Annotated in this window: 66 protein-coding genes and 1 pseudogene (2 of these 67 only partly in view); 29 read left to right on the forward strand and 38 right to left on the reverse strand. The window is 42.3% G+C overall.

Features of this window, described 5'->3' with window-relative positions:
- Positions 1-196 carry the 5' portion of a hypothetical protein gene (locus PR799_RS08460; RefSeq protein ID WP_272521708.1) on the reverse strand. The gene continues 173 nt to the left of window position 1, outside the view, so the window shows 196 of its 369 coding nt (coding positions 1-196); it begins with the start codon at positions 194-196; its stop codon lies beyond the left edge, outside the window.
- The gene (locus PR799_RS08465; protein ID WP_272521709.1) at positions 196-609 is read right to left on the reverse strand and encodes a putative holin; all 414 of its coding nucleotides are present in this window, start codon (positions 607-609) and stop codon (positions 196-198) included. The genes PR799_RS08460 and PR799_RS08465 overlap by 1 nt, the downstream gene beginning before the upstream one ends.
- A gap of 148 nt (positions 610-757) precedes the next feature.
- On the opposite strand from PR799_RS08465, the gene PR799_RS08470 reads away from it, so the two are divergent.
- Both PR799_RS08470 and PR799_RS08475 read left to right on the forward strand, forming a co-directional pair.
- Complete coding sequence (locus tag PR799_RS08470) at positions 758-1,231, forward strand: hypothetical protein (RefSeq protein WP_272521710.1); 474 nt, start codon at positions 758-760, stop codon at positions 1,229-1,231.
- Positions 1,232-1,320: 89 nt separating this feature from the next.
- Positions 1,321-1,860 (forward strand): DUF6037 family protein, encoded by a 540-nt coding sequence (locus PR799_RS08475; protein WP_272521711.1) that lies wholly within the window; start codon positions 1,321-1,323, stop codon positions 1,858-1,860.
- A 105-nt stretch (positions 1,861-1,965) separates the two neighbouring features.
- On the opposite strand, the gene PR799_RS08480 is transcribed toward PR799_RS08475, so the two are convergent.
- The 11 genes and pseudogenes from PR799_RS08480 to PR799_RS08530 form a co-directional block, all read right to left on the reverse strand.
- Positions 1,966-2,499, reverse strand: a complete 534-nt coding sequence (locus PR799_RS08480) for an antiterminator Q family protein (RefSeq protein WP_272521712.1) — start codon at positions 2,497-2,499, stop codon at positions 1,966-1,968.
- Positions 2,487-2,801 (reverse strand): Ref family recombination enhancement nuclease, encoded by a 315-nt coding sequence (locus PR799_RS08485; RefSeq protein WP_272521713.1) that lies wholly within the window; start codon positions 2,799-2,801, stop codon positions 2,487-2,489. Before PR799_RS08485 ends, PR799_RS08480 begins: the two co-directional genes overlap by 13 nt.
- A gap of 11 nt (positions 2,802-2,812) precedes the next feature.
- Positions 2,813-3,406 (reverse strand): DUF1367 family protein, encoded by a 594-nt coding sequence (locus tag PR799_RS08490; protein ID WP_150375423.1) that lies wholly within the window; start codon positions 3,404-3,406, stop codon positions 2,813-2,815.
- A gap of 108 nt (positions 3,407-3,514) precedes the next feature.
- A complete protein-coding gene (locus PR799_RS08495) occupies positions 3,515-4,393 on the reverse strand; it encodes a DUF2971 domain-containing protein (protein ID WP_272521714.1) in 879 nt (292 codons plus the stop codon).
- Positions 4,394-4,466: 73 nt separating this feature from the next.
- Positions 4,467-4,757, reverse strand: a pseudogene (locus PR799_RS08500) (hypothetical protein).
- Between the two features lie 39 nt (positions 4,758-4,796).
- The gene (locus PR799_RS08505; RefSeq protein WP_272521715.1) at positions 4,797-5,270 is read right to left on the reverse strand and encodes a hypothetical protein; all 474 of its coding nucleotides are present in this window, start codon (positions 5,268-5,270) and stop codon (positions 4,797-4,799) included.
- Between the two features lie 61 nt (positions 5,271-5,331).
- Entirely contained in the window at positions 5,332-6,054 is a 723-nt protein-coding gene (locus PR799_RS08510; protein WP_272521716.1) for a replication protein P, read from the reverse strand.
- On the reverse strand, positions 6,051-7,007 hold the full coding sequence (locus PR799_RS08515; RefSeq protein ID WP_272521717.1) for a hypothetical protein: 957 nt from the start codon (positions 7,005-7,007) through the stop codon (positions 6,051-6,053). Before PR799_RS08515 ends, PR799_RS08510 begins: the two co-directional genes overlap by 4 nt.
- A gap of 1 nt (position 7,008) precedes the next feature.
- Positions 7,009-7,233, reverse strand: a complete 225-nt coding sequence (locus PR799_RS08520; RefSeq protein WP_272521718.1) for a hypothetical protein — start codon at positions 7,231-7,233, stop codon at positions 7,009-7,011.
- A 17-nt stretch (positions 7,234-7,250) separates the two neighbouring features.
- A complete protein-coding gene (locus PR799_RS08525; protein ID WP_272517940.1) occupies positions 7,251-7,706 on the reverse strand; it encodes a toxin YdaT family protein in 456 nt (151 codons plus the stop codon).
- Between the two features lie 44 nt (positions 7,707-7,750).
- Positions 7,751-7,999: a helix-turn-helix domain-containing protein gene (locus PR799_RS08530; protein ID WP_272521719.1), complete on the reverse strand. Its 249-nt coding sequence runs from the start codon at positions 7,997-7,999 to the stop codon at positions 7,751-7,753.
- Positions 8,000-8,106: 107 nt separating this feature from the next.
- Between PR799_RS08530 and PR799_RS08535 the strand changes: the two genes are divergently transcribed.
- The 12 genes from PR799_RS08535 to PR799_RS08590 all read left to right on the forward strand — a co-directional run bounded on the left by PR799_RS08535 (position 8,107) and on the right by PR799_RS08590 (position 15,119).
- On the forward strand, positions 8,107-8,859 hold the full coding sequence (locus tag PR799_RS08535) for a LexA family transcriptional regulator (protein ID WP_272521720.1): 753 nt from the start codon (positions 8,107-8,109) through the stop codon (positions 8,857-8,859).
- Positions 8,860-9,237: 378 nt separating this feature from the next.
- A complete protein-coding gene (locus PR799_RS08540; protein WP_272521721.1) occupies positions 9,238-9,570 on the forward strand; it encodes a hypothetical protein in 333 nt (110 codons plus the stop codon).
- Positions 9,571-9,582: 12 nt separating this feature from the next.
- Positions 9,583-11,583 (forward strand): hypothetical protein, encoded by a 2,001-nt coding sequence (locus PR799_RS08545; protein WP_272521722.1) that lies wholly within the window; start codon positions 9,583-9,585, stop codon positions 11,581-11,583.
- Positions 11,583-12,083, forward strand: coding sequence for a siphovirus Gp157 family protein (locus PR799_RS08550; protein WP_272521723.1), 501 nt, complete (start codon positions 11,583-11,585; stop codon positions 12,081-12,083). Before PR799_RS08545 ends, PR799_RS08550 begins: the two co-directional genes overlap by 1 nt.
- 44 nt (positions 12,084-12,127) lie before the next feature.
- Positions 12,128-12,307, forward strand: coding sequence for a hypothetical protein (locus tag PR799_RS08555; protein ID WP_006814785.1), 180 nt, complete (start codon positions 12,128-12,130; stop codon positions 12,305-12,307).
- A gap of 25 nt (positions 12,308-12,332) precedes the next feature.
- Complete coding sequence (locus PR799_RS08560; RefSeq protein ID WP_006660853.1) at positions 12,333-12,563, forward strand: hypothetical protein; 231 nt, start codon at positions 12,333-12,335, stop codon at positions 12,561-12,563.
- Positions 12,560-13,153 carry an HNH endonuclease signature motif containing protein gene (locus PR799_RS08565; protein WP_272521724.1) on the forward strand — a complete coding sequence of 198 codons (594 nt, stop codon included), beginning with the start codon at positions 12,560-12,562 and terminating at the stop codon, positions 13,151-13,153. Before PR799_RS08560 ends, PR799_RS08565 begins: the two co-directional genes overlap by 4 nt.
- Positions 13,147-13,314, forward strand: coding sequence for a hypothetical protein (locus PR799_RS08570; RefSeq protein WP_272521725.1), 168 nt, complete (start codon positions 13,147-13,149; stop codon positions 13,312-13,314). The genes PR799_RS08565 and PR799_RS08570 overlap by 7 nt, the downstream gene beginning before the upstream one ends.
- A complete protein-coding gene (locus PR799_RS08575) occupies positions 13,314-13,484 on the forward strand; it encodes a hypothetical protein (protein ID WP_272521726.1) in 171 nt (56 codons plus the stop codon). Before PR799_RS08570 ends, PR799_RS08575 begins: the two co-directional genes overlap by 1 nt.
- A 69-nt stretch (positions 13,485-13,553) precedes the next feature.
- A complete protein-coding gene (locus PR799_RS08580; protein WP_272521728.1) occupies positions 13,554-13,760 on the forward strand; it encodes a hypothetical protein in 207 nt (68 codons plus the stop codon).
- Positions 13,760-14,011: an excisionase gene (locus tag PR799_RS08585; RefSeq protein ID WP_225575578.1), complete on the forward strand. Its 252-nt coding sequence runs from the start codon at positions 13,760-13,762 to the stop codon at positions 14,009-14,011. Before PR799_RS08580 ends, PR799_RS08585 begins: the two co-directional genes overlap by 1 nt.
- Positions 13,986-15,119, forward strand: coding sequence for a site-specific integrase (locus PR799_RS08590; RefSeq protein WP_272521730.1), 1,134 nt, complete (start codon positions 13,986-13,988; stop codon positions 15,117-15,119). Before PR799_RS08585 ends, PR799_RS08590 begins: the two co-directional genes overlap by 26 nt.
- Before the next feature lie 122 nt (positions 15,120-15,241).
- Here the strand turns inward: PR799_RS08590 and icd are convergent, their stop codons facing one another.
- Positions 15,242-16,495: an NADP-dependent isocitrate dehydrogenase gene (icd, locus tag PR799_RS08595; protein WP_154627126.1), complete on the reverse strand. Its 1,254-nt coding sequence runs from the start codon at positions 16,493-16,495 to the stop codon at positions 15,242-15,244.
- Between the two features lie 545 nt (positions 16,496-17,040).
- Here icd and PR799_RS08600 point away from each other — a divergent pair.
- The 9 genes from PR799_RS08600 to PR799_RS08640 all read left to right on the forward strand — a co-directional run bounded on the left by PR799_RS08600 (position 17,041) and on the right by PR799_RS08640 (position 25,726).
- Positions 17,041-17,694: a hypothetical protein gene (locus PR799_RS08600; RefSeq protein WP_272521732.1), complete on the forward strand. Its 654-nt coding sequence runs from the start codon at positions 17,041-17,043 to the stop codon at positions 17,692-17,694.
- 134 nt (positions 17,695-17,828) lie between these two features.
- Positions 17,829-18,479, forward strand: a complete 651-nt coding sequence (gene rluE, locus PR799_RS08605; protein WP_272521782.1) for a 23S rRNA pseudouridine(2457) synthase RluE — start codon at positions 17,829-17,831, stop codon at positions 18,477-18,479.
- Positions 18,472-18,921: an NUDIX hydrolase gene (locus PR799_RS08610; RefSeq protein WP_154627128.1), complete on the forward strand. Its 450-nt coding sequence runs from the start codon at positions 18,472-18,474 to the stop codon at positions 18,919-18,921. The genes rluE and PR799_RS08610 overlap by 8 nt, the downstream gene beginning before the upstream one ends.
- Before the next feature lie 83 nt (positions 18,922-19,004).
- On the forward strand, positions 19,005-20,126 hold the full coding sequence (mnmA, locus tag PR799_RS08615) for a tRNA 2-thiouridine(34) synthase MnmA (RefSeq protein ID WP_154603604.1): 1,122 nt from the start codon (positions 19,005-19,007) through the stop codon (positions 20,124-20,126).
- A 2-nt stretch (positions 20,127-20,128) separates the two neighbouring features.
- Entirely contained in the window at positions 20,129-20,755 is a 627-nt protein-coding gene (gene hflD, locus PR799_RS08620) for a high frequency lysogenization protein HflD (protein WP_132495244.1), read from the forward strand.
- 17 nt (positions 20,756-20,772) lie between these two features.
- Positions 20,773-22,143, forward strand: a complete 1,371-nt coding sequence (purB, locus tag PR799_RS08625) for an adenylosuccinate lyase (protein ID WP_154627130.1) — start codon at positions 20,773-20,775, stop codon at positions 22,141-22,143.
- 189 nt (positions 22,144-22,332) lie between these two features.
- Positions 22,333-23,007, forward strand: a complete 675-nt coding sequence (gene phoP, locus PR799_RS08630) for a two-component system response regulator PhoP (protein ID WP_154603602.1) — start codon at positions 22,333-22,335, stop codon at positions 23,005-23,007.
- Between the two features lies 1 nt (position 23,008).
- Positions 23,009-24,466, forward strand: a complete 1,458-nt coding sequence (gene phoQ / locus PR799_RS08635) for a two-component system sensor histidine kinase PhoQ (RefSeq protein WP_154627132.1) — start codon at positions 23,009-23,011, stop codon at positions 24,464-24,466.
- 135 nt (positions 24,467-24,601) lie between these two features.
- A complete protein-coding gene (locus PR799_RS08640; RefSeq protein ID WP_154603600.1) occupies positions 24,602-25,726 on the forward strand; it encodes a ribosomal protein uL16 3-hydroxylase in 1,125 nt (374 codons plus the stop codon).
- A gap of 103 nt (positions 25,727-25,829) precedes the next feature.
- Here the strand turns inward: PR799_RS08640 and pepT are convergent, their stop codons facing one another.
- Positions 25,830-27,074, reverse strand: a complete 1,245-nt coding sequence (gene pepT / locus PR799_RS08645) for a peptidase T (protein ID WP_154627133.1) — start codon at positions 27,072-27,074, stop codon at positions 25,830-25,832.
- A 231-nt stretch (positions 27,075-27,305) separates the two neighbouring features.
- On the opposite strand from pepT, the gene PR799_RS08650 reads away from it, so the two are divergent.
- Positions 27,306-28,016 carry an SDR family oxidoreductase gene (locus PR799_RS08650; protein ID WP_272521734.1) on the forward strand — a complete coding sequence of 237 codons (711 nt, stop codon included), beginning with the start codon at positions 27,306-27,308 and terminating at the stop codon, positions 28,014-28,016.
- Positions 28,017-28,086: 70 nt separating this feature from the next.
- Here the strand turns inward: PR799_RS08650 and cobB are convergent, their stop codons facing one another.
- Positions 28,087-28,911, reverse strand: a complete 825-nt coding sequence (cobB, locus tag PR799_RS08655; protein WP_154627203.1) for a Sir2 family NAD+-dependent deacetylase — start codon at positions 28,909-28,911, stop codon at positions 28,087-28,089.
- 289 nt (positions 28,912-29,200) lie between these two features.
- Between cobB and PR799_RS08660 the strand changes: the two genes are divergently transcribed.
- Positions 29,201-29,698 (forward strand): TIGR00645 family protein, encoded by a 498-nt coding sequence (locus tag PR799_RS08660; protein ID WP_154603597.1) that lies wholly within the window; start codon positions 29,201-29,203, stop codon positions 29,696-29,698.
- 73 nt (positions 29,699-29,771) lie between these two features.
- Here the strand turns inward: PR799_RS08660 and PR799_RS08665 are convergent, their stop codons facing one another.
- On the reverse strand, positions 29,772-30,749 hold the full coding sequence (locus PR799_RS08665) for an alpha/beta fold hydrolase (protein ID WP_154627135.1): 978 nt from the start codon (positions 30,747-30,749) through the stop codon (positions 29,772-29,774).
- 187 nt (positions 30,750-30,936) lie between these two features.
- On the opposite strand from PR799_RS08665, the gene PR799_RS08670 reads away from it, so the two are divergent.
- The 3 genes from PR799_RS08670 to PR799_RS08680 all read left to right on the forward strand — a co-directional run bounded on the left by PR799_RS08670 (position 30,937) and on the right by PR799_RS08680 (position 33,474).
- Positions 30,937-31,545 carry a TetR/AcrR family transcriptional regulator gene (locus tag PR799_RS08670; protein ID WP_272521735.1) on the forward strand — a complete coding sequence of 203 codons (609 nt, stop codon included), beginning with the start codon at positions 30,937-30,939 and terminating at the stop codon, positions 31,543-31,545.
- A gap of 31 nt (positions 31,546-31,576) precedes the next feature.
- Entirely contained in the window at positions 31,577-32,758 is a 1,182-nt protein-coding gene (locus PR799_RS08675) for an SGNH/GDSL hydrolase family protein (protein WP_272521736.1), read from the forward strand.
- 164 nt (positions 32,759-32,922) lie between these two features.
- Positions 32,923-33,474, forward strand: a complete 552-nt coding sequence (locus PR799_RS08680; protein WP_154627138.1) for a class IV adenylate cyclase — start codon at positions 32,923-32,925, stop codon at positions 33,472-33,474.
- 54 nt (positions 33,475-33,528) lie between these two features.
- Here PR799_RS08680 and lolE read toward each other — a convergent pair whose 3' ends face one another.
- From lolE to lolC, 3 genes are read right to left on the reverse strand one after another with little or no spacing between them, the layout of a single operon-like run.
- Entirely contained in the window at positions 33,529-34,776 is a 1,248-nt protein-coding gene (lolE, locus tag PR799_RS08685; protein ID WP_272521738.1) for a lipoprotein-releasing ABC transporter permease subunit LolE, read from the reverse strand.
- On the reverse strand, positions 34,776-35,477 hold the full coding sequence (gene lolD, locus PR799_RS08690) for a lipoprotein-releasing ABC transporter ATP-binding protein LolD (RefSeq protein ID WP_154627140.1): 702 nt from the start codon (positions 35,475-35,477) through the stop codon (positions 34,776-34,778). The genes lolE and lolD overlap by 1 nt, the downstream gene beginning before the upstream one ends.
- Positions 35,470-36,672 carry a lipoprotein-releasing ABC transporter permease subunit LolC gene (gene lolC, locus PR799_RS08695; protein WP_272521739.1) on the reverse strand — a complete coding sequence of 401 codons (1,203 nt, stop codon included), beginning with the start codon at positions 36,670-36,672 and terminating at the stop codon, positions 35,470-35,472. Before lolC ends, lolD begins: the two co-directional genes overlap by 8 nt.
- A 227-nt stretch (positions 36,673-36,899) precedes the next feature.
- Between lolC and mfd the strand changes: the two genes are divergently transcribed.
- Positions 36,900-40,346, forward strand: a complete 3,447-nt coding sequence (gene mfd / locus PR799_RS08700; RefSeq protein WP_272521740.1) for a transcription-repair coupling factor — start codon at positions 36,900-36,902, stop codon at positions 40,344-40,346.
- Between the two features lie 81 nt (positions 40,347-40,427).
- Here the strand turns inward: mfd and PR799_RS08705 are convergent, their stop codons facing one another.
- The 18 genes from PR799_RS08705 to fabG form a co-directional block, all read right to left on the reverse strand.
- Positions 40,428-40,790, reverse strand: a complete 363-nt coding sequence (locus tag PR799_RS08705) for a tetratricopeptide repeat protein (protein ID WP_272521741.1) — start codon at positions 40,788-40,790, stop codon at positions 40,428-40,430.
- Positions 40,791-40,801: 11 nt separating this feature from the next.
- On the reverse strand, positions 40,802-41,404 hold the full coding sequence (gene umoD / locus PR799_RS08710) for a UmoD family flagellar biogenesis regulator (protein ID WP_154603588.1): 603 nt from the start codon (positions 41,402-41,404) through the stop codon (positions 40,802-40,804).
- 511 nt (positions 41,405-41,915) lie between these two features.
- Positions 41,916-43,220 carry an NAD(P)/FAD-dependent oxidoreductase gene (locus PR799_RS08715; protein ID WP_154627145.1) on the reverse strand — a complete coding sequence of 435 codons (1,305 nt, stop codon included), beginning with the start codon at positions 43,218-43,220 and terminating at the stop codon, positions 41,916-41,918.
- 297 nt (positions 43,221-43,517) lie between these two features.
- Entirely contained in the window at positions 43,518-45,137 is a 1,620-nt protein-coding gene (locus tag PR799_RS08720; RefSeq protein ID WP_272521742.1) for a bifunctional metallophosphatase/5'-nucleotidase, read from the reverse strand.
- A 17-nt stretch (positions 45,138-45,154) separates the two neighbouring features.
- A complete protein-coding gene (locus PR799_RS08725) occupies positions 45,155-46,504 on the reverse strand; it encodes an OprD family outer membrane porin (RefSeq protein ID WP_036953100.1) in 1,350 nt (449 codons plus the stop codon).
- Between the two features lie 929 nt (positions 46,505-47,433).
- Positions 47,434-48,471 (reverse strand): beta-N-acetylhexosaminidase, encoded by a 1,038-nt coding sequence (gene nagZ / locus PR799_RS08730; protein WP_442959346.1) that lies wholly within the window; start codon positions 48,469-48,471, stop codon positions 47,434-47,436.
- A 53-nt stretch (positions 48,472-48,524) separates the two neighbouring features.
- Positions 48,525-49,409, reverse strand: coding sequence for a phosphotransferase (locus tag PR799_RS08735; protein ID WP_272521743.1), 885 nt, complete (start codon positions 49,407-49,409; stop codon positions 48,525-48,527).
- Positions 49,402-49,995 (reverse strand): penicillin-binding protein activator LpoB, encoded by a 594-nt coding sequence (gene lpoB / locus PR799_RS08740; protein ID WP_272521744.1) that lies wholly within the window; start codon positions 49,993-49,995, stop codon positions 49,402-49,404. The genes PR799_RS08735 and lpoB overlap by 8 nt, the downstream gene beginning before the upstream one ends.
- Positions 49,992-50,411, reverse strand: coding sequence for a YcfL family protein (locus PR799_RS08745; RefSeq protein ID WP_154627150.1), 420 nt, complete (start codon positions 50,409-50,411; stop codon positions 49,992-49,994). Before PR799_RS08745 ends, lpoB begins: the two co-directional genes overlap by 4 nt.
- A gap of 6 nt (positions 50,412-50,417) precedes the next feature.
- Positions 50,418-50,768 (reverse strand): purine nucleoside phosphoramidase, encoded by a 351-nt coding sequence (hinT, locus tag PR799_RS08750; RefSeq protein WP_006660814.1) that lies wholly within the window; start codon positions 50,766-50,768, stop codon positions 50,418-50,420.
- Between the two features lie 33 nt (positions 50,769-50,801).
- Positions 50,802-51,584, reverse strand: a complete 783-nt coding sequence (locus tag PR799_RS08755) for a metal-dependent hydrolase (RefSeq protein ID WP_154603581.1) — start codon at positions 51,582-51,584, stop codon at positions 50,802-50,804.
- 12 nt (positions 51,585-51,596) lie between these two features.
- Complete coding sequence (gene holB / locus PR799_RS08760) at positions 51,597-52,589, reverse strand: DNA polymerase III subunit delta' (RefSeq protein ID WP_154639338.1); 993 nt, start codon at positions 52,587-52,589, stop codon at positions 51,597-51,599.
- 10 nt (positions 52,590-52,599) lie between these two features.
- Positions 52,600-53,226 carry a dTMP kinase gene (tmk, locus tag PR799_RS08765; RefSeq protein ID WP_154627152.1) on the reverse strand — a complete coding sequence of 209 codons (627 nt, stop codon included), beginning with the start codon at positions 53,224-53,226 and terminating at the stop codon, positions 52,600-52,602.
- A gap of 8 nt (positions 53,227-53,234) precedes the next feature.
- Complete coding sequence (mltG, locus tag PR799_RS08770; protein WP_154627153.1) at positions 53,235-54,257, reverse strand: endolytic transglycosylase MltG; 1,023 nt, start codon at positions 54,255-54,257, stop codon at positions 53,235-53,237.
- Positions 54,258-54,317: 60 nt separating this feature from the next.
- Positions 54,318-55,145 carry an aminodeoxychorismate lyase gene (gene pabC / locus PR799_RS08775; RefSeq protein WP_272521745.1) on the reverse strand — a complete coding sequence of 276 codons (828 nt, stop codon included), beginning with the start codon at positions 55,143-55,145 and terminating at the stop codon, positions 54,318-54,320.
- 148 nt (positions 55,146-55,293) lie between these two features.
- Positions 55,294-56,544: a beta-ketoacyl-ACP synthase II gene (gene fabF, locus PR799_RS08780; RefSeq protein WP_272521746.1), complete on the reverse strand. Its 1,251-nt coding sequence runs from the start codon at positions 56,542-56,544 to the stop codon at positions 55,294-55,296.
- Positions 56,545-56,622: 78 nt separating this feature from the next.
- Positions 56,623-56,856: an acyl carrier protein gene (gene acpP, locus PR799_RS08785; RefSeq protein ID WP_006660807.1), complete on the reverse strand. Its 234-nt coding sequence runs from the start codon at positions 56,854-56,856 to the stop codon at positions 56,623-56,625.
- A gap of 156 nt (positions 56,857-57,012) precedes the next feature.
- Positions 57,013-57,671: the 3' portion of a 3-oxoacyl-ACP reductase FabG gene (gene fabG / locus PR799_RS08790; protein ID WP_154627155.1), read on the reverse strand. Its footprint extends 76 nt past the window's final position; only the last 659 of its 735 coding nucleotides appear in the window; the start codon falls outside the window, past its right edge — the gene reads right to left on this strand; it ends in the stop codon at positions 57,013-57,015.

The raw sequence follows: 57,671 nt of genomic DNA on the forward strand, positions 1-57,671 counted from the left end.
CAACTAAGGTCTCGTATATTTGATAAACCCAGCAAATAAACAATGCGGTACCAACAATAGAGTCACGACGTTTGGCATACCGACAAAGAAACACTGTTATTGCAGACGCCAGCAAAAGAAAAGCATCGACAGTTTCGAGTGGGTGACTGTCTACCCATAGCGAAATACTATTTAAGTAATTAAGGACGGTACTCATTAGCTACCTCCTTTATTTCGCCAATCTTTAATGGCTTGCGTGATACTGCTGAAGTTTTTATCTATCGAGGTAAATGTACGGATAAATAATTTTTTGAGGTTATCTCTATTTGCTGCAAGAACGAGAACAGGGATAAGTAATGCCGAAATAACAATTGCCATTATTTTGGGGCTAATATCCCAACTCCATATCTGCGAAATAACATCGGAAGCCTCTTTAGCGATAAGGATCCCCGCACCAAGAGCTAAAATAAAGTGAAGTATCTTTCTCCGGTTATTATCTCTGGATGCAATAACTGAGGCTGATGCTCCGATAATAGCTCCCAGCACGACGCCATAGTCGGCACCAATAAGGAACCCACCCATAGCACCGCCACCAGCAGCACCGAGGGTTATCCCTATTGATGTGCTCATAAATTATTTGTTCTCTATGGAATTTAGATAATAAAAAAGCCACGCATTGCGCAGCTTAGAATAAGTGCCAGTTGAGCGACTGGCAGCGCTTTACCTTATCTGATATTGTTAAATCGCCAAACATAACAATCTGAATAAGGAAAATTCAATGCAGTATGAGGATCCAAGATTATATATTTATTCATTTCTTGAAAGCTTACCAACTACCATTCGATCGACCGAACTGATCTGCTTACTCTTATTTATAAAACATGATTTTCAAATAACAGGCTCAGAAAACGAATCTGATTTCTTAGATATGACCGCCGAATTACTCGAGCGTGGTGGATACATAGGTATTGGCACTGTCATTTTTTTCAAAACTCTAATCAGCCGTAGTATGAATAGCGCCATTGAGAAAATGGATAGAGCTGAGTTTAACCTCAAAATGTTACGACAAAACAATCCTGAGCTATCTAATCAGCTTCTTGTGCAAAAGCCGCTTCAGAGAAAACATTATGAAAGAGCTATTGAGAACTGGCATACTCTCTTATCTGGCCCGCTATCTGACGCTAATATTGAATATTTCGCCAATAATCCTGCCATGACACTAATGCCGATACAGTTAAAAAATCATGAATAATGAGTTGTGTTTCATGAGGCATATGCTCCCCTTTATTTAAAGGTACGCGTTAGTGGTCTATAAGCAAAAGTTAGCTATAAGGTAATGTAATGAAACTAGAAGGATTGCGTCAGCTTTGCCGTGATATGCGCAAAAACAATGTCACAAAAACACAGTTTGAATTCAAAATTAATCAAGTTACATTCGATGTGGCTTTTTTCATTAACAAATCACCATATCAATTACTTTTTGGTGCAAAAAATCATAAATGTAGTTTTTTTGTGAATGTAAAAAATGGTTTTGAAATTAGTCCTATAATAACACCCAGCTCGGCATATAAAGATTTATGTACTGCTCTTAACCTAAAATATGATCCTGAAAATCCATTTAGTCCTAAAAAATTCTATGCCGAATTCGCAAACAAAATACCTAACCAAATACAAAGTAAGAATTCCAGATCAATACCTAAGCTAACCCAGTCAATTACTGACCCCAACGATTTTGGTGTTTTTAGCCATTGGAAAATACATTCAATCCAACACGTAAAAACAAAAAATCTTATAAAAACTGAAAAAGCATTTGGTAGGGAAGTTATGGAGTTTTGTAAAAATCAAAATGTGAGTAGCTGTTGGAAGACAACAAAACAATGATATGAATAGTTACTTTCTGATTTATTGGGTAACAAAAAACCCAGCGCATTGGCTGGGTTAGTTCGTCACAGTTACTAAAACGGCAACTTATACGTAAATAGTGGATCATTGGCTCAAAGAAGTCAACACGTTCTTACTATTATTTTTCTTTTTCCACTCATTATCGCGTATTTTAAATGCATTATAGAGATGTGGATAAATTAAATACTCGGCAGAACGAATGATTTCTTTTACCTCACGGCGACATGTGGCCATCGAGGGCTTTCGATGTTCAAGCGTGCGATTTCTGCGGACCATCTGGCGTGGCTGTGCAATACCATAATAATAACGAGCAATGGCACGGTCGGAGCTCACAAAAGCATAGCGTAATAACAATAACGTAAATGCAACTCGGTCTATATGATAAATTTTATCGACCACCTTGGTGATTAACATTCCGTCATCGTCATTACACATTTCCCTTTCTGGATAATCACGCTTTTCTACAGTTGCCATAAATTCAGCAATGATACTGCTTTGGCGTTTTTCTAATCTACCACTGTAAACCCAAGCACCGAATTTGGATAGCCAACCATGCAACCAAGCTTCTTGCTCAGCATCAAGTACAAGCCCATCAGAAATAATTTTTATACTCGACATGCTCGCAGCTCCATGACTTCTCTTTTGGTTTGCTCGAGTAACTCGATTTCGGTACCGTGAATTTTTTGCCATATTTTAGGGGCTGCATGAAAACCAGTGTCATAGTTAGCACGATGGTGAGGTGGACATAACGGCAATACATCTTTGTGGCTAGCTCGTTGAGCCATGCCCTGCCCTGTTCGTGTATGATGAATTTCCGCGGGACTTGCTCCATATCCCATGTTTCGACAGCAAATACAGCCAAGTGCGGCTACATCTGATAGCCACTGTTTATCTTCTTTGGTCTTTGATTTTTTGGTCATTGGTCTTGCCTCTAGGTAAAATCTAATAACTGAGCTGCCGCATTTTCAGCAGCTTCTTGGGTGGGAAATTTACGGAATAGAATGAAGTTCCAAAGCACATCGAGCGTGGCTTTGTAGAGTTCGCCAAAAGCTAGGTCATCCATTTTGGCAAAGCTGATTGATTTAGCGACGCGGCGCAAGCTGCCATCCGGCATCTCAAAGGTTTCATAATGGCCAGATTGCTCTACTACCCAATATCGGAAAGCATCAAAGGATTTGGTTGCTGAGATATTGTGAGCACGTTTCTGTGCTATCTCATCTAGGTAAACATCTGCAGCGGATTGAAGAGCATCGTCGTTATCTGTGTAGTAAGCGAGGAATTTAACGTAACCACGAACCAATTCTTTTTCTTCAGGCGAAATTGTGCCGCCGGTTGGTTCCCAGTATTCATACCCTAGATTGAGTAGTGCGAAGTATTTACGGTGAAAACGTGGGTTGCGGGCTTTCTTGAAGTCAGCCGAAAGCACATCACCACACTTGATTTTGGAATGTAAAAAATCCCTTGCCGCTGGATTAGCCGGTACAAGAGTGTCGTTAGACATTTTGATAAAGCTATGCTGTGCCATACGTTTCTCTCAGTAGACACAGCAAGTGTTAAGATTGGGTGTTCAGGCCAATGAGAATTATATTACCATAGTGAAAATTAAGCATCTAGATCCATCTTTGTAGTCTATTTATTCAATCAGCTCCCTGTCTATTTTTCTAGTATCCGCATTTGGTATTGCTTTATACATCATAACACCATCAAAATAATCGTCATTCTCGATTAAATTTCTAATTTCTGCTTCGTTATCTGTAGACATGTTATGCCCAAAAGTTACAGAGGTTATTAAACCTTTAGGAAGGTCAAATAAATGGAAACCATTTTCTGTTATAAAATTTGCATTATTTATTATATCAACAATTCTGCATTCCATTTCTTGCTTATGATCTGTATGCTTATGATGGAACATATAATGGCTGACCATTCCCTCTTTATTTAAGTCATAATTGAGATATATTTTTGGTATATCATCAACATATATAACATCTTTTAACTTACGCATTAAATCATCTTTACTAGTTCTTTTATCAAAAAAAGAGTTTTCCCTATTAAAACCTATCATAAAACCTTTATACGATGAGGCGTAGTGCCCCCACATATAATTACTATCCCTGCTATTAGTCAAACATAGCACACATAATAAATTTTTTATCACTTTTACATATTCTTCATTCATTTTATCCAAAATTGATTTTATTAAAAATTCAATCTCAGGACTATTTTTAGCTAAAAAATATAAAAACTCTTTCATTGTGAATTTTTTATTCAATTGCATCTCGTAGAAAGGTTTTAAACTTAATAATGCATCTTTTTCTTTCGATGGCTCTGTAGATGAACAAAATTGATTAATAAAATACTCTAAATCATCATCATGACTCCCACAAACATTAAATTTGACTTCAAATTCAAAATTATCATTCAGCTGATCTTTTTTGGAAAAACAAATTCTTTTTGATCTTAAGATATCCACACGTTCAGGAGGAACATATTTATATACTTCATTAACCATCCCAACTCCTTTATACCAGTATTAAAAATATTAATAGCCTACTGCAAGGATCAGTTTCTTCATAGTTTCTAACTTAAATAATTAACTTCAACTCATGCCACCCTAATGTATTCCAACACTTAGAGCAACCACTAAGGCAACACTCAGCCACCGGCAGCTGCTCATCACACTTTTTACAGCGCCTTTTATTTAGCTCTACGATTAGCGACATCATATGGCTCTCTTCCTGGTCTACGTAATACGCAATTTCTTTGAAGCATTTCTAACTCTCTTGCTCATCAAGAAATAACTCTATTTTAGTAACACCTGATTCCTTTTGCCGCTTACGTTGCTCCGCTTTTCGTTCCGCTGCTGTTTTTGCCATTGGTCTTGCCTCTTTCCCATAAAACTAATTACAAACACTTTATCCATCAAAATTAAATTCAAATAAAAGAGAGCCATGCCTAGAATGGATAACAAAATTATCCCAACGTATTGCGTACCAAATTGGCGGGGTCATATTCACCCTGTATATGGAAGAGCCAACAGTATATGGCTTAATTAAGTCTTTAAAGCCAACGAGTAAATCCTTTAGTAAATCAGAATGTTTTGCAGCGACGCCAAGCTGAAAAAACCATTCTTCCACTATTTTAATCATATCCTTCTCACTAATTGGCTCTAACGAAACATGCCAATGCTCAATGGGATGCTTATCGCTATGGCGAACAATCACTGACTGAACGGAGCTAAGTAAAGTCGTTTTCTCTTCCACATAAGTACACTCATAATCAGGTGAGATATTCGGCGCCCAATTCAACGACTCAACAGCACACAAATAGCCATTAATTTTTTCAACATCCAGCAAAACAAGCTCTTTAGACATCGGTTTTTGTTTCATTTTTCATCACTTTTATTTGATTTAGGTTTCACTATATACAATATATTCAGTCAATAACTAATTAACCATCCCGATATAAAATTTTAGCCCTAATTTCCTTTAACGCTTGCTGCCCTATCAGTCGATATTTACCCTCTTTATCAATTAACTCTGATGTAGAAACCCCTCTTTTAGTTTGGCCTATTAACGGCTTAATTGGTGGGATTGGCTTACCTTCCTGTATCTGGTTGTAAAAGGCTATCAGTTGCTTCTTGATGGATTCCCTAATCTCTTTATCGGACAAGTTATACTGCGTCATGCGTCGCCTTGCTTCTGGTACAATCCAATACATAACAGCTGATTTCCAAGGGAATGCCTCAACGGATGGATATCGCCACTCCATGTTGCTGTAGCGCTTCATTTCCGCCATGACCTCACAAACTGAAGGTAGGCCCATAGCTTGCATCATTCCTTCGCGGCACCAGCTGATAAATTTGCCACAAGAGGGGAAAAAGTCGGACTCTTGCTGCCTAGCCACACTCATTCCTGCTTTCAATTGCTCAACGGATGTTATGCCATTCTCGATAAACGCCAGTACCCATTGCCGTTTAGTTGCTGAAATATCGTCTTGGTTTGAAAACACAGTATGCTTTGCCGCTGGGAAAATTTGCACTAAGTTATCAAACAGCATATCAACCAACTTTTCCGCATGTTCATTGATTCCAGCAGGTTTATTGCTTGACTGAATTAGGCTCGATAATTTTTTGTTATCTCTGTTTTCAATTGCGGAGAGAAGACTTTTCATAGCGTGTTCTCCCATGCTTCAGGGCTGTTCCAATGGGCTTGTGCTGGCAAACAATCTTCACCTTGTGGAATTTCAGCAAATTTTAATACTAGCTTGTCCCACTGCTTGCGAAGTGTGCTTGGGCTAAGAATATTTTTGCACCAAAATGAGTCCTTATTGGCCCTATCAAACAACCTACAAATCTGCCTGTGCGTTCTGCCATCAATGGTGCGCATCAACCGCACCTCATTGGCCCATAAAGCCCAGTTAGGTTCTTTCGGGGGTTTGATGTCGTCATCAGATGCAGATACATTTTCGTAAAGCTCAGTCACCCGTTTGGATATCCACTGCGCACAAAGCAAATCATCCGATGTACCCCACTGCCGCTTCCTTGCACTGAACACAACGGCATCAGGGTGGCGAGCCACAAACGAATTATCATTCATGTTTTCGTCGGGTTGTGAAACGACCGGACAAGAAGGGTTTATATTCTCTGTAGTAATCTCTGTTGTAATCTCTGTAGGATCGAACTGCGGATTTGTTTCACCGCCACCGTCGAATTTGTTTTGTGGCGGCTGTTCATTTTGTTGTTTCGCCAAATCCCCATTGTGACTTTCCCCAGTTGCGCTTTGCGCATTTGGTAGATTATCAATAGGTTGCGTCATAATTTGGTCAAGTTGGTCGCAATCTATACGGTAATATATTTTGTGTTCTAAACGCCTATCCGTTTCAATTAAAATCCCACGTTTAACAAGATGCTTTCTGGCTGTGAGTTGCTCGCGATAGCTTAACCCCGTTTCGACCGTAATATCCTCAGATGACTTATAGACCCCTAATTCAGAATCCGTTTTATCCTGCCAATAAAATATCTGGCTAAAAAATATCACCGCATTGACGCTACCAAAGCGTTTAACTAGACCAGGGTAGTAAGCCACTGGCCGCCCAAAATCGAGTAACAAGTCTGATGGTCTCATTTCACACCCCCAGTGCTTTAGCGATATCACGGCAAGCGTTCTGGTACTGCTCAGGCGTCAGTTTCTTTAAAAGTAGCTTTTGTTTTTGTTGTTCGTATTGCTCCCCAATATTGAGCGCTGCCGCCCTTCTTCCCTCGAAAATATCTTCGATTTGTTTTCTGTCTGCTGGCTTTCCATTCAATAAAAAACCATTGCAGTAGGTAATCAATTCAGTCGTTCTTAGCATTGGTCTTGCCTCTTGAATTAGTGCACGCTGGTCGGGCGTGATATTGCATTTAGTGCGGTAATAGCGCTATTGATATTCCGTGACATGTCACGACCCTCAAGTAAAATTTCGGTCATTGCATCTGCAAAGCGTTGAATGGCCACCGAAGCTAAATAGTTTTTAGTGTCGCCACGTACTCGAGCTAACCTCGAAGCCGGCAACGCCATTTCAATTGCAGGCATCAGCTCTGCTAATTTCTTCATCGATGCGTTCGAATCACCCCGTAACCAGCGAAATATCTGCTGTCGGTTATTGTTAATCGCTTTCCAATCCGCTTGGCCTCGTTCATCTTCAATCACATGTAAGCGACTCTGTGATTTGTCTCGTGTGATCTGCAAATACGCACGGCTTATCTCAATCGCTACGTGCTCTTGACCATGTTCTGTAGCCCAGCTCTCAATTTCAGAGCGGACAATATCGATATCAAAACTCATCTCTGCGTCTCCTGTCGCAAAATTGATTATGAATAATCAGTTTTTTAATCTGATAGCTGTAATACTGATGGCTCGTTGGGTAAGCCGTCGTAAAGGTTTGGGTAATCTATCGGGTTCAAATCATGTGGGGTCACTAGCCAATTTGTTTTGGATGCCCACTCAATAGCTTTTCGTCCCTTTGGAATGTAATTTCCTGCAATGACTTGGCTAATGTAGCCCTGTGTCACGCCAACTGCCTGAGCAAACTCAGACTGGCTAATTTGCTGTTGCTTTAGGTAGATATTTAATTTCATTTGTTAGCTCCTTTTTAACTTAATAATGGAATATTAGCAATGCTAATTAAATAGATCAATAGCAACGCTATTAGAAAAATATTAGTAATACAAATAAACTAGACGGTATGAACAGAAAAATTTCCGAATCTGACAAGGTAGCAGCCCAGAATTTACGCAATATCTGGGAAAGCAAACGTGAATCTCTCGGCTTAACTCAAGAAAAAGCCGCGGAGGCACTTGGCTTTGCTACGCAGGGAGCAGTTAGTCAGTACCTAAATGGCCGTACCGCTTTAAATACAGATACCACATTAAAATTTGCTGCTTTACTTCGCGTTGATCCTGAAGATATCAACCCTGAATTAAAAATTTTACTCGACTACGTCAGGTCAACAAATCGAAATGTTGAGATAGCTCAGCCGCAACAATCCATTAGGAATGATCACAACACATTGAGATTAATGGATATATATGCGAAAGCAGGTCCGGGTGGTTTTATTAACAATGACTTCCCAGATACCATAAAATCTATAGAGTTCTCTTCCGAAAAAGTTTTTGAGCTATTTGGTCGTAAAAGTCTGAAAGGTATTGAGATGATTAATATCAGTGGTGATAGTATGTCCCCTGCAATTAATCCTAGAGATGTTGTCTTTGTCGATACACATAGCGACTTTTTTGATGGGGATGGCGTTTATGTGTTTAGTTTTGAAAATTCCCTATTCATTAAACGACTACAACGCGTTAAAGGTCGAAAACTTGCGGTCAAATCAGATAATCCCGCCTATGAAACCTTTTATATCGAAGAGTCTGAGATGCATGACTTGCGTGTGATAGGTAAAGTTATAAAATCTCTTCCAATAAAAATGGTTGATTTTGCTTAACTAAAACAAACAGTTAAATACCGCCGCTAATATTAGCGGCTTTTTTTTGCTTAAAATAATTAGCAATGCTATTGATAATAAAAAATAGCGCTGCTAATGTTTATTCCATTAATACAAACACAGCAAGTGTTTAGATAAGTGTTCAGACTTAAAAATTAGCCCACACCAGGGAAACAGTTAGACCAACGTTAGAGGCAAGACCAGACAGCTCGGAAAGACGAGTATTGATTTGCAGACGTAAAAAAACCCACCGAAGTGGGTTCATTTACCTCGGGTCGCCGACCAAAGCTAACCGAGAGTTCTACTAGCGCGACCAAACGCTAGAAGAGGCAAGACCAATGATAAATCACTGATCACAGTTATTTTAAAGGAGCTGCTATGAAAGCACAACCTAAAACCCTAAGTGTCACCCTTTACATTCATGCACAAAAGCAATTCGACGGTTCATATCGATACCGACCACTCCCATTCAAATACGATATGGAGTCAGGTTTAGGTTTCGTTGTATCTGAACATACCGTTGAAATTCCATTTCAAGAGCTAAGTACTGAACAGTTAGTGAATGCTGAGATTGAGTCCTTACGCGCAGAACAAAACAAAATACTTGCTGATGCGCAAGTGAAGTCCAGCCTACTGGAATACCAGATCCAGATGCTGCTTTGTTTGGAAGGCAAGCCAATTTCTAAAATCGACGAAGAAATCCCTTATTAAGAGGCAAGACCAATGAAAACTTTTATCTGTGTATTTGAGCCAGCGACCGAGGCTCGCACTAATGGCGCGGTACCATTAACTATCGCTCTCGATGCTGCAAATGCAAAACTAGCTGCGGCAACAGCCATGGTTAAGCTATCAGAAGTGTATCCAAACGCTATGGATAACTTCAACACTGACGAGCCTATTGTTTGTGAAGATGCCATGGGTTCACCTCGCCCACCAGTTGGTCAATTTGATGAAACATTTGCAATAGAAAATGAATTCGACGGTACTTGTTGGAAGCCAGCAAAATTAGAAGAATTTAACAAAATAAATACGACTATTCGTATCGCCGCAATTTTGTTGTTTGGTAAAACCCAGTTTACTCGCACTGATGTAAGTAAAGCCATTAGCTTTATGAATGAAAGTTCAGAGCAACCAAAAATCCGTAATATCGCTCAAGGCTTGGGAAGAATAAAAGCTCTCGATTCGATGGATGCGGAACAAACATCTGAGATGGCTCATGCTATTTTCGAATATGTTGATGATAATGTTTCCCTCATCGATGTAATCGGTTTAGGTAACAGTTGGTTGAAAGAAGCTCCTAAGGTGGAAGTGACCTCTGCAACAAAAAGCGAAGAGGATGCGCCAATTCTTAAGCGTGACTATGCCATGCTTGATATGGAAATCGCCCTTGCGCTGATTGGTGACGTTGATTTTGACAGCATTCGTAGCGCTGATATCCGTAAAGCTAAAGAATTAATATCCAGTGAAGATAAAGCATGGAAACGTTTATCAATGGACTTGCGTACGCTCCCTAGCGTTCTAGATATCCCGCGTGAAAACATCTTTGCATTAGTGACTGAGGCACGAGAGAAGCCTGAATTATTTGATGATGCCAATGCCCGTAAAGCGTTTATCGATGCCAAACTTGGTACCGAAAATCCGAAAGTAACCTCCTTAGGTAATGGTCGTTTTTCGGTTGATAACTTAGGCACTAAACCTGCTAATGATGAAACACCTGAGCAACCAGCTAAAACAGAAAAACCAAAGCGCACCAGCAAGAAGAAAGACACACCGGCTAAAGTAGAAAAAGAACCTGAACCGGTTGTGATTGAAACACCTGTTATTTCTGCGCCAATTGCCAGTGAACAAGATGACTTTGAACATCGCGCAAAGATACTAGAAGAGTCTCTTAATCAGCAAACTGCAGAACATCAAGCCAACATGCATATATGGAAGCAAGTACAGCGTACAGACCCAAGATTCACAAAGCCGTTAACTGGTGTTGGCTATACCGGAACAAGTATAAACGGTACCTATATGGTAATGCGTGCAACTGAAATATTTGGTCCATTAGGTACAGGTTGGAATTATGAAGTGCTTGAGAGTGAGTTTATCGATGGCATGCCTCTTTCTGAACCTATTTACGATGAGAAAAATAAATATATTGGCGCCCGTTATTTACGAGATGCCGATGGATCATTATTTTGCGAGCAGCACCATTCTATAAAAATCCTACTTTGGTACATCATTGAAGGTGAGGTTCGCGGAGAAATAATTAGCTACGGTGCTACAAAATTTAGATACAAATCTAACAACGGCTTAGTGACTGATATTGAGGTTTATAAAAAGTCATTAACAGACGCCATAAAAAAAGCATTATCCATGCTTGGTTTCTCCGCTGATATCTTCTTGGGTATGCACGATAACCCTGAATATGCAGCTAGCAATAAGCTCGAGTACGAAATCAAAGCGGCGACGGATAATGCAGAAGATGCAATGCGCGTTCGTAAAGAGTTGGATGAGAAGTTCACTCGACACACTGAAACTATGCGCAGTGCAGTGACGCAAAACGAATTGCGTGGAATTACTTCAACCCTAACCCGTGAAATCTCAACCCACGCTAAATTAGCTAAACAACGTGGTGATACTGAATATGAAAGATATTTAAACGGTCGTTTACGTCGGTTAAATGAAATTGAAAAAGAGTGTTTAGACCAACTTAATCAGAAAGAAGAGGCAATCTAATGACCAAGACAACTGCTATTGCAATGGCTGCTGACTACAGCAAATTACAACAACTCGTCGAAACTGGCGAGTTTACCGCCGAAGATATCGCCGATACGTTGGTCGGTATCGAAGGTGAGCTAGGCGATAAGCTCGATGCAATTATGCTTCATGCCCGTAATTTAGAAGGTCAAGCCAAGACACTGGATGAAGAATCCAAACGTCTGGCAGACCGTAAAAAATCATTCGAAAACCAAGTTAAGAACCTGAAAAAATACGCTTTGGATTGTTTGTTAACTTCGGGCTTGGATAAGTTAAAAACAACTAAAAATACATTCACGGCTCGCGCCGGTGTTGTTCGAGTCATCATTGATAATGAAGATGCACTGCCTAATGAGTTAGTCGATGTTCAGACTATTACCGCACCCGATAAAAGAGCAATCAAGGAAGCGATTGAAAACGGCATCGACGTTCCCGGTGCTCACTTAGAAGTCGGTGACCGTTCATTAATGGTTCGTTAATACCTATAGCGCCCAGAAATGGGCGCATTATCAGGAGAGACATTATGGCTATGAAACTTGAAGTTATTATTACTCACGATGAAGCAAGCAATAAGTGCAGCGTAGAGTGGTCTACCGATACAACTGAGCATGTGACAACTCAAGAAGAACATACTCTATCAATGGTAAAAAAAGCGGTTTTACTGCAACTAGGCTACCCAACATCATCGGTAATTATTCACTAACGTGACATGTCACGGTGTATTTATTATGAAAAATAACCTAGAAGATTTACATAACTACTTGTTCATGCAATTGGAAAGGCTGTCTGATGAAGATCTTAAAGGGGAAGAACTTAAAGAGGAGATTGGACGCGCAAAGGCTTTATCCGCAGTTGCATCGCAAATTGTCAATAATGGGCAGTTGGCGATTAGTGTTAAGCGTATGGCTAGTGAAGGACGTATTAAAGACGCCCCTAATTATCTGGAAGTTAAAAAATGAGCCGATTTTCTTATAACGAAGAAATGCGTGATTGGATGCGTAAAAACTACCTACTATCGCTTCCTCAACTCACCATTAACTTTAATAGCCGGTTTGGTACCACTCGATCAAAAGACATGATCAATGGGTTACGTAAAAGCCTGAAATTGAAAACTGGTAGGTCTGGAGTGTTTATTAAAGGTCATATTCCAGTAAACAAGGGCATTAAAGGATTGAAAGGGGCAAATTCAGGTTCTTTTAAAAAAAATCATATTCCTCATAACCGCCATGAAATTGGCGCAGAAGTCATAGCTACAACTGGATATACCAAAGTAAAAACAGGCTTGCCGAGCGAGTGGAAATTTAAACATATTTTGCTATGGGAAAAGAGTAACGGAAAGATACCCAAAGGTCATGTTATCAAATTCATAGATGGCAACCCATTAAACTGCACCATTGAGAACTTAATGATGATCACTAAACCAGAGCATGGAGTAATGAACCGCTTCTTTTCTGGTGTATCAGCTGAATATAAACCGGCTATCTTGCAATTGGCTAAAATTAAAATTGCAATTAGAAGCATAGAAAATAAGGGGCAAGACCAATGCTAAGACATGTGCATCAAAAAGACCAGGAAGTGAAAATTATCTTACCTGATGGATCGTACGGTTTTATTTCAACTGACCGCCGTTGCAAAGTCTCCTATGATTTGCCGGAAAATATCAAAATTGAAATACAGCCACCGGTATCGAAACAGCAAGGTGGGAAATAATGTTTGGTTTATTTTTACTCGTATGTAGTGCAATAAATTGTCAGTTTGAGCCATATGGCTATATCTATCCTGATGAAATTAATTGTTTAATCGATAGAGAAATTGAAGCCGGCAAAGGGAAAATCGCAGAGTGTTATCCGGTTGACTCGGTTATACCGGCTAAAAACTGATTAAGCTTAATCAGTTTTGTTCTTTAGTAATAATTAACATGGCGGTTTATTCAATAATGAGTAGCCGCCATGAAACAACCACAACTAACCCCTTGGGCGCCCGAGGAACAATTATTAACTGAATTCGATATCAAACTAGGCAAGTTAGCTTCTAGTGTAAAAAACAGACCATGCACTGAAGCTGAAATAAAACATGCTTGTGATACCGCAGATAAGATTATTTTATCGATGATGAGGCAAGACCAGAATGAGAAAAAATATCACAGGAGGCTATGATGTCTCGAATGATTAAGCTAGAAGCATGGGCGCAATTAGAATTTGGTGATAGTGCCCCCACTCAACAAGTCTTAATTAAATACGCCAAAGCCAACATGATGATCCCCCCTGCTTTAAAGGTTGGCAAGCGTTGGATGATTGATCGTGATTCAAGGTACGTAGGTTTAGTTTCTAAACCTCAATTACCAGAACAAGCAAATGAAAAATTACTGAGGATTTTATCAGATGGCAGCAAGACCACGTTCTCATAAAATCACCATTCCAAATCTATACCGAAAATTAGATAAACGAAATGGAAAAACATACTGGCAGTATAAACACCCCTTAACTGGCGTATTTCACAGCCTCGGTACAGATGCCGAAGAAGCTACTCTGATTGCATCTCAAGCTAATACCATTATTGCAGAGCAGCAAACAAAGCAAATTTTAAGCATTAATGATCGCCTATCAAATATCAAAAATAAAAAAGTAGGGATCAGCGTTTCTAATTGGGTAGATAAATATTTAGAAATACAACAAGAGCGCGTTGAGCTTGGTGAATTAAAACCTAATTCATACAAACAAAAAATTAAGCCGATTAATTTATTCAAGCAACACTGTGGGTTATTTTCACTTAAAGACATTACAGCTTTGGAAATAGCTAAAATAACTGATTCAGTAAAAGCATTAGGTCATGACCGAATGGCCCAAGTAGTACGTATGGTTTTAATAGATGTATTTAAGGAAGCACAACATGCAGGTCACGTTCCTCCTGGTTATAACCCTGCACTTGCGACAAAACAACCTCGAAATAGAGTAAAACGTGAACGTCTAACGTTCGAAGAGTGGAAAGTTATTTATGAACAAGCCAAAAACCATCCGCCATATTTGCAGTGCGGAATGTTACTAGCACTTGTAACTGGTCAGCGTATAGGTGATATAGCCAAAATGAAATTTTCAGATATTTGGGATGATATGTTGCACATTGAACAAGAGAAAACTGGATCTAAATTAGCTATTCCTCTTTCAATTAAGTGTGATGCAATTGATATGACACTTAAACAAGTTATTTCAAAATGTCGTGACTCCGTTCTTAGCCAATATCTCGTGCACTATCGCCATACGACCTCTCAAGCACAGAGAGGTGAACAAGTTACAGCAAACACATTAACCACAACCTTTAAAAAAGCGAGAGATAAATGTGGGTTAACATGGCCAGAAAAATCGGCACCTTCATTTCATGAACAACGTTCTTTATCGGAAAGACTCTATCGAGAACAAGGTATCAATACTCAGAAACTTCTTGGCCATAAATCACAGAAAATGACTGATAAATATAATGATGACCGAGGTAAAGAATGGCAAATTATCGCGATCTAAATAGCCTATTATTTGAGCCGTTTTGGGGAGGGATTTTGGGGGAGTTTTGGGGAAAATTTTAATTGAACAAAAAATAAACGGGAGTTTTTATACTCCCGTTCTTAATTACATCACGTAATAAATTACATGTGTTTAATGATTGCGTCGCCGAATTCGCTACATTTCAGTAATTTAGCGCCCTCTAATTGACGTTCGAAATCGTAAGTTACAGTCTTAGCTGCGATTGCGCCTTCCATACCTTTAACGATTAAGTCTGCCGCTTCAACCCACCCCATGTGGCGCAGCATCATTTCTGCGGACAGAATGATAGAGCCTGGGTTTACTTTATCTTGGCCTGCATATTTCGGTGCAGTCCCATGAGTTGCTTCGAACAGTGCACATTCAGAACCGATGTTTGCACCCGGTGCAATACCAATACCACCAACCTGTGCAGCTAATGCGTCAGAAATATAGTCACCATTCAGGTTCATACACGCGATAACATCATACTCTGCTGGACGCAGCAGGATTTGTTGTAAGAATGCATCCGCGATAACGTCTTTAACAATGATATCTTTGCCAGTTTTTGGATTCTTGATTTTAACCCATGGACCGCCATCGATTAATTCACCGCCGAATTCTTCTTGTGCTAATTGGTAACCCCAATCTTTAAATGCACCTTCAGTGAATTTCATAATGTTGCCTTTATGAACTAAAGTCACTGAATCACGGTTATTATCGATCGCATACTCAATTGCCGCGCGAACTAAACGTTTTGTGCCTTCTTCAGAACATGGCTTGATCCCAATACCGCAATCTTGTGGGAAACGAATTTTCGTCACGCCCATTTCATTTTGCAGGAAGTTGATCACCTTGTCTGCTTCTGCGCTGCCCGCTTTCCACTCGATACCAGCATAGATATCTTCTGAGTTTTCACGGAAGATCACCATATCAGTGAGTTCAGGCTGTTTAACTGGGCTTGGTGTCCCTTTGTAGTAACGAACTGGACGTAGGCAGATGTATAAATCAAGCTGTTGACGAAGTGCAACGTTGAGGGAACGAATGCCGCCTCCAACTGGAGTGGTTAATGGGCCTTTAATAGAAACGCGGTAATCGCGGATTAAATCGAGGGTTTCTTGCGGTAACCAAACATCTTTGCCATATAACTGAGTGGATTTTTCGCCCGTATAAATTTCCATCCAAGAAATTTTACGCTCACCGTTATAGGCTTTTTTAACTGCTGCATCGACAACTTTTAACATTGCTGGAGTAACATCAACCCCAATACCGTCACCTTCAATGAAAGGGATAATTGGGTTGTTCGGAACGTGTAATTTGCCTTTTGTATCAATGGTAATTTTAGCGCCTTCTGCCGGAACTACTACTTTGCTATCCATTAACCTCTCCTTCACTTGCGTATTTTGCTTGTTAATTTTTTGTAAGAGACCTGTCAATACTACTGCAATCTGCGTCGAACGCCAATGATTACTAAGCTAAGCTTTTATGCAGATCGCATTTAACGCATTATCGTCGTGTCCAAACACTCAATGAAATCAAAACAACTTCAATTAAATCATAATATTAAAACAAACATCAATACTCTAAAAAGTCAAAGCCTAAGCTAAATAACCACCTAAATACTGAACAGCCTTATTCCATAGCTTATCTAAAATACTCTATCCAAACATTCGTACTGCTCACAGAAATTAATATATTGTCATATTATCTTTATGATTTAATAGATTTAATTAAATTATTCGTACTTAATGGTTTTAATGTACACAAACCAAAATTGCATTGATTTTAAACAATTTTAAATTATTGCCAATTTGATTGAATTTTATTTAAATAAATAATGAAACACCGTAATAGATTAAGAAAGATAAACTTTTATTTATTAAAAATATAATTATTAATTCAAGATAATATAAAAGGTGAATATATGGAAAAGTTATCGGACTTAATCAATCTCAAGCAAAAAGTATTTTCACAGCATCCTTTTTTTCTAAAACCCATCAACCCATCCTTACCCGTCAAGGAGTCACTTGCATTTTTACCGAAACTTACATTCTTTATTTTGGCCTTTGGGGACATTAATAAATACATTCTTCCCTTTGAAAATCCTCAAGATGATTTAGAGATAGCGGTCAATAATCATGCTTTAGAAGATTCCGACCATTGGTATTGGTATATCGATGATCTCCGCACATTGCGTATGAATGAGCCACAACTTATTACGGATACCTTAGTATGGTTATGGTCGCCACAAGTGGAAGCTAACCGTAAGCTCGTTTATGAATTAATCAGCGCCATTGTCAATCAACCAGCTAAAATTCGCTTGGCTGTCATTGAGTGCATGGAAGCAACAGGGCGTACATTCTTCACTTACGTCAATCAACTCGCTAAATTATCACCAATACCACTGAAATATTGCGGTGAGATTCATTTGGCTCACGAATCCGGTCATGCCATGGGTAGTGATGCAGAACTAATTGATATCATTAATTATACGACTGAAGAACACGCTCTTTGTGTGCATTTGATAGAGCGAATATTTATCGCTTTTTCTCATTTTATCGATGAAATAAATCAATAAGCTATAAATTAAGGGAGAGCTGCCTGCTGCTTGGTCATGTTTATCCCTTAGATGCTCCCCAAAACAGCCTTACTTTATCGTCAAAATATCGTTATTCTATTGCGCATGACTTAAATGACTTTCAATAAAGAATGATGAACGCACCTAACCGTAACCGCACCAAGCACACATCCTCACTGTCAAAACCACGTCGTTCATTGGCAACGAATTCATCTTCTCGCGTGGCACGTCCAACCCAGCCACGTAAAGTGATTATTTTCAATAAGCCATTTGATGTACTACCGCAATTTACAGATGAGCAAGGACGGGAAACGTTAAAAAACTATATTCCCATCTCTGATGTTTATGCCGCAGGGCGTTTAGATAGAGATAGTGAAGGTCTGTTAGTCCTCACCAATGATGGCAAATTACAAGCTCAGCTTACCCAGCCGCAGAAAAAAACAGGAAAAATCTACTATGCTCAAGTAGAAGGCATTCCCGATGAGCGCGCGCTCGCAAAATTTCGTCAAGGATTAACCCTAAATGACGGACCCACCCTACCCGCAGGCATCGAATTAGTCAGTGAGCCAGAATGGTTATGGGCGCGAGTTCCACCGATCCGTGAGCGGAAGAACATTCCTACTTCTTGGTTGAAGATCACGCTTTATGAAGGAAGAAATCGGCAAGTTCGTCGTATGACTGCCAATATTGGTTTTCCCACATTGCGATTAATACGCTACGCCATGGGGAATTTTACGCTCGATAACTTATCTTCCGGCGAATGGAAGGAGGTCACTGTTGTTTAAACCCAATGTTACCGTTGCCACCATTGTCCATGCACAAGGGCGTTTTTTAGTGGTCGAAGAGTGGATTAATAACAAACCCACATGGAATCAACCCGCAGGACACCTTGAAGCCAATGAAACGTTAGTACAAGCTGCCGCTCGTGAACTGTATGAAGAGACTGGCATTATTGGTGAGCCTCAGACATTAATTAAAATTCATCAATGGATAGCCCCCGATAAAACCCAATTTATTCGTGTCTTATTCGCCCTTGAACTGGATGCTCCATGTGAAACTCATCCTCACGATGATGATATCAGCGCTTGTCATTGGGTTAGCGCAGAGAAAATTCTGACTAGCCAATACCTTCGCTCCCCTTTAGTTGCCCAAAGTATCCGCTGCTACCAAGAAGGTACTCGCTATCCTTTAAGCGTCTTAGCCGCCTTCGGTGATCATTACGAGTAACATTATTCTCCTAACGCTGGTGCAACAAGGGGGCAACGTGCTAAAGTATGGGGCTTGATTTTTCCGCATTGAGACTATTTCCCATGTCAAATAACAGTACCAAATCAGATAACAGCCAAATTAAGGTCATCGTCGGTATGTCCGGTGGTGTTGATTCATCCGTTTCCGCTTACCTGCTCAAACAGCAAGGGTATCAGGTGGTCGGTCTGTTTATGAAGAACTGGGAAGAAGACGATAACGAAGAATATTGCACCGCAGCAACTGACCTTGCAGATGCGCAAGCGGTATGTGACAAACTCGGTATCGAGCTACGCACTATCAACTTTGCCGCTGAATATTGGGACAATGTATTCGAACACTTTTTAGAAGAATACAAAGCGGGTCGCACCCCAAACCCGGATATTCTGTGTAACAAAGAGATCAAATTTAAAGCCTTCTTAGAGTTTGCTGCCGAAGATCTGGGCGCAGACTATATCGCAACGGGTCACTATGTTCGTCGCCGTGATGTTGACGGCAAAAGCCAGCTATTACGCGGCTTAGATAACAACAAAGACCAAAGCTACTTCCTGTATACCCTCAGCCATGAACAAGTAGCAAAAAGCTTATTCCCTGTGGGTGAATTAGAAAAACCAGAAGTACGCCGCATCGCCGAAGAAATCGGCTTAGTGACCGCGAAGAAAAAAGATTCTACCGGAATCTGCTTTATTGGTGAGCGTAAATTCCGTGACTTCCTTGGTCGCTACCTCCCTGCTCAACCGGGTCCTATCGTCACCGTTGACGGTGAAACCATTGGCCAGCACGAAGGCTTGATGTACCACACATTAGGTCAACGCAAAGGGTTAGGCATTGGCGGCACAAAAGACGGTTCTGAAGAACCATGGTATGTGGTGGATAAAGACGTTGAAAACAATCAATTGATTGTGGCGCAAGGTCATGAACATCCACGTTTAATGTCTACTGGCTTAATTGCTCAGCAATTAGATTGGGTCGATAGACAAACTCTTACGGAACCATTGCGCTGCGTGGTGAAAACACGTTACCGTCAAGCGGATATCCCTTGTACAATCACCCCATTGAGCGCCGAGAAAATCCAAGTCACTTTCGATTATCCGGTTGCGGCTGTTACTCCGGGACAATCTGCGGTATTTTATATCGACGAAGTCTGCCTCGGTGGCGGCGTTATTGAAGCCCGTATTCAGGAGTAAATGTGGCTAAAAACTATTACGATATCACGCTAGCTTTAGCGGGTATCTGCCAAGCAAGTCTGATGGTACAAAAGCTCGCTCATGAAGGTACCTTTAATGAGCAAGATGGTAAAACCATGGTCAATAGCCTGACCAACATGAATCCATCCACCACGCTGGATGTGTTCGGTAATGACGAAGCGAATTTAAAAACCGGTTTAACTGCCCTGCTGGGCATGTTGACCGGGGGTAATAGCGGGATCTCTGCGGAGATGACCCGCTATATGCTTAGCATCATGGCGTTAGAGCGCCGCTTAAGCAAAGATGACAATGCCATGAACCAACTCGGTCAACGAATTGAGCAATTTGAGCGTCAAGCCAGCTATTTCGAACCGATGTCTGAAGGTGTTTTTAACGCACTCGCCGGAATTTATGTGGATGTCGTCAGTCCCGCAGGCCCCCGTATTCAAGTGACTGGCTCCCCTGATATTCTGAAAAATACCGTTGTTCAAGCCAAAGTTAGAGCCACATTGCTCGCAGGTATTCGCTGCGCAGTTCTCTGGCAGCAAGTTGGCGGAAGTCGCCTCCAACTGATGTTTTCTCGAAGCCGTCTGTCTAATCAGGCGAAACAAATTTTGTCTCACCTATAAATCTGGAGTTGCTACCAATGGAATTATCCTCACTGACCGCTGTATCCCCGATTGACGGCCGTTACGGTGATAAAGTCAGCGCTTTACGCACTATTTTTAGCGAGTTTGGCTTACTGAAATTTCGTGTGCAAGTTGAAGTTCGCTGGCTACAAAAACTGGCTGCAACCGCTCAAATCAAAGAAGTTCCTTCATTTGATGCCGACGCAATCGCTTACTTAGATGAAATCGTCGCGAACTTCTGCGAAAAAGATGCAATGCGTATCAAGGAAATTGAGCGCACAACTAACCACGACGTTAAAGCAGTAGAATATTTCCTGAAAGAAAAAGTGGCGCATATCCCTGCTCTACATGCGGTCTCTGAGTTTATTCACTTTGCTTGCACCTCTGAAGACATCAATAACCTGTCCCATGCATTGATGCTGAAAACTGCTCGTGAAGAAGTTTTACTGCCACAATGGCGTCAAATCATTGATAAAGTTAAAGCGATGGCGCACGAATACCGTACTTTACCTTTACTGTCACGTACTCATGGGCAGCCAGCAACACCATCCACTATTGGTAAAGAATTTGCTAACGTTGCGTACCGTTTAGAGCGCCAATTCCGCCAGTTAGAACAAGTGGAAATCTTAGGTAAAATCAACGGTGCCGTTGGTAACTATAACGCCCACATTGCCGCTTACCCTGAAGTTAACTGGCACGAATTCAGTGAAACATTCGTGACCTCATTGGGCATTCAATGGAACCCGTTCACCACGCAAATTGAACCGCACGATTATATCGCAGAACTGTTTGATTGCGTTGCACGTTTTAACACGATCGTGCTGGACTTTGACCGTGATATCTGGGGCTATGTTGCTTTAAATCACTTTAAGCAAAAAACCATTGCCGGTGAAATTGGTTCATCCACCATGCCGCACAAAGTTAACCCTATCGACTTCGAAAACTCAGAAGGTAACTTAGGTTTAGCAAACGCAGTATTAGGTCATTTAGCAAGCAAATTGCCCGTTTCACGCTGGCAGCGTGACCTGACTGACTCAACTGTTCTGCGCAACTTAGGTGTCGGTTTAGGCTATGCCCTGATTGCTTACCAGTCCACAATGAAAGGCTTGAACAAGTTAGAAGTTAACGAACAGCACTTACTGGATGAATTAGATCAAAACTGGGAAGTCCTGGCTGAGCCAATCCAGACCGTAATGCGTCGTTATGGTATCGAAAAACCGTATGAAAAACTGAAAGAATTGACGCGTGGTAAACGCGTTACCGCAGAAGGAATGAAACAGTTTATCGATGGTTTAGAGCTTCCAGAAAGCGAAAAAGAGCGTCTGAAAGCAATGACGCCAGCTAACTATATTGGCTATGCAGTTAATTTTATTGATGAAATCAAGTAATCAATAGTCATTAAAATAGGCGGCATTCGTGTCGCCTGCTTTTTTCCTTTCCAAAAAATATCAGATTCGACTATTTTTCCGATCTGTTTGACTTATATTTAGTTAAGATCTTGTTCCCTATCCCATCTCTTTCTACCATACTCACTATAATATTATCATTTGCATGCTTTCTTTATGTGAGGTTCTCAGATGCGCATTCTTATCGTCGAAGATAACGCCCTACTTCGTCACCATTTAACGGTTCAACTCAAAGAATTAGGTCATCAAGTGGATTCTGCTGAAGATGCAAAAGAAGCGGACTATTTTCTGAATGAAAGCCATCCCGATATTGCAGTCGTGGATTTAGGTCTTCCTGATGAAGACGGGCTTTCCATGATCAAACGCTGGCGTAGCAACCATGTCAGCATTCCGCTTCTCGTCTTAACCGCACGAGAAAGTTGGCAAGAAAAGGTTCAAGCGCTCAATAGTGGCGCAGATGACTATGTCACCAAACCCTTTCAATTAGAAGAGTTGGTCGCGCGGATGCAAGCGTTGATGCGCCGTAACAGCGGGTTAGCTTCCCAAGTGCTTGAACTTGAAAACTTTGTTATTGACCTTTCCCGCAAAGAATTTACGGTTAACGGCGAGTCGGTCAAACTCACTGCATTTGAATACACGATTATTGAAACCTTGCTGCGTAATAATGGAAAAGTGGTCAGTAAAGACTCCCTCATGCGCCAACTCTATCCAGACGCAGAATTACGCGAAAGCCACACCATCGATGTGCTTATGGGGCGTTTACGTAAAAAAATCCAACAGTTCCATTCCCAAGAGGTGATTGTGACTGTTCGCGGTCAAGGCTACCGTTTCGATGTGAATAGCTAATATGAAACTGAGTAAATTTAGGTTCAAGCCCCTCTCTTTACAGGCGCGTTTTATTTGTGCAACGTCAGCCGTCATCCTTGCGCTAACCCTCGCCTATGGAATTGTGGCTGTTGTGGGTTATTTAGTCAGTTTTGACAGAACCACCTACACCTTACTACGTAGCCAAAGTAACCTAATTTACAGCCTTGCTCAGTGGCAAGATAATAAAATAGATATTCGCGTTCCCCCTAACTTTACGTTGAACAACCCCTCGTTGATCATTATTTATGATAAGAATGGGCAAACCGTCTGGCGCCAACGTGAAGTCCCCAGCGTCGAACGTCTTATTCAACTCGACTGGTTAAAAAAGAATGGGTTATACGAAATTGATACTGATTTCGATGAAACGCGTCAATTGATGAACAATAACCCAGACTACAGCCATCGACTCAATGATATTGATAATATCGATGAGCCATTAACTCACTCCGTTTCAGTTAACCAGTATTTAGAAACTGAAACTATGCCAGCACTGACGATTGTCGTCGTCGATACGTTACCTCAAGACTTACAAAGCACTGGCGTTGTTTGGGACTGGTTTGGTTACGTGTTACTCGCCAACTTTATACTGGTGATCCCGCTGTTATGGCTCGCAGCCTATTGGAGTGTGCGCCCCATTAAGTCACTGATTTCGCAAATTAGTAGTCTTGAAAAAGGGGAACGAGAAACGCTGGATGAAAACCCGCCAGCAGAGCTGAGAGGCCTCGTGCGGAATTTGAATATTTTGCTGAGCAACGAACGTAAACGCTATAGCAAATATCGCACTACATTGTCCGATTTAACCCACAGCCTAAAAACGCCTTTGGCGGTGTTACAGTCCACATTGCGGCTCCTACGTTCCGGTAAGCAAATGACCATCGAACAAGCAGAGCCTATCATGTTGGAACAGATAGGACGTATTTCTCAGCAAGTTGGCTACTATTTGCATCGCGCCTCGAACCAAGGGGATGAAAACCTGATGCTACGGGAAATTGCATCGGTGCCGTCTATCTTAGATAGCCTCTCTAGCGCACTGCATAAAGTGTATCTCAACAAAGGTGTCTCCATCACCGTCGATATCTCCCCTGAAATCACATGGCTAGGTCAGCCTAATGATTTTATGGAAGTGATGGGCAATGTTATGGAAAACGCTTGTAAATATTGCCTTGAATTTGTGGAAGTCACCGCGCTTGTTGATCATGATAGCCTAACCATTTTTGTGGATGACGATGGTCCTGGCGTTCCCGAAAGTAAACGCAGCATGATATTTATGCGTGGGCAACGCGCTGATACCCTGCGACCGGGGCAAGGTTTAGGGCTATCAATTGCAGTGGATATCATCGACCAATATGATGGCGAAATCACTATTTCGGATAGTCCACTTGGTGGTGCTCGCGTTGCCGTCACCTTTAGGCAGCAAGCGGTGATTGAAGATAGCTAGGTTATTGATGAAGATAATTCGGTCATCCGTATATGAAGATGGCTAATCTGTGAACTGACGCCCTCTAAGCCCTGTTTTACAATCCATTTCCGGTATACTATTTAGGAAGTTTTGTCATAACTAGGGAACAATAAGATGGATTATAAACTGAATCTTGACTGGCAGAGTTTTCTGGACAGTCATTGGCAGAAACGACCTCTGCTTATCAAACAGGGTTTTACGCGTTTTATTGATCCTATCTCGCCTGATGAACTCGCGGGATTAGCGATGGAAGATGAAGTTGATAGCCGTTTAGTCAGTCATCAAAACGGCCTCTGGCAAGTCGCCCACGGCCCATTCGAGAGCTACGATCATTTAGGTGAAGAAAACTGGTCAATCTTGGTTCAAGCGGTTGACCACTGGCACCACCCAAGTGCCCAACTGATGAAACCTTTCCGTGTCCTTTCTGATTGGCGTATGGATGATTTAATGATCTCCTACTCCGTTCCGGGTGGCGGTGTAGGCCCTCATCTCGACCAATATGATGTATTCATTATTCAAGGCGAAGGTCGTCGCCACTGGCGTGTTGGGGAAAAAATCCCAATGAAACAACACAGCCCACATCCTGACTTACTGCAAGTACAGCCTTTTGACGCCATTATCGATGAAGAGATGGAACCCGGCGATATCCTGTATATCCCGCCTGGATTCCCACACGAAGGTTATGCGATTGAGCCATCACTGAATTATTCTGTCGGTTTCCGTGCACCCAATGCCCGTGAATTAATGAGCAGCTTTGCTGATCATTTAATCTCCAATGAGTTAGGTAGCTACCGTTACAGCGACCCTGATCTTTCTTTCCGTGATAATCCGGCTGAAATTTTGCAAGGCGAACAAATTAAGTTGCGCGAAATGATGGAATCACTGATTCATGATCCAGAGCTATTCCGTAAATGGTTAGGTGAATTCATTTCTCAATCACGTCACGAGCTGGATTTGGCACCGCCAGAGCCGCCTTATGAACAAGATGAGATTTATAATTTATTGAAAGACCAGCAAGAAACCCTATATAAACTCAATGGGTTGCGCGCTCTTCGTGTTGGTGACCAATTCTTTGTTAATGGTGAGTCTTTAGAGACTAAATGCTATGAAGCCGCAGATAGCCTGTGCCGTTTCGATTCCGTCAACCATGCCAATCTTGGTGACGCATTAGACGATGTCAATTTTATCGCCTTAATGACAGCATTGATTAATAGTGGATATTGGTATTTTGACGACTAATTATTCCTATAATTAACAACCCAAAACAGCAAATGCCCCGAATGTCATCACCTCACATCGGGGCATTTTTATTGCTAATTTTTATATTAAGAACGTATTAAAACTATTTATCAGTATTACGTTTTGCATGTATAGCCGTTAATTCCGCAATTCGCATAATCACGCTCACCGCCTGCTCCATCCCTTCTTGAGTAATAAATTCATGTTTACTATGGAAGTTATAGCCACCAGTGAAAATATTCGGGCATGGTAAGCCTCGGTATGATAACTGCGCACCATCCGTTCCTCCACGGATAGGCTTGATAACAGGTTCAATATCGCAGTCCAGCATCGCTTGTTTAGCTAATTCAACAACATGCGGATATTTCATCACTTCTTTATGCATATTGTAGTAGCTATCATCCAATGTCAGTTCGATATAGCAGCTTGGGTGCAGCCCTTCACCTACTTTTTCCGCGATACGAATAATATTTTTCTTTCTCGCTTCAAAATTGGCTAAGTCAAAATCACGGATAATGTAGTTAATTTCCGCTTTTTCCACGTTCCCCTTAATGGACGTTAGGTGATAAAAACCTTCATAACCTTCCGTATTTTCAGGGGTTTCATCCGGCGGTAACATGGCGTGAATTCGCGTTGCTAAACCTAGCGCATTGACCATCACGCCTTTGGCACTACCGGGATGGGTATTGTTCCCCACAATTTTGATCGAGACGTTGGCCGCGTTAAAGTTTTCGAATTCAAGCTCCCCCACGCCACCGCCATCAACGGTATACGCCCAGCGAGCATCAAATTCTTTAAAATCGATATGTTGTGCACCACGACCGATTTCTTCATCTGGCGTAAAGGCAATACAGATTTTTCCGTGTGGAACATTTTGCCCTTCTAAACGCACAATCGCGGTAATAATTTCTGCGATACCCGCTTTATCATCTGCCCCTAATAAGGTTTTGCCATCGGTCATAATCAGCGTTTTGCCAATCATTTCGTGCAATACAGGGAACATAACGGGGGATAAAACTTCATCACCAATGCCCAGAGCAATATCGCCACCACGATAATTCTCAAGTACTTGCGGGCACACATTTTTGCCCGAATAATCTGGGGCGGTATCCAAATGCGAAATGAAACCTATCGCAGGCACATCCCAATCAACATTGGATGGCATGATAGCCGTTAAACAGCCGTGTTCCGACAGCGTCACTTTTTCAAAGCCAAGGATATTCAGTTCCTTAGCTAACGCGCGGGCAAATTTTAGCTGGCCAGTGCTACTAGGTACTGTTTTTGCATTCAGTTTTGATTGTGTATCAAACGCAGTATATTCAAAAAACCGCTCCAAGAGTTTGTCCATACTTCCTCCCCCTTAATATCAATGGACATATTATGGGAAAGATCACAGAAACAATTATTGTTTCAAATCAGATTTGCAGCTAAAGAGTGAGCAAGATAACTAATTAATTTAATTTATTGTTCATTTTGAGCTGCACTTTTTGGATAACGCAATGCGTTAATTACCATGTTATATAATGACTATCTTATATAACTAAATACGCTATAGCATGATTTCTAAGGTGGGAATACGATGGCAAAAACATTTTTAATTTACGGTGTCAGTAAAGGGTTAGGTAAAGCATTAGTTGAAGGAGTGCCTGACCAAACTGATACTGTGTACGGTGTTTCTCGCACTGAACCACCTTTTGGTGATGCGCAATTTCACTGGATACCCGCTGATCTTAGTGACACCCAATCGGCTTCAATCATCAAAAAGCATCTAGGCGAAAAACCCATTGATACCCTCATTTATAATGTCGGCATTTGGGAAAAACTCGCCTTTACTGAAGAGTATGATTTCGAGTCCACCAGCGATATTGAATTACTCACCATGATCCAGACCAATATCAGTGCCTGCTTGTTAAATTTGAAAGCACTACTCAATAACTTGCGTTTAGGCACCAATAGTAAAATTATTTTAATTGGCTCTACGTGGGGACTGGATAATCACAACGGTAAAGAAGTCACCTTTAGCGCGACCAAATATGCCCTGCGCGGGATTGTTCAATCACTAAGAGAAACCTTGCGCCAAGATAATATCGGTATTTCAATTTTAAACTTAGGTTATCTTGCCACGGAATATCCGTTATCCATGCCTGTTGATGAGGTAATTGCAAAAAGTGAAGGGGCGTCAATTCCGCTGCAAGATGTGGTGAATGCAGTGCGCTTTATTCTGAGTACCAGCAGCGCCACCTGCGTGAAAGAAATTACCATGCCTGCCATGTTGGATGAAAACGTGTGATATCAGCCTAATTTGCTCAGTGCATAAAATAAGGGAGCTAAAGCTCCCTTTCATATTTATTCTTCATTCTTCATTCTTCGTTAGTTAACTTTGCCAGTAAGTCATCCACATATTCACTAACCACTTTACTCGCTAACCCATAATGACGCTCTTCAAATTCGCTTTCCACTTGGCTTGGTTCTAAATTCAATTGTACAGTATGAGCACCTTGTAAACGTGCCTCATGTACAAACCCTGCCGCAGGATAAACATGCCCCGATGTCCCGATGGAAATAAACAGCGTGGCTTCCCCTAGTGCTTGGTAAATTCTGTCCATTTCAAACGGCATCTCACCAAACCATACAATATGCGGGCGTAATGGCTGCGGGAACTGGCAGCAGTGGCAACGCTCTTCTACGGATAAATCCCCTTTCCATTCGAGGACTTGGTTTGACCAATTACAACGCACTTTGAGTAATTCACCGTGCATATGCACCACGCGCTTGCTACCCGCACGCTCATGTAAATTATCAATATTTTGCGTCACTAGCAGGAATCTATCCCCGAGCGCTTGTTCTAATTTTGCTAATGCGTAGTGCGCTGCATTAGGTTGAATATTCTCTTGTTGCAGCTGTCGACGACGCTCATTGTAAAAGCGCTGAACTAATTGCGGATCACGGGCAAAGCCTTCAGGCGTTGCCACATCCTCCACACGATGCTCTTCCCATAAACCCTCTGCCGAACGGAAGGTTTGGATCCCTGACTCTGCAGAAATACCCGCACCGGTTAATACAACCACGTTAATGTTTTGCATACTGAGCAGTCTATTATCAATGTAGTAAGAACGATTACGAAGTCGCTGACGGCGTTTACATTTATTTTTACTTATTTTTTTCAATCTACGGCGAAATCGCAACATCGGAAATTTCCTTTCATCCTTGCAGTGAATTTGTCGGTATAAAAAGTGAAAGTATAAACATGGTAAATTATGTTATTTATACATAATTTGGATAGTAACATACTAAAACCCTTCACCTCCTGCAAAGTAAAACAAATATCTCAATAACCTCGATTTAATAACTTTTTTATCATCAAAAAGACATTTTTTTCACTTTCAGATGACAAAAAACTTTATCCCCATCACACCTAACAGCTAAAATAGCCGCCATCTCACTATTTTGATTTCTCTTATTTGAAGGATTTGCATGGAAAAGTTTTTTGAAAGAATGATGTACGCTTCACGTTGGATCCTGGCGCCCATTTATTTGGGGCTATCACTGACATTGCTGGCGTTAACCATCAAATTTTTCCAAGAAGTATTTCATATTCTGCCCGATATTTTTAACATTCCAGAATCTGATTTGATCCTCACGTTGCTATCGCTCATTGATATGGCGTTGGTGGGTGGATTACTGGTGATGGTCATGTTCTCAGGTTATGAAAACTTCGTCTCCCAATTAAATTTGTCTGATCATCATGAAAAGCTGAATTGGATTGGAACCATGGATGCAACGTCACTGAAAAATAAAGTGGCAGCCTCCATTGTCGCCATTTCATCCATCCACTTATTGAAGATTTTCATGAACCTCAAAAACGTCGAAAACGATAAGTTGATGTGGTATGTGATCCTTCATTTAACCTTCGTGCTATCAGCGTTTGTGATGGGTTATTTGGATAAAATGACCAAGAAAGCCAAGTATTAATCATTCTCAATACACGCGGTTCGTCATCAATCTGAAGGGAAGCTCACTGTAGCTTCCCTTTTTGTTTCAGATATTATTTTTTCAAAAACGGTAAAATGTGGCTCATTAACTGCTCAGGACACTCTTCCGTCACAAAGTGACCACACTCCCCAAGCATCGCCCCTTGTAATTGGGTTGCCCGCCCCTGTAATGTCAATTGCGGTGCATCTCGGGTTGCCTGATCTGCCCCTATCGCCAACACCGGCATAGTGAGCTTTTTTTGTGCTCGCAGTTTATTTTGCTCAATCGTCTGTGGAATAGCGCGGTAATAGGCAAAACCAGCCCGCAGCCCACCCGGTGAAGCATACGCATCAATATACGTCTGCGCGGCAACGCGATCGCGACGATAAGCCCAATGATCAAAAATAAAGTTAAGATACTCACGCTCTTTACCTGCCGTCAGCATTTCTGGTAAATCTCGCACTTGGTTGAACATAAAATGCCAGAGGAAAATATTCTCCTCAGGATCCACAAAAATCGTTGGCGCAGGCGCTAATCCTGGAATAACCGCTTCTGTTAAGGCTATCTTTTTCACGTCGGCGGGATAATCACTGGCCAGCGCATACCCCACCCACATGCCAATATCATGCCCTATCACTGAATAGTGAGTATGGCCAAGTTGTTTCATCATTTCGTGCAATGTGGTTGCGGCAGCGCCCGTATCATAGCCATTGTCTGGCTTATCAGAATACCCTGTTCCCAGTGGATCGACAGCAATAGCGGTATAACCATTAGCAGCGAGCTCCGTCATCACATAGCGCCATGTATACCACGTTTGTGGCCAGCCGGGGATCAATAAGACTGGTTCCCCTTCCCCTGCGGTAACATAGTGAAGGCGCTGCCCGTTCACTTTCACATAGTGATGTTGAAAGCTGGCTTCATTCGCCTCAATGGTTGGAAGCGCAGCACTTTTGGCTGTTTGAGTTAGATTTTCTGCTGCTAACGTAGCTGTTGCTTGCAAAGAGAGCGTCATCAAGGAGACGAGCAACACCTTTTTAAATGCCGAATTCATATTTGTTCCATACACTTTTATGTGAGTAAAAAGCCACTCATTCACGAGTCGCATTAATTGTTTGTCGATCAACAATAAATAGGTTAAAGGTTTTTTTAATTCTTTGTCAATCGATAAACAATAATTATTTGTCATTCGACAAAGAAGTGATAGTATGAATGCATTACCACTTAGAGGAGCAATAGTTATGGCGGGAAGACCGAGAGAGTTCGACCGAGACGCGGCATTGAATAAAGCTAAATTAGTCTTTTGGCAAAGAGGTTATGAAGGTACGTCGATGTCAGATTTAGTCTCTGCTTTGGGCATCGCTTCTGCTCGCATTTATGCGGCATTTGGCTCGAAAGAAAACCTATTTCGCGAAGCTATCGCCCTGTATCTGAGCCAAGAAGGCGCTTTTGCTGATACTGCGTTACAAGAGCCTAATACGCGTCTAGCGATAGCACAGTTATTAACCCAAGCTGTCGAAACTTACACCCAACAAACGCATCCACAGGGGTGTATGGTTGTTTTGTCACTGACCAACTATGCCAGTGAAAATGAAAACATTATGTCTTGGCTGGCGAATTACCGGAAAGCCCGTACCACCGCCATCATACAACGTTTAAATGAAGGAGTAACTCAAGGGGATTTACCCAAGGAAACGAACACCCAAGCACTTGGCGATTATATATCGACACTATTTCACGGCATTTCGATTCAAGCTCGCGACGGGGTGAGTAAAGCGCATTTACTCGCAATGGTTGACGTTGCGATGACTGGGTTTGATTCCTTTATCTCAGCATCAACTGCCCATTGATTATCCGCTTCAATTTTAGGAAAAAATTGCTATGTCCTCATTCGGTTCATCTCCCAGTCGTGCATGGGTTTGCACATGGCTTTCAACATCTCAACCCACTACCGGTGAGGCGTTTCCGTTTCCATTGGAGATCCCAACCTTATTGAATAACCAAACCCTACAGCAAACGCTGCGCATCACATTAGGCGGACAACAATTACGCCTTGTGTTTTCGAATCGTTATGGCTCTCAACCCTTAGTGCTGGGTGAAAATGCCATTGTTGTAAACTCACCATCTGGAAAATCATGGAGTGCGCCTGTTCTGTTTAATGGGCAATCTAGTGTTTCTATCCCCGTAGGACAAGTGGTGTACAGTGATGAAATCATCCATCCTATTGACGATTTGTCTGAAGTCACCCTACGAACCTATCTACCGGCCCCTACGCTTGTAGAGACCTTTCATTGGGATGCACGACATTATTCTCAATTAACATCGGGTAACGGCGTTCATTCCAAGACGACGAAAGAAAGCCTGCCAATGAGTTCGCGTTTATTATTAGAGGCTGTTGAAATCCAGAATCAGGCGCCAAGCCAAGCGATTGTTGTCATTGGCGATTCCATGGTGGATGGCAATGGTGTCGAAATGGGAACTTATCACCGTTGGGTGGATTTTCTTGCTGAGCGTGCCGTTTCTCAACACACTGCGGTGATCAATGCGGGGCAATCGGGCTCCCGTTTACTCAAAGATGGAATTGGCATCAGTACATTATCTCGCTTTACTCGGGATGTTATTGAGCAAGCTGGCGTAACCACTTGCGTTGTACAAGTGGGTCTCAATGATATTGGGCTTGCACAAACCGCCCTAGCGCCTGCGGATATGATGCCTTCCGCTAGCCAGTTAATTGAAGGTTATCGCCAATTACTTGATATAGCACATCAGCATAATATTTGCGTTGTCGGCGTCACTCTTGTTCCGCTACGTTGTACCGACGAATATGGATTAGATAACTTCTATACCCCCGAAAAAGACGCTATTCGCCAAGAAGTGAATGAATGGATACGCACCCGTGGTGAATTTGACGCATTAATTGACATTGAACAACTTGTGCGCGACTCACAAAATCCTCAGCAATTAGCATTAATCTATGATTCTGGGGATCATCTCCACCTTAACCACGCAGGACATCAGTGGGTTGCGAATTCAATTTCCCTTGATACTGTGATTGGAGTTTAAAACAGTCATTAGCATTGAAAACCCTAGGCACGGTAATCGCTTTTTGTGCCTAGTGACTCCACTATTTTTTGATACAGCTTAACATTATCTTCAGCCACGCCATCATTCCCTATGTTACTATCCACTCACCTAATTCATCATCTAAAACAACCTTGGATAACAGAATGAGTGACCATTTTGTCGGGAAATTTGAAGCCGAAATTAAGTTCAAACTACCCAATTCTGACACTTTTCTTAAGCAGCTTATCAATGATAATGCTGAAGCATTTACTGTAAATAATCATGAAGTTGATGATTTTTTTGACTATCAAGATGGGCAATTAGCCGCGCAAAATATCAGTATGTCCGTGCGAGAAATGACACCCTCTGGCATTAAGTTGTGGATAGTCAAAGGCCCTAGTAGCTCCGAGTGTAAAGCGATTGATATTGCAGACTGCCAACATGTCAAAAACATGCTGAGCACCTTGGGATATCAATGTTACCTAACGATTGCGAAACAGCGCAGCATCTATTTTCTGGATGATATTCATATCACCATTGATTATTTAGAAGGTATTGGTTGGTTTGCTGAATTTGCGATTATGACAGACGATGAGAGTGAGTTAGACAGCTTGTATACAAAATTACTGTCTACTGCGCAGCACTATGGTTTTACGGAAGCATTAATTGAAACCCGCAGCTACAAGCAGATGTACCTAGAGAGTTTGATGAAATAGCCTTAGATAACATGATGAAATAAGGCGCGACTGTTTCCACTCGCGCCTTGTTAATTACTGACCGCTTAGAATACGGGCTGGGTCTAACTTACTTGCGCGTCTTGCTGGATACCAGCTGGCTAATAAGCTCAGAACAACCGTGGTGAGCAGCACGTAAATCACATCCATCACATGCAGTTCGGAAGGCAAGAAGTCAATAAAGTAGACATCACCTGATAAGATAGGATGCCCGATAATCACTTCAAGTCCCTTAATCATCGTGGTTAAATTCAGGGAGATTAATACCCCCAGCACCACGCCGATAAGTGAACCAACCAGCCCCCCTATTAACCCATACCACAAGAAGATAGCGCGAATTTGCCTATCTTTTGCTCCTAATGTCCGCAGAACCGCAATATCGCTACTTTTATCTTTGACGGCCATCACGAGCGTGGAGACGATATTAAAACAAGCGACCCCGATGACTAAAATCATCGCCAAGTACATGACACTGCGAACCACTTGAATGTCGTTGTACATATAGCCGTAATCACCTATCCAGCTTTTCACCACCACATGATGCATGGTTTTCAGCCCAGCGTCATACACCACTTTATCCGCTTCGAAAGGATCTTTAGCTTTAATCTCAAAACCGCTAATACCGTTTCCATAACCGAGATATTCTTGCGCATCCGCCAGCGGAACTAAAGCGAGCTGATGGTCGAGTAACCCACTTAAGCGGAAAATCCCCGTTACTTGGACACGAATACGCTTAGGCTGCTGAATTTTCATGCTGTCATCGGTATTCGGGATCATAATAGTCACCCAATCCCCGACTTTCACACCCAGCGAATTCGCCACCCCTTGCCCTAGAATGATTGACTGCTTGCCTGCCTCAAAATGTTGCCACGCATCATTTAGGATAAACTCAGGCAATGCACTGACTTGGGATTCGGTCTCGTGAGACACGCCCATAATCTGGATGGCTTTCAGGTTCGCGCCACGCTCAAGTAGCCCCGTAAAATTCACATAGGGACTGACCCCTTGCACACCTGGCGTTTTGCGGATCACATTTTGCGCGAATTCCCAATCTTGATAAGGGGCTTCGACGGCGTAGATTTGCCCGTGAGGCACCACCGAAAGGACACGGTTATTTAATTCTCGCTCAAAGCCATTCATGGCACTTAAGCCGATAATTAATACCGCAACACCTAAAACAATCCCGAGGGTCGAGACAATCGACACCAAAGACACCATCCCTGTCCTGCGACGTCCTCGGCTAAATCGCAATGCCGCTAATAGCGTCAGAGGCATTTTAATCATTACATTGCCCCCAACGTAATTTCCTGTTGCAGATGACCATCACGCATTTCTAAACGGCGGGATAGACGACTCGCCAGTTTCATATCGTGGGTGACCACTAAAAATGCGGTTTTTTGCTTACGGTTTAATTCACCCAGTAATTCAAAAATAGCATCCGCATTACGCAAATCGAGGTTACCTGTAGGTTCATCCGCCAGTACTAACGCTGGGTCATTCACCAATGCACGAGCAATAGCAACGCGTTGACGCTCACCACCGGATAATTCAGATGGGCGATGGTTGGCTCGGTGCTCTAACCCTACCGCTTTTAACATTTCGGTGGCTTTCGCCAATGCCGTTGCTTTCGCCACACCGCCAATTAACAGTGGCATCGCCACATTTTCTAATGCCGTAAAATCAGGCAATAAATGGTGGAATTGATAAATAAAGCCAAGGTCTTTATTACGAATAGCCGCACGCGCATCAGAAGAAAGCTGGTTAATCTGCTGTCCACGGAAAATCACATTACCTTGAGATGGCGTATCTAACCCGCCAAGTAGGTGCAATAAGGTACTTTTACCGGAACCTGAGCTACCCACGATAGCCATGGTTTCGCCTTCATTCATCGTGAAGCTGACATTCTTTAACACTTCTGTGGAAAGTGCGCCTTCTTGATAAATCTTACTTAAATGTTCACAGACCAGAAGTGGTTGGTTATTCATATCGTAAAGCCTCAGCAGGTTGTACCGCTGCCGCACGCCAAGAAGGATAAAGCGTCGCCAGCAAAGAAATCAGCATCGCGCACAGCGCAATAATTAAAATACCCGGATAGTCGAGTACAATTGGGAGTGCCACTCCCCGCGGTAATAAGCCAATTAACGGCATAATCACATTCAATTGGCTCGATAGCAGCGTACCCAACACGGTACCAATCAATGTCCCGATAATGCCCGCGCCCGCACCTTGAATCATAAAGATAGTTAGAATCTTGCTACGCTTGAGTCCCAAGGTTTTCAAAATCGCCACTTCACCTTGTTTTTCCATGACTAATAAGGATAACGACGTAATGATGTTAAATGCCGCCACTGCAATGATCAGGCTCAGCAGCAGGCCCATCATGTTTTTTTCCATTCTTACTGCTTGGAAAAATTCGCCTTTACGCTCACGCCAATCTGTCCAAACTAACCCTTCCGGCAGTATCTGTTTGCTTGCCACATCCACTTGCAGAGGTTCGTCCAGATATAAACGCCAGCCAGTAATATTTCCGGTTGGATAACGTAGCATTCGCGCTGCATCGGGCTGAGCAACAATCAGTTCGCTCGTATCCGCTTCGCCATTGGTTTGAAAAATACCCGCAACCGTAAATAAACGCTGGCTGGGTATACGCCCCATTGGGGTTAATTGGCTCACCCCGGGGATAATCAAGCGCACTTGGTCACCGCGTTTTACGCCGAGGGTTTCCGCTAATCGATTACCGAGAAAAACGTTGTATTCTCCATCGATTAAATCACGGCGATCCCCGCTTATCAGCTTATCGAGTAACAAGGAAGATTCATCGGAACGAATTCCCCCCATCATGCCCACCCCCACGTTAGTTCGGCTTTGTAAAACCACTTCCGACTGAACAATCGGCTCGATTTTCTTAACGCCTTTGAGCTTTTTCAAGTCCGTGATGGGATGTTGATTGGGATCGATATTTCCGGTATTTGAGGTCAATATGGCCTGTGGCATATAAGCAAGTATGCTATCTTGTAACGAACGTTCAAAACCGTTCATCACAGACGTCACGGTAATCAATGCCGCAACACCCAGGGTTATGCCTATCGCCGACAAGCTGGACACAAAACGTCCAAATTTATCGACCGCGCGCCCACGCATATAGCGCAGACCTATAAAGAGTGAGACAGATTGATGCATGAAAACGTAATGTCCCTGTTGCCAAAGCGAAGTGTTCAGGGATAATAAAGGGTACGATTGATGAATGGAACCACCCAACCGCGCTTTTGTGGTTTTTTTTATTATAAATACTATTTGTTTAGATCACTTTCAGACTACTCAATGAGTTCTGTGGGTCGTTTAATTAATTTTTAATTGCCTAACTAATCATTAATTAACTAGTTAGCTATGAGAAACTGAATATTTCTATGTCGTCAAATTATCGTTATGAACTGCCCAGTCGTGCTGGAGATGTCCGCCATTTAGGCTGCTTAATTGGTGCTGCAGGCCCCTTAGAATGCGCAGAAATGATTGAACGCCATCAAGGTCCTGTCGTGATTGTCACACGTGATATGCAAAACGCATTACGCGTTCGTGATGAGCTGCAACAGTTTACCCAACATCCTATAGAGACACTGTCGGATTGGGAAACGTTACCCTACGATAATTTTTCGCCGCATCAAGAAATCATTTCTCACCGTTTATCCACTCTATACCGATTGCCAACCCTGCAAAAAGGGGCGTTGATCCTCCCCGTTAATACCTTAATGCAGAAAGTGTGCCCTGCTGATTTTCTAACGGGGCATGCCTTGGTGATGGCTAAAGGCGATAAACTCTCGCGCGATAGTCTACGAGACGAGCTGGATAAAGCCGGATACCGCCATGTTGAGCAAGTACTTGAACACGGTGAATATGCCATTCGCGGGGCATTACTTGACTTATTCCCAATGGGTAGCGACCTGCCATTTCGTATCGACTTTTTTGATGATGAAATTGACAGCTTACGCACCTTTGACGTTGATACCCAACGCACCTTAGAAGAAGTTAGTGCAATCAACTTATTGCCTGCTCACGAATTTCCGACCGATAAAGACGCTATCGAGCGTTTTCGAAGCCAGTGGCGCGAACGCTTTGAAGTTCGCCGTGATCCCGAACATATCTATCAGCAAGTGAGTAAAAATACCCTACCAAGTGGGATTGAGTATTGGCAGCCACTGTTTTTCGCTGAGCCATTGCCTTCTTTATTTGAATATTTACCCGCTAACACCCTATTTGTTTCGCAAAATCTACAAGAACCTGCAGAACGATTCCAACAAGACGCTCAACAGCGTTATGAAAGCCGTGGCGTTGACCCAATGCGCCCATTACTTCCCCCTGCCGAGTTATGGTTAACCGTCGAACAACTGAATCAGAACTTAAAAAATTGGCCTCGGGTACAGCTGTCTACGGAAAAATTACCGAAGAAAGCCGCCAATACCAATTTAGACTATCAGCCACTTCCGGATATTAGCACTCAAGGGCAAAGTAAAAACCCACTGGAAAAACTGCGTCAGTTCACCGAACAGTTTGATGGCACGATTGTGTTCTCCGTGGAGAGTGAAGGACGCCGTGAAACGGTGAGTGAATTACTCGCACGTCTAAAAATTCGTCCTGAAATTATCAGCAACTATTTTGGTCAAACCCAAGAGCGCTTTGCCATTACGATTGGGGCAGCTGAACATGGCTTTATTCAACCAGAAAGCCACCGCGCCTTAATTTGTGAGAGTGATTTACTGGGTGAGCGAGTCGTACGCCGCCGCAGTGACCAACGCCGCACCATCAATACCGACACGCTCATTCGTAACCTTGCAGAGTTACGCCCGGGTCAACCCGTGGTTCATATTGAACATGGTGTCGGCCGCTATCAAGGCTTAATCACCTTAGAAGCAGGGGGTATTCCCGCGGAGTATTTGATCCTCACCTACGCAGGCGAAGATAAACTGTATGTCCCTGTCTCTTCATTACATTTAATTAGCCGTTATGCGGGTGGTGCCGATGAAAATGCGCCGCTGCATAAATTGGGTAGTGACAGTTGGGGACGCGCCCGCCAAAAAGCGGCAGAAAAAGTGCGGGATGTGGCCGCTGAACTTCTGGATATTTATGCTCAGCGAGCCGCGAAAGCAGGCTTCGCTTTCAAACATGATAAAGAGCAGTATCGGGAGTTTTGCCAAGGTTTTCCATTCGAAACCACCACTGATCAAGAAATGGCGATTAACGCAGTATTGAGTGATATGTGCCAGCCGCTGGCGATGGATCGTTTAGTCTGTGGCGATGTAGGCTTTGGTAAAACTGAAGTCGCCATGCGTGCCGCATTTTTAGCGATCAGCAATAATAAGCAAGTGGCTGTACTGGTTCCTACCACGCTATTAGCTCAGCAACATTATGATAATTTCCGCGACCGCTTTGCCAATTGGCCAGTTCGTATCGAAATGCTATCTCGCTTTAAAACGGCCAAAGAGCAGCAACAAATTATTGCGGAGGCCGCAGAAGGTAAAGTGGATATTTTGATTGGCACCCATAAATTGCTACAAAGCGATATTCAGTGGAAAGATCTGGGTTTACTGGTGGTGGATGAAGAGCACCGTTTCGGGGTTCGTCATAAAGAGCGCATTAAAGCGATGCGCGCTGATGTGGATATTCTAACCTTAACGGCGACACCAATTCCACGCACCCTGAATATGGCGATGAGTGGCATGCGGGATTTATCGATTATCGCGACCCCACCCGCTCGCCGCTTAGCCGTAAAAACCTTTGTTCGCCAATATGATGATTTAGTCGTGCGCGAAGCGATTCTGCGGGAAACGTTACGCGGCGGTCAGGTTTATTATCTTTATAATGATGTGGAAAATATCGAAAAAGCCAAAGCGCGTCTTGAAGCCTTAGTGCCTGAAGCACGATTTGTTGTCGGTCATGGGCAGATGCGTGAGCGCGAACTTGAGCGAGTCATGACAGATTTTCACCACCAACGATTTAATGTCCTGATCTGCACTACGATTATTGAAACGGGTATCGATATCCCAACGGCGAACACCATCATTATTGAACGTGCTGACCACTTCGGTTTAGCACAGTTGCATCAGCTACGCGGTCGTGTGGGTCGTTCCCATCACCAAGCTTATGCTTACCTTCTGACGCCGCATCCAAAAGCCATGACCACCGATGCACAGAAACGCCTCGAAGCCATTTCTTCCCTTGAAGATTTAGGGGCTGGCTTTGCACTCGCGACCCATGACCTTGAAATTCGTGGTGCTGGCGAGCTATTAGGTGAAGACCAAAGTGGGCAGATGACCACCATCGGTTTCACTTTATATATGGAGCTACTCGAAAGTGCGGTCGATGCACTGAAAGAAGGACGCGAGCCATCCCTTGAGGATCTCACCAGCCAGCAAACTGAAGTGGAACTGCGTATGCCAGTACTACTGCCTGATGAGTATATCCACGATGTGAATATCCGCCTGTCTTTCTATAAACGTATTGCCAGTGCTAAAGATCAGACCGAACTGGATGAGCTGCGTATCGAGCTCATTGACCGCTTTGGTACTTTACCTGATGCAGGTAAATTCTTGCTATCTACCGCAGGCATTCGTTTACAAGCACAAAAACTGGGCATGAAGCGTATTGAAGCTCATGAAAAAGGCGGGTTTATTGAGTTCAATGAACGCAACAAAGTCGACCCGATGTTCTTAATCAGCTTACTACAAAATCAGCCAAAAACGTTCCGCATGGAAGGCCCCGTCCGTTTGAAATTCTTCCACGATTTAGCCGACAGAGCGACGCGTTTAGACTTTATCAAGCAGCTAGTCGCTGATTTTGATGAGCATCAGCTAGCGTCATAAGCCAGCAATTGAACACAAAAAAGCCATCGATTCATGATGTTTCGATGGCTTTCTTTTATATCGTGTTACCCAATAAAATCACTATTTTTTATTATCGAACGAACGACCTATCGCTTCTAAGTGCCCCAGTGCATCGCTATTGCCCTGCTCCGCAGATTTTTGAAACCATGCTAAGGATTGGTGAGCGTCATCAGATAAATGCTCACTGGTTTCATACATCATTCCCATCATATATTGCGCTTGAGCATGCCCTTGGTTAGCGGCTTTCAGATACCACTCAATAGCTTTTTCCTCATTTTCTTCAACCTCTTCCCCCACATCATACAGAGTACCAATTGCGTACTGCGCATCGAGGTCGCCACTTTTGGCTTTTAACATGAGTTCATTAAATGAGGGGATATTGCGCGACGTGAAACCTAAAAATTCCAGTAATTTTTTAAGCATAGTTTCCCTTTCTACTCAAACATTCCAAAGGTATTTTTGCCCGTTTTGACTTCCAGTACGGTAGATGGCTGGTAAGCTTTTGGTAGGTCATCTGGCTTCATACAGTAGAATGGCAAAATGCTTTTTGCCCCTTCTCGCAGAGTTTCGCATGCCGCTTTACTGGACATGGTTAAATCTAACTGCCCATTTTCATTGAGAGGAATAAACACGGTTGGCTCATATGGCATTCTCACTTTACCAATCGTATCGCCAATACGGTAAATCACATCATACCCCACAATAATCTGCTCTAGGCTCTTGGTGATCACGCATGTTCTTGGTTCATTACTCGAAAATGGCGGTAGCGACCTTCCTTGTAAGGATTGGATCATCAAAATGGTTCTGCATTCGCGTTGTGCGGGGTGCCAACGAGATAACGACTCTTGCGTGAATGTGCCTAAAATACCCGTGACCGAACAGTTTTCATGTTCCACCATACGCGTTGCTCTAATGGGTTCGGTAGATAAAACAGTGGCAATTTTCACTTCGTCACTGCGCACAAAAGAGAAATAAACAACAGCAATTAGGCAAACAACAACGAATGCGGCTAACAACAACTTAATTTTTAGCTTCATCGCTTGCCCTTTTTTTAAATAGTGAGTGTGTTAGCTATTGTAGCTTATCTAGTATCAACTACATTAATTACATACAATAAATATGGTTTTTTAGATTAGTCTGAGTATGAGACATACATCTTATTTACTTACGCGTAATAAGTTTATCGCGAATAGTCGTAAATAATTAACTAAATTAATTTCAATATATTGCAGCATATTAAAATTCTTTCTATTTCCTTGTTTTTTAACAAAAAACTAAACCCTACCAATAAATGGGTATCATGAGTGATTTAAATTAAAAATATGCCGCCTTTTTGTATTAAATCACACTTAACCCAAACTCATTAGGGTAATTAGCTGATTTTATGGCGTCTATTTAATGAATAAATATTTAAAATATATGTACCGCTTTAACTGGGTACCATTATTTTAAATACATCTTTATTCTGATTGGAGGATACACACGATTATTCACTGATAACCGTGTGTATTCTTACGATTGCAGTAGCGAAAAAACAATAACCACCGATTAATGTAATTTCAGTTTAGGCCGAATAATACGGTTAATACTGCCAACCAACATCATTAAGCCCGTTTTTATATAGCCATGTAAGGCAATTTGGTGCATTCGATATAGGGAAATGTAGACGAAACGAGCTATGCGCCCTTCCACCATCATATCTCCGCGCATTAGGTTCCCCATCAAACTACCCACGGTACTAAAGCGAGATAACGAAACGAGTGAACCATGATCTTTGTAAATGTAGTTTTTCAGTGGCTTATTTTTCATTAATGCCACGATATTGTCATAGCAAAGGCTTGCCATTTGATGAGCAGATTGCGCGCGCGGTGGAACAAAGCCGCCTTCCGGTTTTGCGCAAGACGCACAGTCACCAATCGCGAAAATTCCATCATCCAACGTGGTTTGCAGTGTCGGCTTAACCACCAACTGATTGATACGGTTGGTTTCTAATCCTGCAATATCTTTCATAAAATCAGGTGCTTTGATCCCTGCAGCCCATACCATTAAGTCCGCATAAATTTTGCCATCTTCTTTGGTATTTAAGCCATCGGCATCCGCGCTGGTCACCATGGTCTTGGTTAATACTTTCACGCCCAATTTATTCAGTTCTTGGTGTGCAGCGCTTGAAATACGCGGTGGTAATGCAGGTAAAATACGCTCACCCGCTTCCACTAACGTCACATTTAACGCATCAGTGTCTAACCCTTTAAAACCATAGCTCGTTAACTGCTCCACCGCATTATACAGTTCAGCAGAAAGCTCCACCCCCGTTGCCCCACCGCCGACAATGGCGATATTCACTTTTTCTTCCGCATTATCACGTACTGAATAACGCAAGAATAAATTCAGCATTTCATCGTGAAAACGGTGAGCTTGTGCAGGACTATCAAGGAAAATGCAGTTTTCTTTTACACCTGGGGTACCAAAATCATTCGAGGCACTTCCCAACGCCATGACTAAAATATCGTAATCAATTTCACGCAATGGCACTAACAACTCGCCGTCTTTGTCACGCAATTCACCGAGAACCACTTTTTTATTTTCTCGGTCGATATTCGTGAGGGAGCCTAATTGGAAGTGAAATGCATTGTGACGAGCATGGGCTAAATAACTGATAGCATCAACACCATCATCCAGTGAGCCTGTTGCGACTTCATGAAGTAATGGTTTCCATAAATGACTTGGATTACGGTCAATCAGCGTGATATCCGCACGTTTTTTACGCCCTAATTTACGTCCTAAACGTGTTGCCAGTTCTAAACCACCAGCACCACCGCCTACAACAACGATTTTAGGTTGAGTTAAGGTCATACGCCCCTCATATAAAATATATTAATGTTATTTAAGATTTCTAATAACAAAAAACTTAAATAACACTAATTCACCATGTTTTATTTTGTTTGGGTTTGAAGAATATCACGCTTGGGTATTTGGTCATACCAAATGTTGATGCAAATCAATTTAGTTGATTATTATGACAACGATCACGCTCGTCAAATCATTTTTTGAAAAAAAAGAAACGAGTCAGCTTTATTTTACTTAGAGACAAAAAAGCCCGAGAATGGCGTTATTCTCGGGCTTAGAAACCTAACATTTTGTGAGGGTATTTTACTTCACTTTCTTAATACGCTCGTCCGTCGGTAACTGAATTGGCGAATTATCTTTGAAGTATTTCATCAGCGCTTCGTTATCCGGCAAGCTATAGATACGATCTTTACCTTGTTTAAAGGCAGAGAAACGGCTACCACCAGTTGCCAGAAATTCATTGGCAGCTACACGATAGCTTTTTTTCATATCGATTGGCTTGCCATTTAATTTCATGGAGCCTGCAATCACTTTGTCACCTACCGCACGACTATCATCCCATTCGTAATAAAAACCGTGGGAAACTGGCATGACTTGCGGGCGTTCACGATCCCACTGTTGCTCTAACGCTTGTTTAATTTGTGCTCCAGTTAATGATTGCGTAACGACCACATTCGAGAATGGCTGTACCGTAAAGATATCGCCGTAGGTCAGTTCCCCTGCTTTAAGATCAGCACGAATACCACCGCTGTTCATAAAGGCAATTTGTGCGCCGCCTGCATCTGGAGTAGCAGCAACATATAATTGAGCATCCGCGATAATCTTACCTAATGTTGAATCGCCACCCGCCGCTAATTTCTTATCCGCAGGCGCACTCAACGTCCCCATGACTTGCTCAGCAATCGGTTTAGAAATGCGTTCATAGTTTTGGATAAAACGGCTTAATTGTGGATCTTTTTCATAACGGCTGGTTTCAACCGGAATGTTTTTCGCATTAATACTGACGATATCGTTGGTTTTTCTATCAATTTCAATATTTAATTGAGACAGTAATGTCCCGTTCGATTGTGCTGAAATGACTTTTTTACCATTAATATCACAGTTATACGCTTGATGCGTATGCCCGCTCACCACAAAGTCCACATCGGCATCGAGCTGCTTAACGATCTCAACAATAGGTCCTTTGATGTTATCGCAACGGTTAATATCTTTCACCTTGGTATCCACTTGCTGAGTTGCCCCTTCGTGGATCAACACACCAATGCTACGAATACCTTGCGCCTTAAGCAATTTCACCTGTTGATTAATGGTTTCGGCTTCATTTTTAAACTCTAAGCCTGCAGTACCACTTGGCGTAACGATGGCAGGCGTACCTTCCAGCGTTAAACCAATAAATGCCATTGGCACACCATCAAATTTCTTAACGTAGTAAGATGGGAATAGTGTTTCACCGGTCTCTTTGACAATCACGTTCGCGGCTAAATAGTTAAAATCAGCACCAGCAAAAGACTCTTTACCCACACAGCCTGCGGTTGGATGGCATCCGCCATTTTGCTTTCTCAGTAACTCGATTTTGCCTTTATCGAACTCATGGTTACCGACAGCACTGGTCTCAAGACCAATTGCACTAAGCGCTTCAATGGTGGGTTCATCGTAGAACATGGATGACAGTAATGGACTCGCGCCCACTAAATCCCCTGCGCCCACAATAATGGTGTTGTCGTTTTCTGCTTTTAATTGCTTGACCAGTGTCGCAATGGATTCGATTCCACCGAGTTTACCATCCCCCGGCGCTTGTAATGCACCGTGGAAATCGTTAATACCAATGACTTGAACTTTTACGGTATCGCTCTGTTTCGTGGCACAGCCTGCTAATAAAGTACCTGATACCAGCAATGTCACTAAACTGATTTTATGATTCATCTATTCATTGCCCCCAATTACATTTTAAAGCGATAAGTGGTTGTCATCGAACCGGACAACGAGTGCGCACGACGTGACTCACCGTCATACAGTTTTGGTGTGGAGTTATCAGACTCTTGCTGATGGTGCCAACCCATACCGCCACTTAATGAGACTGACAGGTTCTCAGTTGGTTTCCAGTAAGTAAATAAGCCAACCTGACCTTGTTTTAAACGCTCACCTGAGTAAGAGAATTCACTGTAGTTACTGTTAGCCCCGACAGACCAAGTTGGATTAACTTGATATTCTGCTTTTAACGCCAGCATGGTTTCGCCATCACGCACATAGTCGATATCTGCATAAGCTGGTGAATTAAAACGTCCACGGGTGTTACCAATTGGGTTACGTGCAAATTGCCCTACGCCATTGGTTTTATGTGCTGTGGTATGCGTGATACCCGTCATTAAAGTCCACGGCGTTTCTGGGACACGCCACTCAATTTCACCCGCATAGTGCCAAGCACGCTTATCAAAGTTTTGTTTGCCACGTTTGGTATCTGTCGATGTACGCTTACCATCGCTACCGTATTCATGACCATAAATTTGAGAAGATAAGGTGATATCTGAGTTTAGCTTATATTTGATTTCTAAGCCTTGTTGACGGAAAACATCATCGGCCTGACCAATAAAGTAAGAGGCTTTCAATGGTTTGGTATTGTAGTTAATGCCACCCGTAACCACATGGTTGATATCATGATTAACACCATTTCCGTCACGGAAATACATTCTGTCAATGTTCGGACTATCTCGACGCATTACTTTGCCATCAAGATAGAGTAAATCTAAGTTCCAATCGCTAATTGCGGTGTTGGTATAATAACCATTATAGGTGTTTAAAGATAAACGCTGGGAGTTGGTAAAAATACCTGTATTTTTCAACGTGAACCAACCCGCTTTACCTTTGAAATTAACGGGTTCAAAGTCTAATTTGAATTTAGCGTAACGTTGACCAATTTTGTTATAGCCTTTCGCTTCACCATCATCGTTATATAAAATCGCTCGGGAGGCGAAGTCTTTACTTGCCGCCAATTTGATCGCGCCATAATAAGAGGCATCAAACCCGATAAAATCGGCAAAATATCCGGATTGGTAATCTAACTGAATATTCTGACCCCAAGCTTGTGCGACTTGTTTTCTGTAACGCTGCTCATTGGCATCGTAACGATTTTCTGACTTCAGGTATTTCCACATATTTCGTGTAGAAAGCTCTAACTCAGAGTCTGCAACAAATGAGTTTTCCTTGATGGCATTTTCCCAATCGCCAGCATTAGCCCCAAATGCAACGAAACAAGATGGAAACAATATTAACGCTATTTTTTTGACTTTCATTTAAATTAAACCTAGTCGTGATTATTAGAATATAACTACCCGCACCCAATTTTTATTGGGCGTTATGACACCTTGCTATCTTTCAATAAGTAACAATTTTATTTAGCTTTAATTACTGCAATAGTCTTTAATGATTATTTAATTTAAGTTGCATCCTCTATTCTTTAAGCACAATTTATTTTCTGGGCATTAAGAATAAAATTTAATTATTTTATAAGTCGAAATAATTAATCCAAACATACGGATTTGATTTAAGTTCACACTATGATTTCAGACTTATTTGGGCAATATTCAACCGCACTCTTAAGGAGCGTTTTGAGTTGATATTCATAATGAAAAGTATGCTAACGTAATTTTGTGTCAATTAACACGATCAGCGTCACAACAAACCAGATACATTGCAAATCACACATCATTCGATGTGATATAAATCACTTTATTGGCTATTGCATCTATTAATTGAACTTCATATTTAAACAATAATTTTGCTATTTTAATCGCCTATATTTTAATGAAATGTTATTTACTAAAGTAAAATAACATTTTTATTTAAACCAATAATATTGAAGCATGACCTAGCTCTCCATTTTAAATAAATAGCCAAGTCAATCATTCTGTTTTTAAGCAATATACTGGTTTGATCCGTCACAATGGAGAGTATTTATCACATATAGATAGATTATTTAACGCAAAATTTTTATTTGGACTAGGAATTATTCCTAGTTAATTCCATGTGACAGCCAATATTGGTGCGTATTTTTTACACATATATTGAATATAGGTACAGTATTACTAATCAAATAGGACAATCTCTTTCCTTGTTCCTATTTAATTTATACCAATAAGGTTACCCGTAACTTATTCAGTGAATTTAAGATAAAAAAACCGATGGGTTATTATCCCATCGGTTCATTTTCAACACGATTTAATTAGCGGCTACGGTGTTCTTGCCATTTTTCATGTAATTCGACTAATTGACGGTGACTTTGCTTCCAACGATCCACAGATTGTAGCTCATTCAATGAATACTGGCGGCCACTGTGATACAGCTTAGAAGCGCGGCTGTCATTTTGTTTCGGTAAGTTATCCAATACGCTCACAGCACCTTCACGATTATTACAAACAAGGATCATGTCGCAGCCCGCATTCAATGATGCTTTCGCTCTTTCTGGATAACTGCCCATAATGGCAGCACCTTCCATCGATAAATCATCAGAGAAGATAACGCCATCAAAACCAAGCTGCTCACGTAATACCGATTTTAGCCAGAATGGTGAACCACTCGCAGGACGATCGTCCGCTTGAGTATAAACCACGTGGGCTGGCATAATAGCATCAAGCAATTCACGCTGAATAAAGTCTTTAAAAATAGACATGTCTTTGCCGCGAATTTGCTCAAGTGGGCGGTCATCTCGTGGCGTTTCTTTATGGGAATCGGCTTTGACGGCGCCGTGCCCTGGGAAGTGTTTACCTGTGGTTTTCATTCCTGCGCTGTGCATACCGCGAATAAAACGCTCTGCCATCACCATTGCAATTTCAGGATCTGCGTGGAATGAACGCTCACCAATGGCGATGCTTTCGTGCCCTAAATCCAACACAGGGGCAAAGCTAATATCGATATCCATAGCAATCATTTCTGCGGCCATTAACCAGCCTGCTTCTTGTGCTAATTTAGCACCATCCATCTGGTTGTTCAGTGCAGCAAAAGCTTGCGCGGAAGGTAGTGCGGTAAATCCATCACGAAAACGCTGTACACGGCCACCTTCTTGATCCACAGCAATCAATAAACGGTGTCTTGATGCATCACGGATTTGTCGCACTAACTCACGCAACTGTGCCGCATCATGGAAGTTACGGGTAAATAAAATCAACCCGCCTACCAGTGGATGAGCTAAAATTTCACGCTCTTCATTGTCCAGTTCATAACCCTGAACATCCAGCATTATCGGACCCATAACATGCCTCACTTGATTAATTTTCACAAATTCTTGTGTATTCACTGAGATTTTATATTGCCCAATCAAAGACCAAAATAGTCTCGTAATGGGGAAGAATCATTTAAAAACTGCGCTTCTTGACGTTGGCACCACTGAACTTCATACCACATTAACGTCATGTATTTGACCCATGGCTCCCATTGTATGCAGTGCTCTGCCAAACGGGGTTTATCTTTATAGGCACCATAGGTGTGACAATATTGCGTCAAGAAATAATCTCGTTGTTCTACCGTCAGGCTATTGAATTGAAAATAGGTTTCTAGAGACAAACCAATATCGGTATTTGCTGCATATTCCCAATCCACTAGCATTTTTGGTACCCCTTGCTCACACAGCACATTGCCCGGATGAATATCCATATGGGCGGGAGCGAGCTTTAACACCCTTGGCATTGGCGTGCGGAGGAAGCGACGATGTATTCGCTTCCAGCTTGCAGAGACTCTTTTATTATCAATTAAATAGCCATAATGAGCAATCTCATTACGTAACGATAACCGGTAATTTAATACGTCATGATTATGGAGCTTAGCAACGATCCCTGCCAAGTTTTTTTGAAATTCAAAGGAAAGAAATTGTTCGCGGCTAGGATGGTCTCCATTAACCCATTCCAATAATAACCAATGGGCATTCCGCCCAATGACTTGTGGGGAATAAGAAAAATCTTTCAGTTCCTTAAGAACATGCGCTTCTTTACGGCGATTAACATACAACGCATTTTGCGCTTGCCCATCTGAGCGGGCGATTAATTTAATGGAAGGAACCGTGTCTTGGGTTTGAGTAGAGTTTTGATATTCAACTAAATAGCTGCCACCCGATAACCCCGCTAATGGAGAGACTTCCCAGCATGATGCTAAAACTGCTGGGAAGCATTCAGAAAGTAATGCAAACAGTGATAATTGATTACTCAATACTCTGTTTTCCAGACCACACAATTTCACCGGTTTGCACTTCCATTAACTGCATTTCAATGCTGCGTTCTTTGGTAGAGCCTGACATGACACTGTAAATCACATACTGAGCTTGGACATAACGCCCTAAACCAATCGCTTTACTGCGAGTTACCAGACTATCATCCTGTGACAATCCCAACGTTTTACGAGCAGCACTGACGACGCCTTGAGGAACCACTTTAAACTTATTGGTTTTCATGACTTCATTGGTTAATGCTGCCGTTACTGCCTGTGAAGGCAAGCTTCCGCTGGTATTATTTTTGACAGAATCGACCAGTAAGACTTTGCCACTTTCAACGCCATCATCCGCCACCATTTTATTGACTAATGGCTGTAATGCCCCAGCCCAATCAATGGTTTGCTGCTTTGGTGGCATCGGTACTGTATCCGTTGGTGGTGGCGGCATTAATTCCGGCTGCTTTTCAGGCTGTTTCGGTGTTCCACCTGGTTCAACAGGAACAATTGGGGGTTTAGGCCCTTGAGGGACTGACGGACAACCTGCCAAAATAAATGCTGCTGCTGCGACCAATAAGATCCGTTTCATTGTGACTCTCCAGCCATTGAAGGTAAGAAAACATAGATACGCGCATTACGTGCAAGCGGGGATGTCGTGACCTCTTTTAGCATCACTGACGAATTAGCAGGGATGACTTGAGGTTGACTCTTTGTTGAATCCACTCTCAGTCCTTGCTCGTCATACCAAAAGATACGATACATCACAGTGACCGGTTTCTTTTCAATATTGCTCATATTGATCGTTGCGGTCGCCGTTACGCTACCGACCTTGATCACTGGTTTTTCTACAATCACGCCCGCGGCTAGCACGGAAGGCTCCATCACGATGCGCTGCTGATCATTAAATGATAACCCTGTTTTTTTGTTCCAAGCACAACCACTGAGAAACAGCATGAGCAAGCCCAGTGTGGCGATGTATTTTAAGGTTGATGCAGCGCGTTTCATGATGAATTACTTAGCCAATAATGGGCCTAATGGACGTCCACCCACTAAGTGCATATGAATGTGGAAGACTTCTTGTCCTGAATGCTTGTTGCAGTTCATAATCAGGCGATAGCCATCTTCTGCAATCCCTTCTTCTTTCGCAATTTTCGCCGCCACGGTAAATAAGCGCCCTAATGCCAGCTCATCATCAACCGTCACATCATTTACGGTTGGAATTAATTTGTTCGGAATGATCAAAATATGCGTCGGCGCTTGTGCCGCGATATCACGAAATGCTGTGACCAGTTCGTCTTGATATACGATCTCAGACGGAATTTCACGTCGAATAATTTTACTGAAAATAGTCTCTTCTGCCATGACAAATTCCTTAATAATTTAATAGTTATCTATTTATTGCCCAGCGCGTAAATGGAATAAACGGTTGAAGTTTTCGGTGGTGATTTGTGCCATTTCCTCAACACTCACTCCTTTCAATACAGCCATATACTCCACCACATCACGTACATACGCAGGTTGGTTCTCTTTACCACGATGCGGTACTGGGGCTAAGTAAGGTGAATCTGTTTCCACTAAAATTCTATCCAATGGCACAACTCGCGCAGCTTCTCGGATCTGTTCAGCATTACGGAACGTGACAATACCGGAAAAAGAGATGTACATCCCTAAGTCCAGTAAATCGATAGCCGTTTGTTGGTCTTCCGTAAAGCAGTGCAACACACCGCCACACTCATCAACTTTCTCTTCGCGTAAAATAGACAGTGTATCTTCTCGAGCGGAACGAGTATGCACAATAACCGGCTTATTCACTTGACGACCAATGCGAATATGCTGACGAAATGACTCTTGCTGCAGTGCCGCATTTTCTTGCTGATAATAGTAATCTAAGCCCGTTTCACCGAGCGCGACCACTTCACTACCCGCTGCTAATTGCGCCAACTTTTCAAAATCATAACCTTCATCCAAGTTTAATGGATGAATACCGCAAGAAAACGCGACATTGTCGCGCTTTCCAATTAACTGTTTCATGCTTTCAAAACCTGGCAAGGTGGTTGCCACGGCCAACATAAAGCCGACATCTCGTGCAGATGCCTTTGCGATAACATCATCGACGTTAGTGTGTAATTTTTCATAATCTAAACAGTCGAGATGGCAGTGTGAATCAACAACAAACATAGTCTACTCTTTTTATCTTGAAGGCGAAGCGAATAACGCTTCCCAGTGTAATAATTGGTTGGTCAGGATCAATTCCTGGTTCAGCGCAGGCACGGTTAATAGCTGGTAACGACACGCTTGCCACTGGCTATACACATCCAATAGCTGCGAGCTGCTCATGGATGTTGCCAACAAAGTGACGCACGCCATTTTATCTTGGTTAACAACATACTGTCCTGCTTTTTGCTGCAATTTTATGCCATCGGCAATTAACCCGAGTAGCCAATTAATGCATTCAGGCCCATTATCGGTATTTAACGCTGGCAGAAGCTTTAAAAAATCTTTCTGACGTAAGCTCTGCTCTAACTCGTTGCACAATAGCAGACGTCGTTGCCACTGCTCCGGCTCAAGCAACTGTAATGCGGCAACAGGCGCGCCTTGACACAAGGTTAACGCAGTCACGGCATCCTCTACAGATAAACCCGCCTGCTGTTTTTGCAGCCAATACAACGCAACTTGCTGATCAGGCGCAGGTAAAAAGTGAGTTAAACAGCGGCTTCTTAATGTCGCCAGCAAGCTATCTAATTTTTCACAGCCTAATAAAAAGTAGGTCTGCCCTGCGGGTTCTTCTAAGGTTTTGAGCAACGCGTTAGCCGCGGCATCCGTCAATACTTGTGCATCGGGAATGGAAACGACTTTTGCACCACTTTGCTGCGCATGACCACTTAATGTATCAGTTAGCTTACGAACCGCATCAACACTGATGGTCGTTTTCCCTTTTTCAGGTTCTAGAACATGATAATCAGGATGTGTGCCTGCCAACATTAAGCGGCAACTATGGCATTCTCCACAGCTTTTTAAACCATCTTTATTTTGGCAAATCAACCAACGGCTCACACCATAGCTTAATGCTTCAGCCCCATTGCCCGCTATTGAGTGAATCAACAACGCGTGGTGCCCACGTCCTGCTTGATAAGCGCTAATTAATTGACGGTAAGTTTCATTAAGCCATGGATACCAATTCATCATTAGCGCCTTATTTTGTCAGCCATGTCAGTAATGTGCTGCGAATATCGGCTTGCACTTGTTCAATATTTTGGCTCGCATCGATGGTTAAAATAGTGTCATCTGCCGCAGCCAGTTCTAAATAACGCGCTCGGGTGCGTTCAAAGAAAGCCAGCGATTCTTTCTCAATACGGTCTAATTCACCGCGAGAACGAGCGCGTTGTAAACCCAATTCTGGCGGTAAATCTAAATAAAGAGTCAGAGCTGGTTTAAATTCACCAAGCACTAAATCTCTTAATGAGGCCATTAAATGGCGATCGATTTCACGACCACCACCTTGATAAGCTTGGGAGGATAAATCGTGTCTATCGCCAATGACCCATTTCCCAGCTTCAAGTGCGGGCTTGATTACTGTATCAACTAGCTGAACACGTGCCGCGTACAACATTAATAGTTCAGCTTTGTCGGTGACTCTATCACCTTCAATGCCTTGCTTTATCAATTCACGTAGTTTTTCTGCGAGCGGCGTACCACCCGGTTCTCGGGTAAATACCATATCATGGATGCCAGCTTGCTTTAATGTGTCAACAACGGTGTTGATTGCCGTCGTTTTACCCGCACCTTCTAATCCTTCAATAACAATAAATTGGTTTTTCATTTCGTTTATCAATTCTTTTGCTCTATTTGTCGGTAAACCTTAACAGCGCGGTTATGGTCATTAAGATTGCGACTAAAAGTATGTCCACCTGTACCATCGGCGACAAAGTATAAATAATCTGTTTTTGCTGGGTGAGCCGCCGCTTTTATTGAGGCAAGGCTCGGCATGGCAATTGGCGTTGGTGGTAAACCATCAATTTTATACGTGTTATACGCAGTGTAGTTATCTAAGTCACTGCGATAAATTTTACCACGATAGTTTTCCCCTAACCCGTAAATAACCGTAGGGTCTGTTTGTAAGCGCATGTTTTTCTTCAAGCGATTCACAAACACCGAGGCAACCTGTGCACGTTCATTGTCCACGCCAGTCTCTTTTTCAACAATCGATGCCATGATCAACATTTCATAAGCATTCTTATAGGGTAGATCTTTATCGCGACCTTTCCACTCTTCTTCCACAGCGGCTTGCATTCGTTTATAAGCACGCTTGAGTATTTCAACGTCGCTGGTGCCCGCAGTGTATAAATAGGTATCAGGGTATAACCAACCTTCAAGATTATCGCCCTCTTTAAAATCCAGTATGGCATAGAGCTCAGTTGGCGTTGCATCTTGAGTTTTATGTTGCATATAAGGAGCATCACGCAAAATATTGCTCCAATCCGCCAGTTTGTTACCTTCAATAAAACGAATACTAAATTGTGCTTCTTTGCCACTGGCGATCAACGCTAATAATTGCTCCACCGTCATGTTTGGTTGTAAGCGATAGGTTCCCGCTTTGAACTGAGCTAATTCGGGGCGCGCTTTTAGAAGAAGTTGGAAATTATGCCCCTCTTCAATAAATTTTTCCTTGATAAGCAACCCTTCTAAGGCCACTCGCCCTGTCCCAGCAGGCACAGTAAAGATCGTCTCTTGGACAATGTTAATAGGCTTTTTCGCATAATCAAGAACTTGGCGATATTGCAGATACACTACAATCACGCCGATAACCGCAAGGACAAAGACAATCAGTGTTATTTTTTTCGCTAATTTCATTATGGGTCACTTAAATGTATTGTTTGTCGATGAATGATAAGAGTTAAATGGTTATCAGCTTTAAATTTGTCGCTGTAATAGTAAATACTCAAACAGTTCTCTTGATTGATAACTGATTGTTTTATCTTCTGAAAACCGGATGCTTTTCACCGGTAAAACCGGCATTAAAGCATTACAAATAATGACTTCATCACATTGAGTCAAAATGGCAGGAAAGCGCTCGACTTCTGCCAGATGGTACTGGCTATTATTGAGCTGCGCTATGATCTTTTGTCTCATTAATCCATTAACGCCGGAGTGACTAAGAATAGGCGTATAAACATCACGCCCTATACGCCAAAAAATATTGGCGCTACAGCATTCAACAATGACGCCATTCGTATCCAACACCACGGCTTCATCCAATTTAGCATCGTCAATTTCTTGGCGGATCAACACTTGCTCTAAGCGATTTAAGTGCTTCATACCTGCTAAGAGAGGATTGCGGCTTAATGGAATTTGGCTGAGCAATAACGATACCCCTTGGCACTGTAATGCGGCGTAGTGTTTTGGGAAAGGCGAAACCATTACGATGATTGTCGGGTGTTCAAACCCTTGAGAGCTATAACCTCGACCACCCTGCCCACGACTTAATATAACCTTCACCACAAACTCTTCATCAGTTTGTTGTTCACAAACCTCTTCAATATGTTGCGTCAGTTGTGGCCAATCTATCACTGGTAATTTGAGTCGAGCGGAATCTTGTTGTAAGCGTAAAATATGCTTCTCTAACATCTTTGCTTGTTGATTCACGCCATGGATAGTCGTAAAGCAGCCATCACCAAAGGCGATAGCGCGATCGGTAATATCAATTTGTTGACAAGAAACCCCGTTAACCCAATAAGTCATGACCATTTCTTATAATAAAAGCTGATAAATCAGGCAGTAACATAGTGTGTAATATCATAAACTAAAGCAAAGAGTACTGCAAAAAGAAGGCAAAAATAAAGCCCCAGCATCAAAGACACTGGAGCTTAGAAATGCACGGTATTATTGATTATTCCGCGTGATAGCGACGGAAAATTAAGGAACCGTTAGTACCACCAAAGCCGAATGAGTTACACAGAGCATATTCCATGTTTTCAACTTTACGGGCTTCACCCGGAACAAAATCAAGCTTGCAACCTTCATCAGGATTATCTAAGTTGATTGTTGGTGGAATAATTTGGTCACACAGAGACAAAATAGTAAAGATAGATTCAATCGCGCCCGCAGCACCTAATAAGTGACCTGTCATGGATTTTGTTGAACTGACTAATACTTTTGTGTCTTCACCAAATACAGAGATAACCGCTTGCGCTTCCGCTAAGTCACCTGCTGGTGTTGATGTGCCGTGAGCATTGATATAGCCAATATCACTTGGCTTAATGCCTGCATCATTTAGCGCATTGACCATCGCTAATGCAGCGCCTTCACCATTTTCTGGTGGTGATGTCATGTGGTAAGCATCACTGCTCATACCAAAGCCCGCGACTTCTGCGTAAATTTTCGCACCACGCGCTTTAGCATGTTCATATTCTTCAAGTACGATAACCCCTGCTCCATCACCAAGAACAAAACCGTCACGGTCTTTGTCCCATGGGCGACTAGCCGCTTGTGGGTCATCATTACGGGTTGATAATGCACGTGCTGCACCAAAGCCCGCTACACCTAATGGTGTCGTTGCTTTTTCGGCACCACCTGCCAACATCACATCAGCATCACCGTACGCAATCATACGTGCTGCGTGCCCAATATTATGAACACCAGAAGTACATGCAGTAGCGATTGAGATGCTAGGACCACGGAAGCCATACATAATGCTTAAGTGACCAGCAACCATATTGATGATTGTTGAAGGTACAAAGAATGGGCTCACTTTGCGAGGACCACCGTGTAACATAGATTCACAGTTGTCTTGAATGAGACCTAACCCGCCAATACCAGAACCAATCGCCAAACCGATACGAGTAGCATTGGCTTCTGTTACTTCCAATTCAGCATCTTTGATAGCTTGATAGCCCGCAGCAATACCGTATTGAATAAATGGGTCCATCTTCTTCGCATCTTTGCGAGAGATGTCAAAATCTTCGTAGTTGAAATCTTTTACTAAGCCAGCAAATTTAGTTGCGTGGTTAGTAGTATCAAAATGATCGATTAGGCTGATACCACTCTGTCCGTCACAAACAGCTTTCCATGATGACTCAACTGCGTTGCCGACAGGAGATAACATGCCCAGTCCGGTTACGACTACACGACGCTTAGACACGTATGTCCTCCAAGGAGGGAATTAGTTACAAAAGAAACATAGGCGATCGAATGATCGCCTAGATAAGTTTTACCGCTATTACTCAGATGCTTTGACGTAGTCAATTGCAGCCTGTACTGTAGTGATCTTTTCAGCTTCTTCGTCAGGGATTTCGCAATCGAACTCTTCTTCCAGAGCCATAACCAGTTCTACTGTGTCAAGAGAATCAGCGCCCAAGTCATCAACAAATGAAGCTGTATTCACAACTTCTTCCTCTTTAACACCCAGTTGTTCAACGATGATTTTCTTAACGCGTTCTTCGATAGTGCTCATACTATTAAAATTCCTATCAAAACTCGCTTTCGCGATGGTTTTCGTAGTTTATGAAATACAGGAAAAGATACAACCCAATCCCGGCTGTGGAAACCATTATTTTGCATAATTTTGCATTAGGCAACACAAAAATATGCAAATGGTTCCCTCATTTCTTTAGATCATGTACATGCCACCATTGACATGCAATGTTTCACCTGTGATGTAAGCAGCTTCGTCAGAAGCTAAAAATGCTACAGCACTGGCAATTTCTTGTGCATCACCCAGTCTATCCGCAGGAACCTGAGATAAAATGCCTGCACGTTGTTCGTCTGTCAATGCCTTAGTCATATCAGTTTCGATAAAACCAGGCGCTACAACGTTAACAGTGATACCACGAGAAGCGACTTCACGAGCTAATGATTTACTAAAACCAATCAGCCCAGCTTTCGCTGCCGCGTAGTTTGTTTGTCCCGCATTTCCCATAACACCCACAACAGATGCAATGGAAATAATTCGTCCACAACGCTTTTTCATCATGGCACGCAAAACGGATTTAGACAAACGGTAAACGGATGAAAGATTCGTGTCAATAATATCTTGCCACTCATCATCCTTCATACGCATCAATAAGTTATCACGCGTAATACCTGCATTATTGACCAAAATATCAATTTCACCAAATTCCGCACGGATCTGGGTCAATGTTTCTTCAATTGATGCAGGATCTGTCACGTTTAACGCTAAGCCTTTACCTTTCCCATCTAAATAGGCCGTAATCGCTTCCGCGCCTTTTTCGCTTGTTGCCGTACCGATAACGGTCGCACCGCGTGCAG

It is taken from the genome of Providencia sp. PROV202, from assembly GCF_028479565.1.
In the GTDB taxonomy this organism is placed as follows: Bacteria; Pseudomonadota; Gammaproteobacteria; order Enterobacterales; family Enterobacteriaceae; genus Providencia; species Providencia zhijiangensis.

Coding starts and splice junctions, on each gene's coding strand:
- PR799_RS08465 (WP_272521709.1), bottom strand. CDS start 609: ATGAGCACATCAATAGGGATAACCCTCGGTGCTGCTGGTGGCGGTGCT.
- PR799_RS08470 (WP_272521710.1), top strand. CDS start 758: ATGCAGTATGAGGATCCAAGATTATATATTTATTCATTTCTTGAAAGC.
- PR799_RS08475 (WP_272521711.1), top strand. CDS start 1,321: ATGAAACTAGAAGGATTGCGTCAGCTTTGCCGTGATATGCGCAAAAAC.
- PR799_RS08480 (WP_272521712.1), bottom strand. CDS start 2,499: ATGTCGAGTATAAAAATTATTTCTGATGGGCTTGTACTTGATGCTGAG.
- PR799_RS08485 (WP_272521713.1), bottom strand. CDS start 2,801: ATGACCAAAAAATCAAAGACCAAAGAAGATAAACAGTGGCTATCAGAT.
- PR799_RS08490 (WP_150375423.1), bottom strand. CDS start 3,406: ATGGCACAGCATAGCTTTATCAAAATGTCTAACGACACTCTTGTACCG.
- PR799_RS08495 (WP_272521714.1), bottom strand. CDS start 4,393: ATGGTTAATGAAGTATATAAATATGTTCCTCCTGAACGTGTGGATATC.
- PR799_RS08505 (WP_272521715.1), bottom strand. CDS start 5,270: ATGAAACAAAAACCGATGTCTAAAGAGCTTGTTTTGCTGGATGTTGAA.
- PR799_RS08510 (WP_272521716.1), bottom strand. CDS start 6,054: ATGAAAAGTCTTCTCTCCGCAATTGAAAACAGAGATAACAAAAAATTA.
- PR799_RS08515 (WP_272521717.1), bottom strand. CDS start 7,007: ATGAGACCATCAGACTTGTTACTCGATTTTGGGCGGCCAGTGGCTTAC.
- PR799_RS08520 (WP_272521718.1), bottom strand. CDS start 7,233: ATGCTAAGAACGACTGAATTGATTACCTACTGCAATGGTTTTTTATTG.
- PR799_RS08525 (WP_272517940.1), bottom strand. CDS start 7,706: ATGAGTTTTGATATCGATATTGTCCGCTCTGAAATTGAGAGCTGGGCT.
- PR799_RS08530 (WP_272521719.1), bottom strand. CDS start 7,999: ATGAAATTAAATATCTACCTAAAGCAACAGCAAATTAGCCAGTCTGAG.
- PR799_RS08535 (WP_272521720.1), top strand. CDS start 8,107: ATGAACAGAAAAATTTCCGAATCTGACAAGGTAGCAGCCCAGAATTTA.
- PR799_RS08540 (WP_272521721.1), top strand. CDS start 9,238: ATGAAAGCACAACCTAAAACCCTAAGTGTCACCCTTTACATTCATGCA.
- PR799_RS08545 (WP_272521722.1), top strand. CDS start 9,583: ATGAAAACTTTTATCTGTGTATTTGAGCCAGCGACCGAGGCTCGCACT.
- PR799_RS08550 (WP_272521723.1), top strand. CDS start 11,583: ATGACCAAGACAACTGCTATTGCAATGGCTGCTGACTACAGCAAATTA.
- PR799_RS08555 (WP_006814785.1), top strand. CDS start 12,128: ATGGCTATGAAACTTGAAGTTATTATTACTCACGATGAAGCAAGCAAT.
- PR799_RS08560 (WP_006660853.1), top strand. CDS start 12,333: ATGAAAAATAACCTAGAAGATTTACATAACTACTTGTTCATGCAATTG.
- PR799_RS08565 (WP_272521724.1), top strand. CDS start 12,560: ATGAGCCGATTTTCTTATAACGAAGAAATGCGTGATTGGATGCGTAAA.
- PR799_RS08570 (WP_272521725.1), top strand. CDS start 13,147: ATGCTAAGACATGTGCATCAAAAAGACCAGGAAGTGAAAATTATCTTA.
- PR799_RS08575 (WP_272521726.1), top strand. CDS start 13,314: ATGTTTGGTTTATTTTTACTCGTATGTAGTGCAATAAATTGTCAGTTT.
- PR799_RS08580 (WP_272521728.1), top strand. CDS start 13,554: ATGAAACAACCACAACTAACCCCTTGGGCGCCCGAGGAACAATTATTA.
- PR799_RS08585 (WP_225575578.1), top strand. CDS start 13,760: ATGTCTCGAATGATTAAGCTAGAAGCATGGGCGCAATTAGAATTTGGT.
- PR799_RS08590 (WP_272521730.1), top strand. CDS start 13,986: ATGGCAGCAAGACCACGTTCTCATAAAATCACCATTCCAAATCTATAC.
- icd (WP_154627126.1), bottom strand. CDS start 16,495: ATGGATAGCAAAGTAGTAGTTCCGGCAGAAGGCGCTAAAATTACCATT.
- PR799_RS08600 (WP_272521732.1), top strand. CDS start 17,041: ATGGAAAAGTTATCGGACTTAATCAATCTCAAGCAAAAAGTATTTTCA.
- rluE (WP_272521782.1), top strand. CDS start 17,829: ATGAACGCACCTAACCGTAACCGCACCAAGCACACATCCTCACTGTCA.
- mnmA (WP_154603604.1), top strand. CDS start 19,005: ATGTCAAATAACAGTACCAAATCAGATAACAGCCAAATTAAGGTCATC.
- purB (WP_154627130.1), top strand. CDS start 20,773: ATGGAATTATCCTCACTGACCGCTGTATCCCCGATTGACGGCCGTTAC.
- phoP (WP_154603602.1), top strand. CDS start 22,333: ATGCGCATTCTTATCGTCGAAGATAACGCCCTACTTCGTCACCATTTA.
- phoQ (WP_154627132.1), top strand. CDS start 23,009: ATGAAACTGAGTAAATTTAGGTTCAAGCCCCTCTCTTTACAGGCGCGT.
- PR799_RS08640 (WP_154603600.1), top strand. CDS start 24,602: ATGGATTATAAACTGAATCTTGACTGGCAGAGTTTTCTGGACAGTCAT.
- pepT (WP_154627133.1), bottom strand. CDS start 27,074: ATGGACAAACTCTTGGAGCGGTTTTTTGAATATACTGCGTTTGATACA.
- PR799_RS08650 (WP_272521734.1), top strand. CDS start 27,306: ATGGCAAAAACATTTTTAATTTACGGTGTCAGTAAAGGGTTAGGTAAA.
- PR799_RS08660 (WP_154603597.1), top strand. CDS start 29,201: ATGGAAAAGTTTTTTGAAAGAATGATGTACGCTTCACGTTGGATCCTG.
- PR799_RS08665 (WP_154627135.1), bottom strand. CDS start 30,749: ATGAATTCGGCATTTAAAAAGGTGTTGCTCGTCTCCTTGATGACGCTC.
- PR799_RS08670 (WP_272521735.1), top strand. CDS start 30,937: ATGGCGGGAAGACCGAGAGAGTTCGACCGAGACGCGGCATTGAATAAA.
- PR799_RS08675 (WP_272521736.1), top strand. CDS start 31,577: ATGTCCTCATTCGGTTCATCTCCCAGTCGTGCATGGGTTTGCACATGG.
- PR799_RS08680 (WP_154627138.1), top strand. CDS start 32,923: ATGAGTGACCATTTTGTCGGGAAATTTGAAGCCGAAATTAAGTTCAAA.
- lolE (WP_272521738.1), bottom strand. CDS start 34,776: ATGATTAAAATGCCTCTGACGCTATTAGCGGCATTGCGATTTAGCCGA.
- lolD (WP_154627140.1), bottom strand. CDS start 35,477: ATGAATAACCAACCACTTCTGGTCTGTGAACATTTAAGTAAGATTTAT.
- lolC (WP_272521739.1), bottom strand. CDS start 36,672: ATGCATCAATCTGTCTCACTCTTTATAGGTCTGCGCTATATGCGTGGG.
- mfd (WP_272521740.1), top strand. CDS start 36,900: ATGTCGTCAAATTATCGTTATGAACTGCCCAGTCGTGCTGGAGATGTC.
- PR799_RS08705 (WP_272521741.1), bottom strand. CDS start 40,790: ATGCTTAAAAAATTACTGGAATTTTTAGGTTTCACGTCGCGCAATATC.
- umoD (WP_154603588.1), bottom strand. CDS start 41,404: ATGAAGCTAAAAATTAAGTTGTTGTTAGCCGCATTCGTTGTTGTTTGC.
- PR799_RS08715 (WP_154627145.1), bottom strand. CDS start 43,220: ATGACCTTAACTCAACCTAAAATCGTTGTTGTAGGCGGTGGTGCTGGT.
- PR799_RS08720 (WP_272521742.1), bottom strand. CDS start 45,137: ATGAATCATAAAATCAGTTTAGTGACATTGCTGGTATCAGGTACTTTA.
- PR799_RS08725 (WP_036953100.1), bottom strand. CDS start 46,504: ATGAAAGTCAAAAAAATAGCGTTAATATTGTTTCCATCTTGTTTCGTT.
- lpoB (WP_272521744.1), bottom strand. CDS start 49,995: ATGAAACGGATCTTATTGGTCGCAGCAGCAGCATTTATTTTGGCAGGT.
- PR799_RS08745 (WP_154627150.1), bottom strand. CDS start 50,411: ATGAAACGCGCTGCATCAACCTTAAAATACATCGCCACACTGGGCTTG.
- hinT (WP_006660814.1), bottom strand. CDS start 50,768: ATGGCAGAAGAGACTATTTTCAGTAAAATTATTCGACGTGAAATTCCG.
- PR799_RS08755 (WP_154603581.1), bottom strand. CDS start 51,584: ATGTTTGTTGTTGATTCACACTGCCATCTCGACTGTTTAGATTATGAA.
- holB (WP_154639338.1), bottom strand. CDS start 52,589: ATGAATTGGTATCCATGGCTTAATGAAACTTACCGTCAATTAATTAGC.
- tmk (WP_154627152.1), bottom strand. CDS start 53,226: ATGAAAAACCAATTTATTGTTATTGAAGGATTAGAAGGTGCGGGTAAA.
- mltG (WP_154627153.1), bottom strand. CDS start 54,257: ATGAAATTAGCGAAAAAAATAACACTGATTGTCTTTGTCCTTGCGGTT.
- pabC (WP_272521745.1), bottom strand. CDS start 55,145: ATGACTTATTGGGTTAACGGGGTTTCTTGTCAACAAATTGATATTACC.
- acpP (WP_006660807.1), bottom strand. CDS start 56,856: ATGAGCACTATCGAAGAACGCGTTAAGAAAATCATCGTTGAACAACTG.